The 57671-nt window shown below is 52.2% G+C and carries 53 protein-coding genes and 1 rRNA gene (1 of these 54 running past the window's edge); 20 read left to right on the top strand and 34 right to left on the bottom strand.

Annotation, left to right across the window (positions count from 1 at the left end):
- A protein-coding gene (hcaR, locus tag ACJHX3_RS09005) for a DNA-binding transcriptional regulator HcaR (RefSeq protein ID WP_001578814.1) crosses the window boundary here: on the bottom strand, positions 1 to 573 show its 5' portion. Its footprint begins 318 nt before the window's first position; 573 of the gene's 891 nt are visible here — the first part of the coding sequence; the start codon lies at positions 571 to 573; its stop codon lies off the left edge, out of view.
- Between the two features lie 135 nt (positions 574 to 708).
- Here hcaR and hcaE point away from each other — a divergent pair, with 135 nt between their 5' ends.
- The 6 genes from hcaE (at position 709) to ACJHX3_RS08975 (ending at position 5445) form a co-directional block, all read left to right on the top strand.
- Positions 709 to 2070 (top strand): 3-phenylpropionate/cinnamic acid dioxygenase subunit alpha, encoded by a 1362-nt coding sequence (gene hcaE, locus ACJHX3_RS09000; protein WP_000211172.1) that lies wholly within the window; start codon positions 709 to 711, stop codon positions 2068 to 2070.
- Complete coding sequence (gene hcaF / locus ACJHX3_RS08995) at positions 2067 to 2585, top strand: 3-phenylpropionate/cinnamic acid dioxygenase subunit beta (RefSeq protein WP_001276082.1); 519 nt, start codon at positions 2067 to 2069, stop codon at positions 2583 to 2585. The genes hcaE and hcaF overlap by 4 nt, the downstream gene beginning before the upstream one ends.
- Positions 2585 to 2905, top strand: a complete 321-nt coding sequence (locus tag ACJHX3_RS08990; protein WP_001080102.1) for a bifunctional 3-phenylpropionate/cinnamic acid dioxygenase ferredoxin subunit — start codon at positions 2585 to 2587, stop codon at positions 2903 to 2905. The genes hcaF and ACJHX3_RS08990 overlap by 1 nt, the downstream gene beginning before the upstream one ends.
- Positions 2902 to 3714, top strand: a complete 813-nt coding sequence (hcaB, locus tag ACJHX3_RS08985) for a 3-phenylpropionate-dihydrodiol/cinnamic acid-dihydrodiol dehydrogenase (protein WP_001281364.1) — start codon at positions 2902 to 2904, stop codon at positions 3712 to 3714. Before ACJHX3_RS08990 ends, hcaB begins: the two co-directional genes overlap by 4 nt.
- Before the next feature lie 9 nt (positions 3715 to 3723).
- Positions 3724 to 4926: a phenylpropionate dioxygenase ferredoxin reductase subunit gene (hcaD, locus tag ACJHX3_RS08980; RefSeq protein WP_024046161.1), complete on the top strand. Its 1203-nt coding sequence runs from the start codon at positions 3724 to 3726 to the stop codon at positions 4924 to 4926.
- A gap of 96 nt (positions 4927 to 5022) precedes the next feature.
- Entirely contained in the window at positions 5023 to 5445 is a 423-nt protein-coding gene (locus tag ACJHX3_RS08975) for a DoxX family protein (RefSeq protein ID WP_001087250.1), read from the top strand.
- A 47-nt stretch (positions 5446 to 5492) separates the two neighbouring features.
- Here the strand turns inward: ACJHX3_RS08975 and ACJHX3_RS08970 are convergent, their stop codons facing one another.
- The 6 genes from ACJHX3_RS08970 to ACJHX3_RS08945 form a co-directional block, all read right to left on the bottom strand.
- Positions 5493 to 6365: an aldose 1-epimerase gene (locus tag ACJHX3_RS08970; RefSeq protein WP_024216646.1), complete on the bottom strand. Its 873-nt coding sequence runs from the start codon at positions 6363 to 6365 to the stop codon at positions 5493 to 5495.
- Between the two features lie 11 nt (positions 6366 to 6376).
- Positions 6377 to 7471, bottom strand: coding sequence for a zinc-dependent alcohol dehydrogenase family protein (locus ACJHX3_RS08965; RefSeq protein ID WP_000700790.1), 1095 nt, complete (start codon positions 7469 to 7471; stop codon positions 6377 to 6379).
- A 32-nt stretch (positions 7472 to 7503) separates the two neighbouring features.
- Positions 7504 to 8502 carry an ABC transporter permease gene (locus tag ACJHX3_RS08960; protein ID WP_001276671.1) on the bottom strand — a complete coding sequence of 333 codons (999 nt, stop codon included), beginning with the start codon at positions 8500 to 8502 and terminating at the stop codon, positions 7504 to 7506.
- Between the two features lie 24 nt (positions 8503 to 8526).
- Positions 8527 to 10038 (bottom strand): sugar ABC transporter ATP-binding protein, encoded by a 1512-nt coding sequence (locus ACJHX3_RS08955; RefSeq protein WP_410236136.1) that lies wholly within the window; start codon positions 10036 to 10038, stop codon positions 8527 to 8529.
- A gap of 22 nt (positions 10039 to 10060) precedes the next feature.
- A complete protein-coding gene (locus ACJHX3_RS08950) occupies positions 10061 to 11044 on the bottom strand; it encodes a substrate-binding domain-containing protein (RefSeq protein WP_094308056.1) in 984 nt (327 codons plus the stop codon).
- A gap of 96 nt (positions 11045 to 11140) precedes the next feature.
- Positions 11141 to 14422 carry a DUF5107 domain-containing protein gene (locus tag ACJHX3_RS08945; protein WP_094308057.1) on the bottom strand — a complete coding sequence of 1094 codons (3282 nt, stop codon included), beginning with the start codon at positions 14420 to 14422 and terminating at the stop codon, positions 11141 to 11143.
- A gap of 117 nt (positions 14423 to 14539) precedes the next feature.
- Between ACJHX3_RS08945 and ACJHX3_RS08940 the strand changes: the two genes are divergently transcribed.
- Entirely contained in the window at positions 14540 to 15733 is a 1194-nt protein-coding gene (locus ACJHX3_RS08940; RefSeq protein WP_001200774.1) for an ROK family protein, read from the top strand.
- Between the two features lie 63 nt (positions 15734 to 15796).
- On the opposite strand, the gene glyA is transcribed toward ACJHX3_RS08940, so the two are convergent.
- A complete protein-coding gene (gene glyA / locus ACJHX3_RS08935; protein WP_000919149.1) occupies positions 15797 to 17050 on the bottom strand; it encodes a serine hydroxymethyltransferase in 1254 nt (417 codons plus the stop codon).
- A 327-nt stretch (positions 17051 to 17377) separates the two neighbouring features.
- Here glyA and hmpA point away from each other — a divergent pair, with 327 nt between their 5' ends.
- The gene (gene hmpA / locus ACJHX3_RS08930) at positions 17378 to 18568 is read left to right on the top strand and encodes an NO-inducible flavohemoprotein (RefSeq protein WP_000883115.1); all 1191 of its coding nucleotides are present in this window, start codon (positions 17378 to 17380) and stop codon (positions 18566 to 18568) included.
- A 44-nt stretch (positions 18569 to 18612) separates the two neighbouring features.
- On the opposite strand, the gene glnB is transcribed toward hmpA, so the two are convergent.
- The 5 genes from glnB to purL all read right to left on the bottom strand — a co-directional run bounded on the left by glnB (position 18613) and on the right by purL (position 27103).
- Positions 18613 to 18951: a nitrogen regulatory protein P-II gene (glnB, locus tag ACJHX3_RS08925; RefSeq protein WP_000717694.1), complete on the bottom strand. Its 339-nt coding sequence runs from the start codon at positions 18949 to 18951 to the stop codon at positions 18613 to 18615.
- A gap of 60 nt (positions 18952 to 19011) precedes the next feature.
- The gene (glrR, locus tag ACJHX3_RS08920) at positions 19012 to 20346 is read right to left on the bottom strand and encodes a two-component system response regulator GlrR (protein ID WP_001298983.1); all 1335 of its coding nucleotides are present in this window, start codon (positions 20344 to 20346) and stop codon (positions 19012 to 19014) included.
- Complete coding sequence (gene qseG, locus ACJHX3_RS08915; protein WP_001215884.1) at positions 20336 to 21049, bottom strand: two-component system QseEF-associated lipoprotein QseG; 714 nt, start codon at positions 21047 to 21049, stop codon at positions 20336 to 20338. Before qseG ends, glrR begins: the two co-directional genes overlap by 11 nt.
- Positions 21050 to 21213: 164 nt before the next feature.
- A complete protein-coding gene (qseE, locus tag ACJHX3_RS08910; protein WP_094308058.1) occupies positions 21214 to 22641 on the bottom strand; it encodes a two component system sensor histidine kinase QseE/GlrK in 1428 nt (475 codons plus the stop codon).
- A 574-nt stretch (positions 22642 to 23215) separates the two neighbouring features.
- Complete coding sequence (gene purL, locus ACJHX3_RS08905; RefSeq protein WP_410236135.1) at positions 23216 to 27103, bottom strand: phosphoribosylformylglycinamidine synthase; 3888 nt, start codon at positions 27101 to 27103, stop codon at positions 23216 to 23218.
- Between the two features lie 257 nt (positions 27104 to 27360).
- Between purL and mltF the strand changes: the two genes are divergently transcribed.
- On the top strand, positions 27361 to 28917 hold the full coding sequence (gene mltF / locus ACJHX3_RS08900; RefSeq protein WP_024042111.1) for a membrane-bound lytic murein transglycosylase MltF: 1557 nt from the start codon (positions 27361 to 27363) through the stop codon (positions 28915 to 28917).
- On the opposite strand, the gene tadA is transcribed toward mltF, so the two are convergent.
- The gene (gene tadA / locus ACJHX3_RS08895; RefSeq protein WP_001297409.1) at positions 28914 to 29417 is read right to left on the bottom strand and encodes a tRNA adenosine(34) deaminase TadA; all 504 of its coding nucleotides are present in this window, start codon (positions 29415 to 29417) and stop codon (positions 28914 to 28916) included. The two genes, mltF and tadA, sit on opposite strands and share 4 nt — an antisense overlap.
- Positions 29418 to 29474: 57 nt before the next feature.
- Positions 29475 to 30110 (bottom strand): phosphatidylglycerophosphatase C, encoded by a 636-nt coding sequence (yfhb, locus tag ACJHX3_RS08890; protein ID WP_024042110.1) that lies wholly within the window; start codon positions 30108 to 30110, stop codon positions 29475 to 29477.
- Positions 30111 to 30318: 208 nt separating this feature from the next.
- Between yfhb and ACJHX3_RS08885 the strand changes: the two genes are divergently transcribed.
- Positions 30319 to 31167: a MurR/RpiR family transcriptional regulator gene (locus tag ACJHX3_RS08885; protein ID WP_001296301.1), complete on the top strand. Its 849-nt coding sequence runs from the start codon at positions 30319 to 30321 to the stop codon at positions 31165 to 31167.
- A 55-nt stretch (positions 31168 to 31222) separates the two neighbouring features.
- Entirely contained in the window at positions 31223 to 31483 is a 261-nt protein-coding gene (yfhL, locus tag ACJHX3_RS08880; protein WP_001196285.1) for a 4Fe-4S dicluster ferredoxin YfhL, read from the top strand.
- 193 nt (positions 31484 to 31676) lie between these two features.
- Here the strand turns inward: yfhL and shoB are convergent, their stop codons facing one another.
- The 13 genes from shoB to rseD form a co-directional block, all read right to left on the bottom strand.
- Positions 31677 to 31757, bottom strand: coding sequence for a type I toxin-antitoxin system toxin ShoB (gene shoB / locus ACJHX3_RS08875; RefSeq protein ID WP_000128776.1), 81 nt, complete (start codon positions 31755 to 31757; stop codon positions 31677 to 31679).
- Positions 31758 to 32178: 421 nt separating this feature from the next.
- On the bottom strand, positions 32179 to 32559 hold the full coding sequence (gene acpS / locus ACJHX3_RS08870; RefSeq protein ID WP_000986029.1) for a holo-ACP synthase: 381 nt from the start codon (positions 32557 to 32559) through the stop codon (positions 32179 to 32181).
- Positions 32559 to 33290: a pyridoxine 5'-phosphate synthase gene (gene pdxJ, locus ACJHX3_RS08865; protein ID WP_001295365.1), complete on the bottom strand. Its 732-nt coding sequence runs from the start codon at positions 33288 to 33290 to the stop codon at positions 32559 to 32561. Before pdxJ ends, acpS begins: the two co-directional genes overlap by 1 nt.
- 11 nt (positions 33291 to 33301) lie before the next feature.
- Positions 33302 to 34030 carry a DNA repair protein RecO gene (gene recO / locus ACJHX3_RS08860; RefSeq protein ID WP_000399404.1) on the bottom strand — a complete coding sequence of 243 codons (729 nt, stop codon included), beginning with the start codon at positions 34028 to 34030 and terminating at the stop codon, positions 33302 to 33304.
- 11 nt (positions 34031 to 34041) lie between these two features.
- The gene (era, locus tag ACJHX3_RS08855; protein ID WP_000026348.1) at positions 34042 to 34947 is read right to left on the bottom strand and encodes a GTPase Era; all 906 of its coding nucleotides are present in this window, start codon (positions 34945 to 34947) and stop codon (positions 34042 to 34044) included.
- Positions 34944 to 35624 carry a ribonuclease III gene (gene rnc / locus ACJHX3_RS08850; protein WP_001068343.1) on the bottom strand — a complete coding sequence of 227 codons (681 nt, stop codon included), beginning with the start codon at positions 35622 to 35624 and terminating at the stop codon, positions 34944 to 34946. The genes era and rnc overlap by 4 nt, the downstream gene beginning before the upstream one ends.
- 272 nt (positions 35625 to 35896) lie before the next feature.
- Entirely contained in the window at positions 35897 to 36871 is a 975-nt protein-coding gene (gene lepB / locus ACJHX3_RS08845) for a signal peptidase I (protein ID WP_000002542.1), read from the bottom strand.
- Between the two features lie 15 nt (positions 36872 to 36886).
- Positions 36887 to 38686, bottom strand: coding sequence for a translation elongation factor 4 (lepA, locus tag ACJHX3_RS08840; protein WP_000790181.1), 1800 nt, complete (start codon positions 38684 to 38686; stop codon positions 36887 to 36889).
- Between the two features lie 197 nt (positions 38687 to 38883).
- Positions 38884 to 39363, bottom strand: a complete 480-nt coding sequence (gene rseC, locus ACJHX3_RS08835) for a SoxR-reducing system protein RseC (protein ID WP_000589057.1) — start codon at positions 39361 to 39363, stop codon at positions 38884 to 38886.
- Positions 39360 to 40316 (bottom strand): sigma-E factor regulatory protein RseB, encoded by a 957-nt coding sequence (rseB, locus tag ACJHX3_RS08830; RefSeq protein ID WP_000812040.1) that lies wholly within the window; start codon positions 40314 to 40316, stop codon positions 39360 to 39362. Before rseB ends, rseC begins: the two co-directional genes overlap by 4 nt.
- Positions 40316 to 40966 carry an anti-sigma-E factor RseA gene (gene rseA, locus ACJHX3_RS08825; protein WP_001168459.1) on the bottom strand — a complete coding sequence of 217 codons (651 nt, stop codon included), beginning with the start codon at positions 40964 to 40966 and terminating at the stop codon, positions 40316 to 40318. The genes rseB and rseA overlap by 1 nt, the downstream gene beginning before the upstream one ends.
- Before the next feature lie 32 nt (positions 40967 to 40998).
- The gene (gene rpoE, locus ACJHX3_RS08820; protein ID WP_001295364.1) at positions 40999 to 41574 is read right to left on the bottom strand and encodes an RNA polymerase sigma factor RpoE; all 576 of its coding nucleotides are present in this window, start codon (positions 41572 to 41574) and stop codon (positions 40999 to 41001) included.
- Positions 41571 to 41726 carry a rpoE leader peptide RseD gene (gene rseD / locus ACJHX3_RS08815; RefSeq protein WP_001303621.1) on the bottom strand — a complete coding sequence of 52 codons (156 nt, stop codon included), beginning with the start codon at positions 41724 to 41726 and terminating at the stop codon, positions 41571 to 41573. Before rseD ends, rpoE begins: the two co-directional genes overlap by 4 nt.
- Positions 41727 to 41981: 255 nt before the next feature.
- On the opposite strand from rseD, the gene nadB reads away from it, so the two are divergent.
- A complete protein-coding gene (gene nadB / locus ACJHX3_RS08810) occupies positions 41982 to 43604 on the top strand; it encodes an L-aspartate oxidase (RefSeq protein WP_024044676.1) in 1623 nt (540 codons plus the stop codon).
- On the opposite strand, the gene trmN is transcribed toward nadB, so the two are convergent.
- A complete protein-coding gene (gene trmN / locus ACJHX3_RS08805) occupies positions 43589 to 44326 on the bottom strand; it encodes a tRNA(1)(Val) (adenine(37)-N(6))-methyltransferase TrmN (RefSeq protein WP_001295363.1) in 738 nt (245 codons plus the stop codon). The genes nadB and trmN overlap by 16 nt on opposite strands.
- Before the next feature lie 131 nt (positions 44327 to 44457).
- Between trmN and srmB the strand changes: the two genes are divergently transcribed.
- A complete protein-coding gene (gene srmB / locus ACJHX3_RS08800; protein ID WP_000219193.1) occupies positions 44458 to 45792 on the top strand; it encodes an ATP-dependent RNA helicase SrmB in 1335 nt (444 codons plus the stop codon).
- A 32-nt stretch (positions 45793 to 45824) separates the two neighbouring features.
- Here the strand turns inward: srmB and ACJHX3_RS08795 are convergent, their stop codons facing one another.
- Positions 45825 to 46706 (bottom strand): LysR family transcriptional regulator, encoded by an 882-nt coding sequence (locus ACJHX3_RS08795; RefSeq protein WP_094321842.1) that lies wholly within the window; start codon positions 46704 to 46706, stop codon positions 45825 to 45827.
- Between the two features lie 102 nt (positions 46707 to 46808).
- On the opposite strand from ACJHX3_RS08795, the gene eamB reads away from it, so the two are divergent.
- Positions 46809 to 47396, top strand: coding sequence for a cysteine/O-acetylserine transporter (gene eamB, locus ACJHX3_RS08790; RefSeq protein WP_000189223.1), 588 nt, complete (start codon positions 46809 to 46811; stop codon positions 47394 to 47396).
- A 54-nt stretch (positions 47397 to 47450) separates the two neighbouring features.
- Here eamB and grcA read toward each other — a convergent pair whose 3' ends face one another.
- Positions 47451 to 47834: an autonomous glycyl radical cofactor GrcA gene (gene grcA / locus ACJHX3_RS08785; RefSeq protein ID WP_000627804.1), complete on the bottom strand. Its 384-nt coding sequence runs from the start codon at positions 47832 to 47834 to the stop codon at positions 47451 to 47453.
- A gap of 304 nt (positions 47835 to 48138) precedes the next feature.
- On the opposite strand from grcA, the gene ung reads away from it, so the two are divergent.
- Entirely contained in the window at positions 48139 to 48828 is a 690-nt protein-coding gene (gene ung, locus ACJHX3_RS08780; protein ID WP_001262721.1) for a uracil-DNA glycosylase, read from the top strand.
- Positions 48829 to 48875: 47 nt separating this feature from the next.
- On the opposite strand, the gene ACJHX3_RS08775 is transcribed toward ung, so the two are convergent.
- Entirely contained in the window at positions 48876 to 49913 is a 1038-nt protein-coding gene (locus ACJHX3_RS08775; protein ID WP_000997403.1) for a tRNA/rRNA methyltransferase, read from the bottom strand.
- A gap of 206 nt (positions 49914 to 50119) precedes the next feature.
- Here ACJHX3_RS08775 and trxC point away from each other — a divergent pair, with 206 nt between their 5' ends.
- The 5 genes from trxC to ACJHX3_RS08750 all read left to right on the top strand — a co-directional run bounded on the left by trxC (position 50120) and on the right by ACJHX3_RS08750 (position 55836).
- Positions 50120 to 50539: a thioredoxin TrxC gene (gene trxC / locus ACJHX3_RS08770; protein WP_001098726.1), complete on the top strand. Its 420-nt coding sequence runs from the start codon at positions 50120 to 50122 to the stop codon at positions 50537 to 50539.
- 68 nt (positions 50540 to 50607) lie between these two features.
- On the top strand, positions 50608 to 51306 hold the full coding sequence (gene tapT, locus ACJHX3_RS08765) for a tRNA-uridine aminocarboxypropyltransferase (RefSeq protein ID WP_001376000.1): 699 nt from the start codon (positions 50608 to 50610) through the stop codon (positions 51304 to 51306).
- Between the two features lie 31 nt (positions 51307 to 51337).
- Positions 51338 to 53998 (top strand): peptidyl-lysine N-acetyltransferase PatZ, encoded by a 2661-nt coding sequence (gene patZ, locus ACJHX3_RS08760; RefSeq protein ID WP_000082985.1) that lies wholly within the window; start codon positions 51338 to 51340, stop codon positions 53996 to 53998.
- Positions 53999 to 54111: 113 nt separating this feature from the next.
- Positions 54112 to 55467, top strand: a complete 1356-nt coding sequence (gene pssA / locus ACJHX3_RS08755; protein WP_000949265.1) for a CDP-diacylglycerol--serine O-phosphatidyltransferase — start codon at positions 54112 to 54114, stop codon at positions 55465 to 55467.
- Between the two features lie 45 nt (positions 55468 to 55512).
- Complete coding sequence (locus tag ACJHX3_RS08750) at positions 55513 to 55836, top strand: YfiM family lipoprotein (RefSeq protein ID WP_001221085.1); 324 nt, start codon at positions 55513 to 55515, stop codon at positions 55834 to 55836.
- Here ACJHX3_RS08750 and kgtP read toward each other — a convergent pair.
- Both kgtP and rrf read right to left on the bottom strand, forming a co-directional pair.
- On the bottom strand, positions 55833 to 57131 hold the full coding sequence (gene kgtP / locus ACJHX3_RS08745) for an alpha-ketoglutarate permease (RefSeq protein WP_000841106.1): 1299 nt from the start codon (positions 57129 to 57131) through the stop codon (positions 55833 to 55835). The two genes, ACJHX3_RS08750 and kgtP, sit on opposite strands and share 4 nt — an antisense overlap.
- 346 nt (positions 57132 to 57477) lie before the next feature.
- A 5S ribosomal RNA gene (rrf, locus tag ACJHX3_RS08740) occupies positions 57478 to 57593 on the bottom strand.
- Positions 57594 to 57671: the final 78 nt, after the last annotated feature.

Below are 57671 nucleotides of genomic sequence, written 5' to 3'. Positions count from 1 at the left end.
GACGAAATTCACGCCATCCAGTTGCGCGGCAGTGATCTCTTTTTCATGTGCTAAAGGGTGATCAACCGGTAACACCACCACTAATGGTTCGTCAAAAAGCTCCAGATAATCAATCTCCGGGCTATAAACAGGATGGCGCATTAAGCCGACGTCGAGTTCACCACGGCGAATTTTTTCTTCCTGTTCCGTGGTGATTAAACTCACCAGCTCAATTAAGGTGTCTGGCTGTCTGAGACGAAACATCGGTAATACTTTTGGCAGTAAATTCACTTCCGCCGATGGCACAAAGCCAATGGTTAATTGTCTGTCTTCCTGAACAATTTTCCGCGCCCGTAATTTGGCATTTTCCGCTTGTTCGAGGATTGCCAGCGCGTCCTGGAGAAAACATTCTCCCGCCGCCGTCAACGCGACTTTGCGCTTATCCCTCACCAGCAACGGAACACCGACACAGTTTTCAAGATCGCGGATCTGGCTGCTTAACGAAGGCTGTGAGGTATGCAGTTTTTCCGCCGCGCGGGTAAAGTTCAGTGCCTGCGCCACTGCGACGAAATAGCGTAAATGCCGTAGTTCCATCACCTTCCCCTTGTTATCGAAAAAACGTCTCAGCTGGTAGAAATTAACTATTTCACATATCGGCAACCAACCAGCAACATCCTTATAGCACAAAAATAGAAGGTCAATACATCTTATCTTTCAGGATTAAAAAATATGACCACACCCTCAGATTTGAACATTTACCAACTGATTGACACCCAAAACGGTCGGGTCACTCCGCGTATTTATACCGACCCGGACATTTACCAACTGGAGCTTGAGCGCATTTTCGGTCGTTGCTGGCTATTTCTCGCCCACGAAAGCCAGATCCCAAAACCTGGTGATTTCTTTAACACCTACATGGGGGAAGATGCGGTTGTCGTAGTGCGTCAGAAAGACGGCAGCATTAAGGCGTTTCTCAACCAATGCCGCCACCGGGCCATGCGTGTGAGTTATGCAGATTGCGGCAACACTCGCGCCTTTACCTGTCCGTATCACGGCTGGTCTTATGGCATCAACGGCGAGTTGATCGATGTACCGCTGGAACCTCGCGCCTACCCACAAGGGTTGTGTAAATCCCACTGGGGACTAAACGAAGTTCCTTGTGTGGAGAGTTATAAAGGGCTGATTTTTGGCAACTGGGATACCAGCGCACCGGGCCTGCGTGATTACCTTGGTGACATTGCCTGGTATCTGGATGGCATGCTGGATCGTCGCGAAGGCGGCACCGAAATTGTCGGCGGCGTACAAAAGTGGGTGATCAACTGCAACTGGAAATTCCCGGCAGAGCAGTTCGCCAGTGACCAGTATCATGCTCTGTTCAGCCATGCTTCTGCCGTTCAGGTATTAGGGGCGAAAGATGATGGCAGCGATAAGCGTCTCGGTGATGGACAAACCGCCCGCCCGGTGTGGGAAACCGCCAAAGATGCGCTGCAGTTTGGTCAGGACGGTCACGGCAGCGGTTTCTTCTTTACTGAAAAACCGGATGCTAATGTCTGGGTCGATGGCGCGGTTTCCAGCTATTACCGCGAAACCTATGCCGAAGCAGAACAACGTTTAGGTGAAGTTCGCGCCCTGCGCCTGGCGGGTCATAACAATATTTTCCCCACGCTTTCATGGCTCAACGGCACTGCCACGCTCCGCGTCTGGCATCCTCGCGGCCCTGATCAAGTCGAAGTGTGGGCGTTCTGTATTACTGACAAAGCCGCCTCCGATGAAGTTAAAGCCGCTTTTGAAAACAGCGCCACTCGTGCTTTTGGTCCTGCTGGTTTTCTCGAGCAGGATGACTCGGAGAACTGGTGTGAAATCCAGAAATTGCTGAAAGGTCACCGCGCCCGCAACAGCAAACTGTGTCTGGAAATGGGGCTTGGTCAGGAAAAGCGTCGCGACGACGGCATTCCAGGCATTACTAACTATATCTTCTCAGAAACGGCCGCTCGTGGAATGTACCAACGCTGGGCCGATCTTCTGAGTAGCGAAAGCTGGCAGGAAGTGCTCGATAAAACCGCCGCTTACCAGCAGGAGGTGATGAAATGAGTGCGCAAGTTTCACTGGAGTTACATCACCGCATTAGCCAGTTTCTCTTTCACGAAGCCAGTCTGCTGGATGACTGGAGATTTCGAGACTGGCTGGCACAGCTCGACGAAGAGATTCGTTACACCATGCGCACCACGGTTAACGCACAAACGCGCGACCGCCGCAAAGGCGTTCAACCGCCGACAACCTGGATTTTTAATGACACCAAAGACCAGCTGGAACGGCGAATCGCCCGTCTGGAAACCGGCATGGCCTGGGCAGAAGAACCGCCGTCACGCACCCGTCACTTAATCAGCAACTGCCAGGTAAACGAAACCGACATACCAAACGTATTTGCTGTGCGGGTAAATTATCTGCTTTATCGGGCACAAAAAGAGCGCGATGAAACATTCTATGTCGGGACTCGTTTTGACAAAGTTCGCCGTCTGGAAGATGACAACTGGCGCTTGCTGGAACGGGATATCGTCCTGGATCAAGCGGTGATCACTTCCCATAACCTGAGTGTACTGTTCTGATGAATCGAATTTATGCGTGTCCCGTTGCGGATGTGCCGGAGGGTGAGGCTCTCCGGATCGATACCTCGCCCGTCATCGCCTTGTTCAACGTGGGCGGCGAGTTTTATGCCATTAACGATCGTTGCAGCCATGGTAATGCGTCGATGTCAGAAGGGTATCTGGAAGATGACGCCACGGTGGAGTGCCCGCTGCACGCCGCCAGTTTTTGCCTGAAAACGGGGAAAGCATTATGCCTGCCCGCCACCGATCCGCTAACCACTTATCCAGTACACGTTGAAGGTGGTGACATCTTCATCGACTTACCGGAGGCGCAGCCATGAGCGATCTGCATAACGAGTCCATCTTTATTACCGGCGGCGGATCGGGATTAGGCCTGGCGCTGGCCGAGCGATTTATCGAAGAAGGCGCGCAGGTTGCCACGCTGGAACTGTCGGCGGCAAAAGTCGCCAGTCTGCGTCAGCGATTTGGCGAACATATTCTGGCGGTGGAAGGTAACGTGACCTGCTATGCCGATTATCAACGCGCGGTTAATCAGATCCTGACTCGTTCTGGCAAGCTCGATTGTTTTATCGGCAATGCGGGCATCTGGGATCACAATGCCTCACTGGTTAACACTCCCGCAGAGACGCTCGAAACCGGCTTCCACGAGCTGTTTAATGTCAACGTACTCGGTTACCTGCTGGGCGCAAAAGCCTGCGCTCCGGCGTTAATCGCCAGTGAAGGCAGCATGATTTTCACACTGTCAAACGCCGCCTGGTATCCCGGCGGCGGTGGCCCGCTGTACACCGCCAGTAAACATGCCGCAACCGGACTTATTCGCCAACTGGCTTATGAACTGGCACCGAAAGTGCGGGTGAATGGCGTCGGCCCGTGTGGTATGGCCAGCGACCTGCGCGGCCCACAGGCGCTCGGGCAAAGTGAAACCTCGATAATGCAGTCTCTGACGCCGGAGAAAATTGCCGCCATTTTACCGCTGCAATTTTTCCCGCAACCGGCGGATTTTACGGGTCCGTATGTGATGTTGGCATCGCGGCGCAATAATCGCGCATTAAGCGGTGTGATGATCAACGCTGATGCGGGTTTAGCGATTCGCGGCATTCGCCACGTAGCGGCTGGGCTGGATCTTTAAGGAAGTACGATGAAAGAAAAAACGATCATTATTGTCGGGGGCGGGCAAGCGGCGGCAATGGCTGCGGCCTCGCTACGCCAGCAAGGGTTCACCGGTGAGCTGCATCTGTTTTCCGATGAGCAACATCTTCCTTATGAACGCCCCCCGCTCTCGAAATCCATGTTGCTGGAAGATTCCCCACAGTTGCAGTCTGTGTTACCCGCTCACTGGTGGCAGGAAAACAATGTTCATCTGCATTCCGGTGTAACCATCAAAACATTGGGCCGCGACACACGAGAGTTAGTGTTAGCTAACGGCGAAAGCTGGCACTGGGATCAGCTTTTTATAGCAACCGGCGCGGCAGCTCGACCGCTGCCGTTGCTTGATGCACTGGGAGAACGCTGCTTTACCCTGCGCCATGCCGGTGATGCCGCCAGACTGCGAGAAGTTCTGCAGCCCGAACGGTCAGTCGTGATTGTCGGTGCCGGAACTATTGGTCTGGAACTGGCTGCCAGCGCCACGCAGCGCGGATGTAAGGTGACAGTGATTGAACTGGCGGCAACCGTCATGGGGCGTAATGCACCACCGCCCGTACAACGCTATCTTTTGCAGCGCCATCAGCAGGCTGGTGTGCACATTCTGCTCAATAATGCCATTGAACATGTGGTCGATGGTGAAAAAGTAGAACTGACGCTGCAAAGTGGCGAAACGCTTCAGGCCGATGTGGTGATTTACGGTATTGGTATCAGCGCCAACGACCAACTGGCTCGCGAGGCCAACCTTGATACTGCCAATGGCATTGTCATTGATGAGGCTTGCCGCACCTGCGATCCCGCGATCTTTGCCGGTGGCGATGTGGCAATCACCCGTCTTGATAATGGTGCACTACACCGCTGCGAAAGCTGGGAAAACGCCAATAACCAGGCGCAAATTGCCGCTTCCGCAATGTTGGGGCTACCGCTTCCGCGACTGCCGCCGCCGTGGTTCTGGAGCGATCAGTACAGTGATAACTTACAGTTTATTGGCGATATGCGTGGTGATGACTGGCTTTGTCGTGGCAACCCGGAAACTCAGAAGGCGATTTGGTTTAATCTGCAAAACGGCGTGCTTATCGGTGCGGTAACGCTGAATCAGGGGCGTGAGATGCGCCCAATCCGCAAATGGATCCAGAGCGGCAAAACGTTTGATGCGAAACTGCTGACAGATGAGCACATCGCGCTTAAATCACTGTAACCAGGATAATTAGCGAATATCTCAACGCCTGGGGCGTGGCGAGGTACCAGAGTGTGTATTACGTTTAAATCACATTATCTTGCAAAGGGATTGGTTATGAACTCACTACGTTATTTTGATTTTGGTGCTGCACGCCCCGTTTTGTTATTAATTGCCCGTATCGCCGTGGTCTTGATTTTCATTATTTTTGGTTTTCCCAAAATGATGGGCTTTGACGGTACGGTCCAATATATGGCCTCGCTGGGCGCGCCAATGCCAATGCTGGCAGCGATTATTGCGGTAGTTATGGAAGTGCCCGCCGCGATATTAATCGTGCTTGGCTTTTTCACCCGTCCGCTGGCGGTGCTGTTTATTTTCTACACGCTGGGTACGGCGGTAATTGGTCACCATTACTGGGATATGACCGGCGATGCGGTTGGGCCAAATATGATTAATTTCTGGAAGAATGTCAGTATCGCTGGCGCATTCCTGCTGTTGGCAATTACCGGGCCGGGGGCAATTTCTCTCGATCGGCGTTAGGAAAGATGCCGGATGCGGCGTGAACGCCTTATCCGGCATTTTATAAATTACAGTAACGCAACCCGCAACGACATCTCTGAAGTTGTTGATTCCCCTGGTGCAAGCGCAATGAGATCACCCCCTTCCGGGCGATGATGGTCATCCGGCGCATGGCTCATCGGTTCCAGACAGAAGAAATCAAACGCATATCCTTTATCAAACGCCGGGTCGGAAACAAAGATGAAATAACATGGTGCAGGTGGCGTCGTTTCCATGATGATGGCATAACCCTCCTGCGGCTGCTCGATGCGGGCCTGACCATTCCATCCGGCAAAGCCATTGTTCACCCACTGGTGCGGCAACGGCGCGAGCTGGCTGAAATCCAGCTCTTGCGGTAGCTGCTCGCAAAACTCACCCGCCAGCCACTGCTCCCGCTCCAGCCAGTAACCGCTCGCCTGCGCCTGAATCCGCGTTTGTGGTGACAACGGAAAATAAGGATGCCAGCCGGTACCAAATGGCAGCGTCTCTGCCCCTTGATTGGTGACAGAGAGCGTCACCGTCAGCGTATCTGCCGTTAAATGAAACGCCTGACTTACCCGATAGTGATAAACACCGCTGCGATGTTCATACACCAGACACAAGCTATCTTCGCTGCGCGAGACACATTGCCACTGCCCCAGCCAGCCGTCGCCGTGCAGATAGTGCGCATCCCACTCAACATTCGGTTGCAGTTGATACTCACTCCCCTGCCAGACAAAACGATTGCCGCTCACCCGGTTTGCAAACGGCACCAGCGGAAAACAAGAGGCGTCGGTTGCCACACCGTTTTTTTTACCGGGACGTAAGAGCGGCGTCGCGTCACGCCAGAAGCCTTCGATGACGCCGCCCCGGTCAGAAACGTCCAGCTTTAGCGGCCCGTGAGATAAGGTATAGATGGTCATCCGCTGACTCCTTAATCCGGGAAGTTAATCACAACTTTCCCGCATTTACCGCTCGCCATCAGCGCATAGGCATCTCCAGCCTGTTCCAGCGTGAAGCGATGGGTAATGGCGTTACGCGGCCACAGTTTCCAGTCCGTTAAATCGTGGGCGCATTTTTCCATATGGAACAGACTGGTCACCCAGGAGCCAATAATCCGCCGTTGATGGTGCATCAGATCGGCGCTGACCTCGAATTCCACTTTTCCGGTTTCACCAATGTAAACCACCCGCCCCCAGTCAGCAGTGGATTGCAGTGCCAGCAAGCGACCTGCGGCATTACCGGAACAATCGAGCGCAACATCCGCGCCACCGTGGGTAAGTTCAGCAATTATCTGCGGCAGACCTTCGGTGGTCGCTAAATAACCGTGATCCATCACCCCTAACTGTTTTGCCATCGCCAGACGTTCCGGCAGCATATCAACGCCGATGATCCGTTTTGCACCGCGACCTTTCGCCAGCATCATCGCCATCATGCCGACCGGCCCCAGACCGACCACCAGCACGTTATCGCTGCCGGAAACTTCGCCGCGCAAAATCCCTTCATAGGCCGTGCCAACGCCGCAACTGATAAACGCACCATCTTCGTAGCTCAGCGCATCCGGCAGGAGGATCAGATCTTTTTCTTCCGCCAGCAGATATTCGGCATGACCGCCGTCACGCTGCCAGCCGTAAGCCGCTTTTCCTTCGCCAGTACAAGAGATAGGAAAGCCGCGACGGCAGTTCGGGCAAAAACCACAGCCAGAAATGTGATACACCAGCACACGGTCGCCCTCTTTAAAATGGCGGCAGCCTTGCCCCATCGCCACAATCTGCCCGCACGGTTCATGACCGTTGATAAATCCCTGGTATAACGGTTTATCGGGTGCCGCTGCCGTGGCACGGTGTTGATGATAGATATAGTGGACATCGCTTCCGCAAATCCCGGAGGATTTCATTTTGATCAGTACCTGGTTAATCCCCGGCGTCGGCACCGCAACTTCCCGCAGATCGACGGTCGAATTTCCTGGTAAATAAGCTGCCAGCATCGTTTTCATAAATCCCTCATTAACAATACGATTAATTTTCATCCCTGCCGCACCCGCGCCAGGGGCGTTAAGGTTTAGCGTTTCGCTTTACTGCTACGCTGAGTCAGCAAGATATTCGCCAGCACCGCCACCACGATGATGACGCCGCGCACCACCTGCTGGAAAAAGGAGTTAATCCCGAGCAGCACCAGACCGTTACCGATTAGCGTAATCACCAGTACGCCAAGCAGCGTACCGAACAACGAGCCGCGACCACCGGAAAGCGCCGTACCGCCAACCACGACCGCGGCGATGACGTCAAACTCCAGACCGTTTGCGGCACCTGCGTTACCGGAACCGAGGCGCGCCGCCAACAAAATGCCGGTCACCGCCGCTAATAATCCCGAAAGGGTAAAGATAAGAATGCGTACCCGACGAACGTTAATACCGCACAACTGTGCTGCAGTGGCATTACCGCCAACAGCAAAAACCGAGCGCCCGAAGGCGGTTTTGCGGCTGATGAACACAAACAGCGCAAACAACACCATCATGATCAGCGCGGATACCGGCACTCCGAGAAATTGTCCACCCAGCCAGTCCAGTACCTCGTTTTCGTCAATCGGCACTGGCAGGGCGTTGGTCATAAACAGCCCCATTCCGCGCAGGGCGCTCCACAGCCCCAGTGTGGCAACGAAACTTGGTACGTTAAACACGCCGCGCAGCACCCCGGCCAGCGTTCCCATCAGCGCGCCTAACAGCAACACCAGCAGACACGCCACCGCCAGCGGAACTTCAAATTGCAGCAAAAATGCCAGGCACACCGAGACAAAAGCCACCATCGGCCCAACGCTGACATCAATTTCACCGGAGATAATAATCAGCGTCATCGCCCAGGCGGCAATCCCAATGGTGGCGGCATCGCGCAGCACGTTCATCTGGTTATTCAATGAGATAAAGCCCGGCGCGTTCAGGGAGAAGACCAGATAAAGAATGGCGATCACCACCAGCAAACCGATCTCATTAATATGGCGACTGACAAATTGTTTGAGCGAGACGCTCTTGCCCTGCGGCAATGGTAATGACGAAGCAGACATCTTCAGGTTCCTCGGTAAAATTCATCAGTGCACAGACAGAATGGCGGACATCAGCTCATCCACATTGACCGGAGCGTGAAACTCCTGCGAGAACGTGCCGTGCTGTAATAACAGGATGCGGTCACACACCAGCGGCAACTCCTCCACTTCACTGGAGATAAACACCACGCTTTTTCCTTCGGCAGCCAGCTCACGGACAATACGGTAAATCTGCTGTTTGGCTTCGATATCGACGCCGCGCGTTGGCTCGTCGAGCAACAAAATCTGGCTGGCGGCATAGACCCAACGACCGATCACCACTTTTTGCTGATTGCCGCCAGAAAGCGTGCCGATGGGCGTTTCGCTACTGGCGGCCTTGACCGTCATCCGCTGCATCACCTCTTCGGTCAGGCGGCGGATGGTGGACCATTGCAGCACACCGTTGGCGCTGATTTTTTGCCGATTGGTCAGCACTGTATTTTCGTCAACGCCCAGCCAGGGAATGATCCCCGCTTCTTTGCGGTTTTCTGGCGTATAGCCAATGCCGCGTTTCAGCATGTCGCCGTAATCGGGGCGCGTGATTTTCTCGCCGTTGATAACAATTTCGCCCTGTTCATACGTCTCCAGCCCAACTATGGCTTTCAACAATTCACTGCGCCCTGCCCCCAGCAGGCCAGCAATGCCGAGTACTTCGCCACGACGGAGCGTAAAGCTGATATCCTCCAGCTTGGGCTTATGGCGTAACGCACGGACTTCCAGCACGGCCTGATCGACAATTTCCTGAGGGGAAACCGGCGCAATATCAACGTGATCGCGCCCGAGCATTAGCAACACAATATGATGCGTGGAGGTGTTTTCGAGCATCACATCGCCCGCCACCTGACCATCGCGCATAACGGTGGCACAGGAGGCAATGCGGCGGATTTCTTCCATCCGGTGGCTGACATAAATCACCGCCACGCCCAGTGCCGACATCTTTTTAACCGCGCTGATCACCAGTTCAACTTCCGCACTGGCAAGCGAACTGGTAGGTTCATCAAGAATGACCACGCGCGGCTCGCCCTTCATCACCCGCGCAATTTCCACCAGTTGCTTTTGCGCCGGGCTTAGCGTTGAAACAAGTTGTTCAGGGCTAACGTCAACGCCCAGCGCCTGTAAGCAACGTTGGGCATCCTGCGCCATTTGCAGGTAATCAATCATGCCGTTGCGGCGGGGCCACTGACCGAGGCAGAGGTTTTCCGCCACCGTCAGTCCCTCCACCAGACTTAACTCCTGATAAACCGCACGAACCCCCAGTTCAGCGGCACGGCGAGTCAGCGTAGCTTCGTCACCTTCCAGTCGCGTCTCGCCAATCCAGATATCACCGCTATCCGGACGTTCGCTACCGGTAAGCATTCGAATGAGGGTCGATTTGCCCGCGCCGTTTTTGCCTAACAGCGCACGAACTTCGCCTTTATTGAGCGTGAAGTTAACGTTATCCAACGCAACGACGCCGGGATAACGCTTATTTCCTGCCACCACTTTTGCTACCGGGACTGCCTCTGTTGCCGTGAACATAGGGACCTCTGCGAATCAGCGATTAGGGCAGACCATCAACGTGCGTTGCCAGCCACTGTTTACCGTCTTCCGTTTTGGTATAGAGATCGATTGGCACCTGAATCACTTTTTCACCGTCGGCTTGTTTATTGATAACCTTCAAAGTTTGCGCGAAAACAGCATTGCCCATTTTCTTACCGGAAATATCCACCACCGCTTTCAGCACCTGATTGTTTTCCAGCTCCTGAGCAATTTCAGTGGTCATATCCGAACCGAAAACAGCAATTTTTCCGGCCTGATTTTGATTACGTACCGCTTTTACCGCGCCGAGTGTCGCACCGCCCGATTCCCCCATAATGGCGTTGAGATCCGACGTGGAGATAATTAGTTTTTCACCAACGGAAATCGCTTTATCTAAAACAGTCCCTTCCTGATTAGCGACAATTTGCGCGCCGGGAACGCGGGCTTTTAATACTTCTTCAAACCCTTTACGTCGTTGCACACAAACTTCAAAGGCTTCGCAATTGATGACGGCAATTTTCGGCTGGTCAATTTTGTTGGCAATAAAATAATCGGCGGCAGCGTTACCCAGTTTTTTACCAAATTCCAGCGGGTCACCAACCAGATATGCCGAGACATATTTATCGACACCCTTTTGATTAATACAGGTGTTGTAGCAAATCACCGGAATACCCGCTTCACTGGCGCGACGAACGGTACGGCTACTGCCATTTTCAGATACTGCCGATAAAATAATGGCATCGACATTACGCGCCACGAGGGTATCTACAAAAGTACTTTCTTTCGAAATATCGCCCTGGGCGTTAGTTTCAATTAACTGTACCTGTACTGAAGAATCTTTTGCCGCATCCTGAACGCCCTGACGCACGCCAGCGTAATATCCCTGGGTATCAAGGTATATTGCACCAATGGTCATTTCTTTATCCACTGCCCTGGCAAATAGAGCGCTACCTAATAGCGTAGCCATTAATAATAGATTACGGGTTGTTCTCATTTTTTTAGGCATAGTGCCTCCTGTAGGGTTTTTATTTACAACGGCTTATTCTAATTATTTTGTGATGAGCGGCAGCGCGTGCCGCTCAAATATTACAGTTAATAAGGTTTAGTGAACGCGGTTAAAAATAAAAGGCATCACGGTGGTGAATAATGCTGCTTTCGGCCAGGCCGGATTAATCGCCGTCAATTCAGCGCGAGCAGATTCATATTGCGCAACCTCCCCGAGTCCCGCGGACGCCAGCATCGCCACCATCAGGCATTTTTCTTTATGCTGCTGTTGTAAATCGCCATACAGCGACAACAGGTCAGGTTGCGAGACGGCAAAGAAATCCGCCTCGATACTGGTTTTCGCCATCTCTTGCGCCCACTGTTTCATTTCACTAAACAGTTGCTGTGCGGTTTGTTGTTCGCCCAGCAGTCGCAGCGCCATTCCTTGCCAGAAGAGATAATCAACCGGCTGATCGTTGTAATAACTGTGGATGTTAATGGTGCGATCGCCGGTCGCCGCCAGACGTAAACAACGCGTCGCTTCAGTTTCATCGCCCTGCGCGTTAGCGCATATTGCCAGCCAGAACCAGATGTCGTTATCAGTTTGCCCCGGTAAACGGCCTTCGCTTAAATTCTCCGGATAATGCAGCGCGGCATGAAGCAGTTCGCTGGCCTGCTGCGGCTCTCTGGCATCAAGATGCTGCCAGGCGCGTAATAACTGGTTGAGGATAAACTGACTGGTGATCTTCCCTTCCCCGCCTTCCCACGGGTGGAATTTGCGCGTGGCGAGAATGTCCGCCGCTTTGTCTGCCTGACCCGTGAGATGCCACAAATTGAGCAGTTCTGCGGTCATGTCGTCGCGTTTCAGCGCAATTTCCAGATTATTTTCCAGACGCGCCAGTCGTTTCTCCGGTGTGGCTCCACTTAACTTATCAAGCAAATCCCGTTCGAAAAGCAGACGTGCATCCTGCGGCGCAAGCTGATAAGCATTATCAAGATAACGCGCGGCCAGCTCATAATCGTGTTGCTTATTCCACGCATGGATCGCTAACCCGCGCCAGCCGTCGGCAAACTCCGGCGACATCTCTACGCAACGTTGCCATAAAGTAATGGCTTTGTTGTAGCTGCGCTTGTTGTAGTAGAAGCAGGCCAGTAAATGACGGGCAAACCAGCACTCTTCAATACTCTCCAGCGCCGCCACTTCTTCCAGCGTATTCGGGAAACGGACAAACTGCGGGAAGACATCAATGGCTTTTGCGACCAGTTCGCCGCGTTCGGCTTTCGGCAGCAAGCTGGCTTGCAGGTAAAGCGGCAGCGTGCGCTGGCAGTCCAGTGCGTTCAGCATCTCTGCCGCCAGGGCAGGCATTCCCCAGTTAATCAGTTGCCCGGCGGTCATCAGGGCGTTAACGTCGCGTCCCTGACACAGACCGCGCCACTGCGCGAGGGCTGATTCGCTACGACCATCGAACCAGTTCAGCCACCACAGAGTGGCGTTCAGCGGATAATCGCGCAGCAGTTTCTCGCGCTGCAAACGCGCGTTGTCCTGACGACCACTTAACACCAGCAGCAGATTATGCAGGCAAAGCACTTCCTGATTGGTTGGGCAGGCGCGAAGACTTTGTTGGCAAAAATCCAGACCAGCATCGAAGTTACCATTACGCGCCGCCAGTCGTGCCAGACCATAATAGCCGCCTGCTTTACTATTGCCGCTCCAGACCGCACGCCAGAAATCCTCTTCGGCTTGTTGATATTGTCCCTGACGTTCGTAAGCACTGGCGCGAATCAAACTGGCCTGTCCGCACTGCGGATTTTTGTTCAGCGCATGTGCGCGTTTCAGCGCCTGAGTGGCATACGCCACCGCTTGCGGGAAATCGGCGCGGTTATATTCCAGCATCGCCAGCGCCAGGTTACAGCGATAATCCAGCGGATCCAGCGCCACGCCGCGCAGGTAGTAATCGAACGGTGAACGGCTGGCGTGATGATATTGCTCCAGATGCTGACCGATAAACCAGGCTTCATCTGTACTGGTAATGTCTTGTGCTGCCAGTGGCGCTTTGGCGACGTCCGGCAACGGCAACTCTTGCGGCTGATGTTCCTGATAACTCAGTACAATATTGCCGTCGGCATCGGAGAGCTCAATGGTCAGCCTTTCAGGATTGATACCGTGCAACACGCCCTGGATGGCGGTCGCAGGCATCAGTGCCACGGCATCATCAAGTAACGCGTTGCATTTGCCGATTTCGCGGATCGCCAGGCGGTATCCGTTCAACGGAGAGATGGCATACAGCCCCCACTCAATCCCCCGCTCACTACGCTGGAGTTTTATCACCGCATCGCGGGAGGCATTTTGCACCATGCCCAGAGAATGATAAGGCAGGAAATACTGCTCGAAACGCTTCTCTTCGTACGCATCAAGCCAGGTAAAATCAGGCTGGTTATCGGCAAAAATACCGGTCATCAGTTCGATATACGGGCCGTTATTGTCGGTCAGACTCTTATCCCACGCCTGGCCAAATTCACTGTGTCCCCAGCTCCACTGTTTTTTACCTGGCGCAATATGGTGGTTGGCAACGTGCAGCAAACCGCCATCTTCATCGTGACACCACGCGCCAACAAAATCGTACTGTGATTTTTCAGCCATATATGAGGTTGGAACAGGCACATTTTTATAGCGAGAAATGTCCACTCCGGCGGAGTAGTCCACTTTGTAGTAAGTGCCGGTGGCGATGGGGAAAGCAGAGACGGCCCGTTTGCCGTGATCAAACACCGCCGTTACATCCGGCGGGAAGACGCTCTGATGCCCTTCCCCCCCTTTCACTGCCGGGTTGGCCCACCACAAGAAATGACGCGGCGTGGCGTTGCCGTTATAGACGCGGCTGGCGATTTCCAGTGCCGCCCGGTCAGGACGCAGGGTGAAACCTGTCATCACCTGTAAACCATGCATCGGCTCCGTTTCGCCTACCCACACCGTCTGTGCGCCGTCTTCATGGGCTTCGAGGGTGAAATCAACGGGCATAAAGGTGGTCGGGCGATGGTGTTGCGGCCAGTTAAACTCAATCCCGCCGGAGATCCACGGTCCCAGCAGCCCCACCAGCGCCGGTTTAATGACTTCATTGTGATAGACAAAATCGCGCTGTTTCACTTTATCCCACGCGCGATGCACCCGACCGCCCAGTTCCGGCAGGATCATCACTTTGATGTAGTCGTTTTCCAGCCACACCGCCTGCCAGGATTTCAGGGTTTTCTGCTCGCTCAGCGTATCGGTCACGCCGTAGGGATAAACCGCGCCGGACGATCCCTGATAAACGCGATTTTCCAGGAACATGGGATGTATATCCTGCGGCCCGGTTTCATAGGTCGGGATCTCAACGCGCTCTTGCCACACTTTTACTGGAGTCATGGTGCCCTCAATATTAACAAGACATACTGAATTAAAAGATTTGTGGCAGTGTATTGAACAATCTGGCAATGTTTTCGCGGAATAATCACGCAATTAACTAAACAAGGTTTAGTGAAGATGAGAGCCTGCATTAATAATCAACAGATTCGCCACCATAACAAATGCGTGATTCTGGAACTGCTGTACCGGCAAAAGCGCGCCAATAAATCAACGCTGGCCCGGCTGGCGCAAATTTCGATTCCGGCAGTCAGTAATATTTTGCAGGAACTGGAAAGCGAAAAACGGGTGGTGAATATCGACGATGAAAGCCAGACGCGCGGACATAGTAGCGGTACATGGCTGATTGCGCCGGAAGGTGACTGGACGCTGTGCCTGAACGTGACGCCCACCAGTATTGAGTGTCAGGTTGCTAATGCTTGTTTAAGTCCGAAAGGTGAATTTGAGTATTTACAGATTGATGCACCGACGCCGCAGGCGCTGCTGTCCGAAATCGAAAAATGCTGGCATCGCCACCGTAAATTGTGGCCGGACCGTACCATCAACCTGGCGCTGGCAATCCACGGTCAGGTTGATCCGGTGACCGGCGTGTCGCAAACCATGCCGCAAGCGCCGTGGACAACGCCGGTTGAGGTAAAGTATCTGCTGGAAGAGAAGCTCGGCATTCGGGTGATGGTCGATAATGACTGCGTGATGCTGGCGCTGGCGGAGAAATGGCAAAATAATTCGCAGGAACGGGATTTCTGCGTGATCAACGTTGATTACGGCATTGGCTCGTCGTTCGTGATTAACGAGCAAATTTATCGCGGCTGTTTGTATGGTAGCGGACAGATTGGTCACACCATCGTTAATCCGGATGGCGTCGTCTGCGACTGTGGACGTTACGGCTGCCTGGAAACCGTCGCCTCGTTAAGTGCATTAAAAAAACAGGCGCGGGTATGGCTAAAATCACAACCGGTTAATACTCAGCTTGATCCTGAAAAACTGACAACAGCGCAGTTAATCGCTGCCTGGCAGAGTGGAGAACCGTGGATCACCAGCTGGGTTGATCGCTCTGCCAATGCCATTGGTTTGAGTCTGTATAACTTCCTCAACATCCTCAATATTAATCAGATTTGGTTGTACGGTCGCAGTTGTGCCTTTGGTGAGCACTGGCTTAATACCATTATTCGCCAGACGGGATTTAACCCGTTCGACCGCGACGAAGGACCGAGCGTGAAAGCGACGAAAATTGGCTTTGGGCAATTAAGCCGCGCACAACAGGTACTGGGAATTGGCTATTTGTATGTTGAGGCGCAGTTACGGCAGATTTGATGGCGCGATAACGTAGAAAGGCTTCCCGAAGGAAGCCTTTTTTCAACAGATTAACCGTTTCGCTTATGCGTAAACCGGGTAACGTGCACAGATGTCGAGAACTTTACCTTTGATGCGCTCGATAACGGCTTCATCATTGATGCTGTCCAGCACGTCACACATCCAGCCAGCCAGTTCTTTCGCTTCTGCTTCTTTGAAGCCGCGACGCGTAATCGCCGGAGTACCCACGCGAATACCGGAGGTCACAAACGGGCTCTTCGGATCGTTCGGTACGCTGTTTTTGTTGACGGTGATGTTAGCACGGCCCAGAGCGGCGTCTGCTTCTTTACCGGTCAGGTTTTTATCAACCAGATCAACCAGGAACAGGTGGTTATCAGTGCCGCCGGAAACCACTTTGTAGCCGCGTTCCAGGAACACTTCTACCATCGCTTTAGCGTTTTTAGCGACCTGCTGCTGGTAAGTTTTGAACTCAGGCTCCATCGCTTCTTTCAGAGCAACCGCTTTACCGGCGATTACGTGCATCAACGGACCGCCCTGACCACCAGGGAAAACGGCAGAGTTCAGTTTTTTGTACAGCTCTTCGCTACCACCTTTCGCCAGGATCAGGCCACCGCGCGGACCCGCCAGGGTTTTGTGAGTGGTGGTAGTAACAACGTGAGCATGAGGAACCGGGTTCGGGTAGACGCCAGCAGCAACCAGGCCCGCAACGTGCGCCATATCAACGAAAAGGTAAGCACCGATGCTGTCAGCGATTTCACGCATTTTCGCCCAGTCCACCACGCCGGAATATGCAGAGAAGCCACCGATAATCATTTTCGGTTTGTGTTCTTTGGCTTGTTTTTCCAGATCGGCGTAGTCGATATGACCGCTAGCATCGATACCGTAAGGAACGATGTTGTACAGTTTACCGGAGAAGTTAACCGGAGAACCGTGAGTCAGGTGACCGCCATGCGCCAGGTTCATACCCAGAACGGTATCACCTGGTTCCAGCAGCGCGGTGTACACCGCAAAGTTAGCCTGGGAGCCGGAGTGCGGCTGGACGTTAGCGTAGTCAGCACCGAACAGTTCTTTCGCACGATCGATCGCCAGTTGTTCAACGATATCAACATACTCGCAACCGCCGTAGTAGCGTTTGCCCGGATAACCTTCAGCATATTTGTTGGTCAGCTGAGAACCCTGCGCCTGCATTACGCGCGGGCTGGTGTAGTTTTCGGAGGCGATCAGTTCGATGTGCTCTTCCTGACGTACTTTTTCCTGCTCCATAGCCTGCCACAGTTCGGCATCATAATCGGCAATGTTCATTTCACGCTTTAACATCCGCATCTCCTGACTCAGCTAACAATAAAATTTTTGGCCTTTATAGGCGGTCCTGTTGGACAACGGCGAACAGTATAACCGAATCATTGTGCGATAACAGGTCTTGACAAAGGAATTTACGCAAACGATTACCTTCAGGCTGCGCAAGGCTTTGGAGAATAAAGAGCTTGCAACCGGAAACGGATTTCTTTTCAGGTTTGTGATGCAAATTTTTCACTTCATCACATTCTTTCTGAAAAACACCAAAGAACCATTTACATTGCAGGGCTATTTTTTATAAGATGCATTTGAGATACATCAATTGAGATGCAAAAAAAGGAAGACCATATGCTTGACGCTCAAACCATCGCTACAGTAAAAGCCACCATCCCTTTACTGGTGGAAACGGGGCCAAAGTTAACCGCCCATTTCTACGACCGTATGTTTACTCATAACCCAGAACTCAAAGAAATTTTTAACATGAGTAACCAGCGCAATGGCGATCAACGTGAAGCCCTGTTTAACGCTATTGCCGCCTACGCCAGTAATATTGAAAACCTGCCTGCGCTGCTGCCAGCGGTAGAAAAAATCGCGCAGAAGCACACCAGCTTCCAGATCAAACCGGAACAGTACAACATTGTCGGTGAACACCTGTTGGCGACGCTGGACGAAATGTTCAGCCCGGGCCAGGAAGTGCTGGACGCGTGGGGTAAAGCCTATGGCGTACTGGCTAATGTATTTATCAATCGCGAGGCGGAAATCTATAACGAAAACGCCAGCAAAGCCGGTGGCTGGGAAGGTACTCGCGATTTCCGCATTGTGGCTAAAACACCGCGCAGCGCGCTTATCACCAGCTTCGAACTGGAGCCGGTCGACGGTGGCGCAGTGGCAGAATACCGTCCGGGGCAATATCTCGGCGTCTGGCTGAAGCCGGAAGGTTTCCCGCATCAGGAAATTCGTCAGTACTCTTTGACTCGCAAACCGGATGGCAAAGGCTATCGTATTGCGGTGAAACGCGAAGAGGGTGGGCAGGTATCCAACTGGCTGCACAATCACGCCAATGTTGGCGATGTCGTGAAACTGGTCGCTCCAGCAGGTGATTTCTTTATGGCTGTCGCAGATGACACACCAGTGACGTTAATCTCTGCCGGTGTCGGTCAAACGCCAATGCTGGCAATGCTCGACACGCTGGCAAAAGCTGGCCACACAGCACAAGTGAACTGGTTCCATGCGGCAGAAAATGGCGATGTTCACGCCTTTGCCGATGAAGTTAAGGAACTGGGGCAAGCACTGCCGCGCTTTACCGCGCACACCTGGTATCGTCAGCCGAGCGAAGCCGATCGCGCTAAAGGTCAGTTTGATAGCGAAGGTCTGATGGATTTGAGCAAACTGGAAGGTGCGTTCAGCGATCCGACAATGCAGTTCTATCTCTGCGGCCCGGTTGGCTTCATGCAGTTTGCCGCGAAACAGTTAGTGGATCTGGGCGTGAAGCAGGAAAACATTCATTACGAATGCTTTGGTCCGCATAAGGTGCTGTGATTTGATGTTGCCGGATGGAAACATCCGGCAACCCTTGACGCGGTTTAAATTGCCGCGTCGTCCTCTTCACCGGTACGGATGCGAATGACCCGTGCCACGTCGAAGACGAAGATTTTACCGTCACCGATTTTGCCGGTTTGCGCCGTGCGAATAATGGTATCAACACAAGTATCGACAATGTCGTCCGGTACGACAATCTCAATTTTCACTTTCGGCAGAAAATCCACCATATACTCCGCGCCGCGGTACAGCTCGGTATGGCCTTTCTGGCGGCCAAAACCTTTCACCTCAGTGACCGTCATGCCGGTAATGCCGACTTCAGCCAGTGCTTCGCGAACATCGTCCAGCTTGAAGGGTTTAATAATCGCATCAATCTTTTTCATGCTATTCCTTGAAAAGGTCGCCTGTCTTTTGATCTGCTAAACGTAACACATAACGCCAATTCATTCCTTGAAATCGTTTGCATCCAGCTCGTGTCGGGAAAGCAGTTTATAAAATTCTGTCCGGTTGCGCCCCGCCATTCTCGCCGCGTGGGTGACGTTGCCTTTGGTAATTTGCAGCAGCTTACGCAAATAGTTGAGTTCAAACTGATTACGTGCCTCAACAAAGGTTGGCAGCGCCGTGTTTTCGCCCTCCAGCGCCTGCTCTACTAATGCATCGCTAATCACCGGAGATGAGGTCAGCGCCACGCACTGTTCAATCACGTTGACCAACTGGCGTACATTACCCGGCCAGCTAGCGGTCATCAGGCGTTTCATCGCATCGGTGGAGAACGCGCGGACAAACGGTTTATGTCGCTCTGCCGCCTGGCGCAACAGGTGATTTGCCAGTAGCGGAATGTCTTCTGTGCGCTCTGCCAGAGCCGGAATTTTCAGGCTGACAACGTTGAGGCGGTAATAGAGATCTTCACGGAATTCCCCGCGCGCCATCGCTTTTGGCAGGTCGCGGTGAGTGGCGGAAATAATCCGCACGTCGATATCAATATCGCGGTTACTGCCCAGCGGGCGCACTTTACGCTCCTGCAACACACGCAGCAGTTTGACCTGCAACGGTGCAGGCATATCGCCAATCTCATCGAGAAATAGCGTACCGCCTTCCGCCGCCTGGAATAAACCTTCGCGATTGCTGACAGCGCCAGTAAACGCGCCACGCGCATGACCAAACAGCTCCGACTCCAGCAATTGCTCGGGCAATGCGCCACAGTTAATAGCAATAAATGGCTTGCTGTTGCGCGGGCTGGCGTTGTGGATAGCCTGGGCGAAAATCTCTTTCCCGGTGCCGCTCTGACCGTTAATCAAAACGCTAACGTCTGATTGCGCCACCAGCCGCGCCTGTTCCAGCAAACGCAGCATCAGCGGGCTGCGGGTGACAATCGCCTCGCGCCAGCGTTCGTCGGTGGCTGGCGCGGATTGTTCCAGCGCATCATCAATTGCCTGATATAGCGCGTCTTTATCGACAGGCTTGGTGAGGAAACTGAACACTCCCTGCTGTGTTGCAGCAACGGCATCGGGAATAGAACCATGTGCGGTAAGAATAATTACCGGCATTCCCGGCTGCACTTTCTGGATTTCAGCAAACAGCTGCATACCATCCATTTCATCCATCCGCAGGTCGCTGATAACTAAATCTACTTTTTCGCGATTCAGTACCCGTAATCCTTCAGCACCACTTTCCGCCGTGACCACGCTGTAGCCTTCGCTGGTCAGGCGCAGGCCAAGCAGTTTCAGCAATCCCGGATCGTCATCGACCAATAATAAATGCGCAGGTTTATGGCTCATCAGGAGTGACCTCATGGGTGGATGGCGCGGGCTTTTCACTCTCGTGCGGCGTATCCGGCGAGAAATTTCCAGCCGGTTTGCGGGTCGAGAGCTGGCGTTCAATATCAGTCAGGTTTTCCAGCTTGCGGGTGGTGAGTTCCAGTTGCTGCTGTAGAACGTGATGTTGCTGGCGCAATGTATCCAGCTCGCTGTCGCTGGATTGCTGGAGTTTGCCGTAGCGTTGGCGCTCTTCCGCCAGTTGCAGTTGCAGCGCCTGACCGTCGCGCCAGAGTTGATACAGAGGGCGAACCTGTGCCGGGATCTCGGTACTTAGCGCATCAATGCGCGCGACCAGCTGGCGGCGCTCATACGGCGTAATTTTGGCGTCGGCGAGCAAAATCCCTTGTTTAAAGGTCTTTTGCCAGCTGCCGTCGTCATATTGGCGAGCTTGCTGACGCGACTGCGCAGGCATTAAACGATCAGCACAATCCATCGCCCGCAGCCAGTAAAGCGGATTGGTTTCGGTTGATTTACCTTGCAGCGCCCAGATGTCGCTACATTCAGTAGAAAGATAGTCAGCCAGTTGATAAACCGGAATTTTTTCTTCTGCTGGCGTATCAATGGCTGGTTTATTGTGACTCTGCACGCAACCCAGCAATGCCAGACATGGCAGCCCTGCCAGCCACAGCCGTCGGGGCAATAATCGTTGAAAAATGTGTCGCATATTCACCAGACTTAATGCCTATCCCAGTGGGCGTAATTGTTGCAGGCAGTTTGGGCACAGACAGCGCGGAGAAACCGGAGCGTACATGTCGTACGTGAGGATTTCGAGCTCCGCCCGGGGCCGAACTGGCAAATAAAATAGCCTAATGGGATAGGCTCTTAACATTATTTCGTGTTTTTCGACGAAGGCAATTCAATGCGGAAGCAAACGTCTTGCCCGCTCTCGTCGACCAGATACAGTTCCCCCTGCATACGGCGAATACAATCCCTGGCAATGCTTAATCCCAGACCGCTGCCCTTCACCGCCCCTTTTCGCTGGTGGCTTCCCTGAAAAAAGGGTTCAAAGATCATGGCGCGTTCCTCTTGCGGAATGGGTGTGCCTGTATTGATGACATCAATATAAACCCGCGCGCCATGTAAACTGCTGCGAAGGCAAATGTTACCGGATTCAGTCCCGTAGTGCACAGCATTGGAGTAAAGATTATCCAGTACGCTCATCAGCAGCATTGGCTCCGCCAGGCAAGCTGTTGCTTGGAGATCGACGTCGGTATGCATCATTTTAGCCCGTGCGGGCAGGCTATGAGCAGAAACTACTGTCTCCAGCAGCGGTGCTAATTCAACATTCTCCAGTTCCACCGCACTGTCCGCCTGTTTACGGTTGTAATCAAGCAGTTGTTCGATCAGTTTTTGCAAATTGCGGCTGCTGCTATCGAGAATGCTCACCACCTCTTTTTGCTCTGGCGTAAGCGGCCCGACAACCTGGTCAGCCAGTAATTCAGTGCCCTCGCGCATACTCGCCAGCGGCGTTTTTAATTCATGAGATAAATGTCTTAAGAATTGATGACGTTGGGATTCCAGCCATGACAGGCGCTCACTTAACCAAAGAATACGTTGCCCAACCGAGCGTAACTCGCTCGGTCCACTGAACGAGACACTATTGCCCAGAGAACGCCCTTCCCCCAGCCGGTTGATCATGCGCTCGATATTTTTCACCGGACCGATAATCATCCTCGTGAAAAGTAGCACCATCACCAGACTCACCAGAAATAGCACCAGCGATTGCCAACCAAAATATTGCCCACGTTCGGCGATTTCACGCTGAAGTTGCTGCCCACGAGAGAACACCACTGTGCGCGTGGCCTGCACCATTTCGGTATTGGCACTGGCAAAGGCTTTAAGACGCGCGGCGGCGGCGGCATCGGGACCACTGTTGTTACACTGAAGTTGAGCCAGATTGTTCAAATCCTGACGTAATGCCTGGTAGAGTTTATCGTCCGGCAGCACGCCTGCGTGGGCATCGAGCATTTCGCTGTAACGCTTGCGCTGGCTTTGATAAACCTTCGCAAGCGTAGGGTCGTCCAGCACGCAATACTGACGGTAACTACGCTCCATCTCCAGCGCCGCGTTGGTCATCGCTTCACTGCGCCGGGCATCAATAAGCGTAGTGCGGTTAACCAGCGCCGCCTGATCGCTAAGCGCATTCAGGCTTTGCCAGGCTTGCCATGCCAGCACCAACAGGGGCAGCAGAATCAGCAAAAATGCCAGCATTACCAGTTGTCGTAATGAGCGGGGAAAAACGGGCCAGCGTTTCAAGGTGTTACTCTCGTCAGACGCGAATAGCCTGATGCTAACCGAGGGAAAGTTCAGATACAACAAAGCCGGGAATTACCCGGCTTTGTTATGGAATAAGGCGGTGCCTAACTCGACGTTTCGCCCGATGGTTGATATAGCTACGCTGATATCAGAAGTTGGACGGCAGGCACCTTGTTGTGCGTCATTCGAATTTTATGTAGCACGTCCCGAAGGGGCTGACATAAGTCGGTGAATGAGCCACTGGTTACTATTATGCAGTAACTGTGCCAATAAAGAAAATAGTTTGGTAACGTACTGATTGTACGCTGTTTTGAAGGGGTTATGGCTTCTTCGCTATTTGGCTGTAAATCAGCCACTGTGTCGCTAAAAAGAGACAACTTAAGATAAACTTATTAGATGATATTAAAATCAATCAGTTAAGTGTCGCCAGAAAGCGACACGGTAAACCACCCATTGTCGTGATTTACAGACACAAAAAAGCTCCCGAAGTTGGGAGCTTATAATAGCGGTTGGTGCTTAATGCCGGATGCGGCGTGAATGCCTCATCCGGCTGCAAAACCAATGGGTTGACGGCTTACCCCAACTGCTTACGCGCATTGCGGAAAATGCGCATCCATGGGCCATCCTCGCCCCAGTTTTCCGGATGCCAGGAGTTGCTGACAGTACGGAAAACACGTTCCGGGTGCGGCATCATAATGGTGACTCGACCACTTTCAGTCGTGACTGCCGTAATACCATTCGGAGAACCGTTCGGGTTAGCTGGGTAGGTTTCAGTGACTTTGCCGAAGTTATCGACATAGCGCAGTGCCACCAGCCCTTTGCTTTCCAGTACCGCCAGATGCGCCGCATCACGCACTTCCACGCGCCCTTCACCATGAGAGACAGCAATCGGCATTTGCGAGCCCACCATCCCCTGCAACAGCAGAGACGGGCTTTGGGTTACTTCAACCAGGCTGAAACGCGCTTCAAAGCGATCGGAGGTATTGCGCACAAAACGTGGCCACAACTCACTACCTGGGATCAGTTCACGCAGATTAGACATCATCTGGCAACCGTTACATACCCCCAGCGCCAGCGTTTGCGGACGGTGGAAGAAGGTTGCAAACTCATCGCGTACACGGTCATTGAACAGGATAGACTTCGCCCAACCTTCACCGGCACCCAGCACATCACCGTAGGAGAAACCACCGCACGCGACCAGGGCGTGGAAATCTTCCAGGCCCGTGCGTCCAGCCAGCAGGTCGCTCATATGCACGTCGATAGCATCAAAGCCCGCACGGTGGAAAGCTGCCGCCATTTCAACATGCGAGTTCACGCCCTGCTCACGCAGCACAGCAACTTTCGGACGTGCGCCAGTGGCAATATACGGTGCTGCCACATCTTCGTTGATATCGAACGACAGTTTTACATTCAGGCCCGGATCGGCGTCGTTTGATTTCGCCTGATGCTCCTGATCGGCACACTCCGGGTTGTCACGCAGGCGCTGCATCTGCCAGGTAGTTTCTGCCCACCAGACACGCAACGTAGTGCGGCTTTCGCTGAATACAGTCTGCCCGTTGGAGGTAATCACAAAACGGTCACCGGAAACCGCCTGCCCTACATAATGGACGCAATCCGCAAGCCCATGCTGTGCCAGTACCGCTTCAACTGCTTCACGGTCAGCGGCACGAACCTGAATCACCGCACCCAGTTCTTCGTTAAACAACGCCGCCAGGCGATCGTCACCCAGAGTGGCGATATCCGCGTCAATGCCGCAATGACCAGCAAAGGCCATTTCCGCCAGCGTTACCAGCAGGCCGCCATCAGAGCGGTCGTGGTACGCGAGCAGCTTACACTGTGCTACCAGCGCCTGAACCGCGTCATAGAAACCTTTCAGTTGCGCGACGTCGCGTACATCTGCCGGTTTGTCGCCAAGCTGACGATAAACCTGCGCCAGCGCCGTTGCGCCCAGCGCGTTATTGCCTTTGCCCAGATCAATCAGCAGTAATGCGTTATCTTCGGTAGAAAGCTGCGGCGTGATGGTGTGACGCACATCTTCCACACGGGCAAATGCAGAAATCACCAGCGACAGCGGCGACGTCATTTCGCGCTCTTCGTTACCTTCCTGCCAGCGGGTTTTCATCGACATAGAGTCTTTACCCACCGGGATCGTCAGGCCCAGCGCCGGACAAAGTTCTTCGCCCACAGCTTTAACGGCTTCATACAGGCCCGCATCTTCACCAGGGTGGCCTGCCGCCGCCATCCAGTTGGCGGAAAGTTTAATGCGTTTGATATCGCCAATCTGTGTTGCGGCAATATTGGTTAACGCTTCACCGACCGCCAGACGGGCAGAGGCGGCGAAATCCAGCAGCGCAACCGGCGCACGCTCGCCAATCGCCATCGCTTCGCCGTAGTAGCTGTCGAGGCTGGCGGTAGTGACCGCGCAGTTAGCGACCGGCACCTGCCACGGACCCACCATCTGATCGCGCGCTACCATGCCGGTTACGCTGCGGTCACCAATGGTCACCAGGAAAGTTTTCTCCGCCACGGTCGGCAGGTGCAGCACGCGTTTCACCGCGTCAGCAATGGTAATCCCTTCACGAACCAGCGCATCACCCTTCGCTTTCAGCGTTTGTACTTCGCGGGTCATCTTCGGCGTTTTACCAAGCAGTACGTCCAGCGGCAGATCGATCGGCTGATTATCAAAATGACGATCGTGCAAAGAAAGATGCAGTTCTTCGGTCGCTGCACCAATCACCGCGTATGGCGCGCGCTCACGCTTACACAGTTCGTCAAACAGCGGTAACTGATCGGCAGCAACCGCCAGCACGTAGCGTTCCTGGGATTCGTTACACCAGATTTCCAGCGGGCTCATGCCCGGTTCGTCGCTCAGGATATCGCGCAGTTCGAATTTACCGCCGCGCCCGCCGTCGCTCACCAGTTCCGGCATGGCGTTAGAAAGACCGCCTGCGCCAACGTCGTGGATAAACAGGATTGGGTTGGCATCACCAAGCTGCCAGCAACGGTCGATCACTTCCTGGCAGCGACGCTCCATCTCCGGGTTGTCGCGCTGTACGGAAGCGAAGTCGAGGTCGGCATCAGACTGACCAGACGCCATGGAAGACGCCGCGCCGCCGCCAAGACCGATGTTCATTGCCGGGCCGCCGAGAACGACCAGCTTCGCACCAACGTTGATCTCGCCTTTTTGTACGTGATCGGCGCGAATATTGCCGATCCCGCCCGCCAGCATGATCGGTTTGTGATAACCGCGCAGCTCTTCGCCGTTGTGGCTGTTCACTTTTTCTTCATAAGTACGGAAGTAGCCGTTCAGTGCCGGACGACCAAATTCGTTGTTAAACGCCGCGCCGCCCAGCGGGCCTTCGGTCATGATGTCCAACGCGGTGACAATGCGCTCAGGCTTACCGAAATCTTCTTCCCACGGTTGTTCGAAGCCAGGAATTCGCAGGTTGGACACGGAGAAACCGACCAGACCAGCTTTCGGCTTCGCGCCGCGCCCGGTGGCACCTTCATCGCGGATTTCACCGCCGGAACCGGTCGCCGCGCCCGGCCACGGAGAAATCGCCGTCGGGTGGTTGTGAGTTTCAACTTTCATCAGGATATGCGCAGGTTCCTGATGGAAATCGTAGCGGCCCGTTTCGTGGTCAGCAAAGTAGCGGCCCACTTCAGAACCTTCCATTACGGCGGCGTTATCTTTATAAGCAGAGAGAACGTGATCCGGCGTGGTTTCGAAGGTGTTTTTGATCATCTTAAACAGCGATTTCGGCTGCTGTTCACCATCGATAACCCAGTCGGCGTTAAAAATTTTGTGGCGGCAGTGCTCGGAGTTCGCCTGGGCAAACATATACAGTTCGATGTCGTTCGGGTTACGACCAAGCTTTGTGAAAGCATCCTGCAAATAGTCAATTTCATCTTCCGCCAGTGCCAGGCCAAGACGCAGGTTAGCGTCGATTAGCGCCTGACGGCCCTGCCCCAGCAAATCAACGCTGGTGACCGGAGTCGGTTGATGGTGTGCAAACAGCTGCTCTGCATCATCTAAAGCAAAAAAGACCGTTTCCATCATGCGGTCGTGCAGTTCAGCGGTAACCTGCTGCCATTGTTCATTGGTCAGCGTACCGGCTTCTATATAGTAAGCCACGCCGCGCTCAAGACGGTTTACCTGTTGCAGCCCGCAGTTATGGGCAATATCGGTCGCTTTCGAAGACCAGGGAGAGATGGTGCCAGGACGCGGGGTCACCAGCAGGAGTTTGCCTTGCGGGGCATGGCTGGCGAGTGCCGGGCCATATTTCAGCAGGCGTTCAAGTTGTGCGTGCTCATCATCGTTTAACGGCGCATTGAGGTCAGCAAAATGGACATACTCGGCGTAAATAGTGTGAACCGGGAGCCTGGCAGCCTGAAAACGTGCCAGCAGTTTGTTGATTCGGAATGCCGACAATGCAGGCGAACCACGCAGAATTTCCATCATAAGTCTCTCGTCTTCTAAGCTTTCGGTGTACCCAAGGGGGGGAAACGGGCGTCATTATAAAGAATCTGATGCGCTGACGAAACCGTTTGCGTGGAAATAAAATCACCATCGCGAATTAGCAACGCGTGCCGCCAATGGCTGTAATAAGTTGCCAACTGGCGCAGGTTTACGCAAAATGCCGCTCATTTATGAGTAAACCTTTCACTATTATTACGTTTTTTCAAGCTGGGACGCGCACGACACAGAGAATTAACTAATTGAAAAAATTAAAGATTAATTATCTGTTCATCGGCATTCTGGCACTGCTGCTCGCGGTCGCTCTCTGGCCATCCATTCCCTGGTTTGGTAAAGCCGACAACCGTATCGCCGCCATTCAAGCGCGGGGAGAGTTGCGTGTGAGCACCATTCATACTCCCCTGACGTATAACGAAATCAACGGGAAACCTTTTGGCCTGGATTACGAACTGGCGAAACAGTTTGCCGATTACCTCGGCGTAAAACTGAAAGTGACCGTGCGGCAGAATATCAGCCAGCTGTTTGACGACCTCGATAATGGTAACGCCGACCTGCTGGCGGCAGGCCTGGTCTATAACAGTGAGCGTGTAAAAAATTATCAGCCTGGCCCTACCTATTATTCCGTGTCACAACAACTGGTTTATAAAGTGGGTCAGTATCGCCCACGTACACTGGGCAACTTGACGGCGGAGCAACTCACCGTTGCACCGGGTCATGTGGTGGTTAACGATCTCCAGACCCTGAAAGAAACAAAATTCCCGGAATTAAGCTGGAAGGTTGACGACAAAAAAGGCTCTGCGGAATTAATGGAAGATGTCATCGAAGGAAAACTCGATTACACCATTGCTGATTCTGTTGCCATTAGCCTGTTTCAGCGCGTTCATCCGGAACTCGCCGTAGCGCTCGATATCACCGATGAACAACCGGTGACCTGGTTTAGCCCGTTAGATGGCGATAATACCCTTTCCGCCGCTCTGCTCGATTTCTTCAACGAAATGAATGAAGACGGTACTCTGGCACGCATTGAAGAGAAATACCTGGGGCATGGCGATGATTTTGATTACGTCGATACGCGCACATTTTTACGCGCCGTCGATGCGGTACTGCCGCAGTTAAAGCCCCTGTTTGAGAAATACGCCGAAGAAATTGACTGGCGTTTGCTGGCCGCTATTGCTTATCAGGAATCGCACTGGGATGCGCAGGCCACTTCACCGACGGGTGTGCGCGGCATGATGATGTTAACCAAAAACACCGCGCAAAGCCTCGGCATTACGGATCGTACCGATGCCGACCAGAGCATCAGCGGCGGCGTGCGTTATTTGCAGGATATGATGAGTAAAGTGCCGGAAAGTGTGCCGGAGAACGAACGGATTTGGTTTGCCCTCGCCGCGTACAATATGGGCTATGCGCATATGCTGGATGCCCGCGCCCTGACGGCAAAAACCAAAGGTAATCCTGACAGTTGGGCTGACGTAAAACAGCGTCTGCCTTTACTTAGCCAGAAACCCTATTACAGCAAGCTGACTTACGGCTACGCTCGTGGGCATGAAGCCTACGCTTATGTCGAAAATATTCGTAAGTATCAGATTAGCCTGGTGGGTTATCTGCAGGAGAAAGAGAAGCAGGCTACAGAAGCGGCGATGCAACTGGCGCAGGATTATCCGGCGGTATCGCCTACGGAGCTGGGCAAAGAGAAATTTCCTTTTCTCTCGTTTCTTTCCCAGTCGTCATCAAACTATTTGACCCACTCTCCCTCTCTGCTGTTTTCCAGGAAAGGGAGTGAAGAGAAACAAAATTAATCCGTCGAGGATTGCGCTTTTTTCTGCGCTTTAATTTCCTGGCGGCGCATGCGAAAGAAGTCACTGAGCAACGCCGCGCACTCATCCGCCAGTATTCCTTCGGTAATTTCCACTCGGTGATTCATACCCGGATGATGCAGCACATCCATTAAAGATCCCGCAGCGCCAGTTTTCGCGTCACGCGCACCAAAGACCACGCGACCAATGCGACTGTGGATCATCGCTCCGGCACACATTACACAGGGTTCAAGCGTGACATACAACGTGGCGTCGATCAGACGATAATTTTGCATCACCAGACCGCCCTGCCGCAGAGCCATGATTTCTGCATGTGCGGTGGGATCATGTCGACCAATCGGACGGTTCCAGCCTTCGCCAATAACACGATTGTTATGCACTAATACCGCGCCGACCGGCACTTCCCGCTCATCCCAGGCACGCTTTGCCAGCGTCAGCGCGTGACGCATCCAGTATTCGTGGCTAAATTCGACTTCAGACAAAAAGAAAACTCCGGTTATAAAAGCGCGGCGCATTATACACGGACGCTATGCTTTACTCTATTCCAGTTGCTGGAGTTCACCGCGCGGGGTTACTCGCCAACGATGCTGACAGAAATAAAGCAGCGGGTTGTCCTGATTACTGTCGCTATAGCCACTGTACAACCGCAGTGGCGTGCCGATTTTACGCTCCAGTTGCGCGACCTTTTCATGTCCCAGACAACGCATCGTCAATACCCAACCACCATAGCCACGCTGAATCTGACTGGCGATAAGATTAATCCGCGGCAGCCAGGGCGTATCGAAATAAACCGCTTCAACCAGCGGCTGCGGAGAGCCGGTAATCAACCAGATATCAGCATCGGAACTTAACAGGTAGGTGGTTAATCGCTCCTGAACCAGCGGAAAGGCTGTAACATTGCCACGAAACCAGCGTACGAAATCGGCCTGTAACGCCTGCAAACGCGCTTCATTGTGACCAAAAGTGCATCCCCACAGAAGCAGACTCATCGGCCAGCGTGCCGCACGACCTTTTATCAATAACGCAATGGCTATGATCGGCAACAACGGCAGGACAAGTAACGCATTCAGCGGTTGGCGACGCAGTAAATAACGCAAAAAACTGCCGAACATATCCTGCTGATGCAATGTTCCATCTAAGTCAAAAAACACCACACGACGCTCGTGAGTTGCCAAACCATACTCCTCTGGACTGAAACATCCTGATTAATTTTCGCTACTACATAGCCTAACAGATAGATCATCACTTTTCCGGCAACAATCGACCGCATCATGGCTAACTGGAATTTTTAATTCATGGTAATTAGCGGCAATGGAATATAAAATTCACTCGCGTTTGTCTCATATTGCCTGTTGTCGCCACTATTTCATCGCGAGGAAAGATATGAACGGCTTACTTCGTATCCGTCAGCGTTACCAGGGGCTTGCCCAGAGTGATAAAAAACTGGCGGATTATCTGCTGCTACAACCTGATACGGCGCGCCATTTAAGCTCTCAGCAACTGGCCAACGAAGCCGGAGTCAGTCAGTCCAGCGTCGTGAAGTTCGCGCAAAAACTCGGCTATAAAGGTTTTCCGGCACTTAAGTTGGCGTTGAGTGAAGCGCTGGCAAGCCAGCCGGAATCTCCCTCCGTGCCCATTCATAACCAAATCCGCGGTGATGATCCGTTACGGCTGGTCGGCGAAAAACTGATTAAAGAAAATACTGCCGCCATGTACGCAACGCTAAACGTTAATAGTGAAGAGAAGTTGCATGAGTGCGTGGCAATGTTGCGCTCTGCGCGGCGGATAATTCTGACCGGTATTGGCGCTTCGGGTCTGGTGGCGCAAAACTTTGCCTGGAAGCTGATGAAGATTGGCTTCAATGCTGCCGCAGTGCGCGATATGCATGCGCTACTCGCAACAGTACAGGCGTCGTCCCCTGACGATCTGTTATTAGCCATTTCCTACACCGGTGTACGACGCGAGTTAAACCTGGCGGCAGATGAGATGCTGCGAGTGGGCGGAAAAGTGCTGGCGATTACCGGCTTTACTCCCAATGCCCTGCAACAGCGCGCTTCTCATTGCCTGTATACCATTGCCGAAGAACAAGCGACAAACAGTGCTTCAATCTCTGCTTGCCACGCGCAGGGAATGTTAACGGATTTGCTGTTCATTGCGCTGATTCAGCAGGATCTGGAACTGGCTCCAGAACGTATTCGTCACAGTGAAGCGCTGGTGAAAAAACTGGTCTGAGTAAAGAATGCGCGTATAATGCCCGCCCGGTTTGTGTTGTTTTGAGAGTTTCCTTATGGCGCTGTTAATCACTAAAAAATGCATCAATTGTGATATGTGTGAACCCGAATGCCCGAATGAGGCGATTTCAATGGGCGATCATATCTATGAGATTAACAGCGATAAGTGTACCGAATGCGTAGGGCACTACGAGACACCAACCTGCCAGAAGGTGTGCCCGATCCCCAATACTATTGTGAAGGATCCGCAACATGTCGAGACGGAAGAACAGTTGTGGGATAAATTTGTGCTGATGCATCACGCGGATAAAATTTAATATTCTACTCTGGATGTAGAGTGTTAATTATTTTATAGAGAAACCTTAACGCTATTATATTTATTTGATTGATGACATTGGCATAATCATTCACTAAGTTAATTTATATAGTATCTGCCCAGACACTTATTTATAGTTATTAAAGGCGCGTCCGACTGGTTCACCGGACGCACCTTAAGTACGTTTCCTTGTGTTATAAGAACAGAAGGATCAGCTGTAAAACAGCAATGATGATTTTGATAACCCGTTTAATCAGGTATCGGCAATCAGTCATTCGTTTTTCCTTAAACAAGGAATGCAGCCGTTCAGATTAGCCCTTACATCACCCCAAAACTGAACGTGCGAGTTATTGGAATCGAGTGCTGCACTCCACATCAGAGCTTTGACGACACCACTCGTTTCAATGGGGGAATTCAGTGGCATGGTGTAAAGCACAGCAAAATTGCCAATAACGAAACCGATTTTAATGTACTTATCAAAAAGCGGTCACGTTAATCTTTTCATCAATGTCGATTTCTTCGTAAAGGCTCGCGTTTTTTATGTCAGAGATTGCAAGTTGCTTGTACAGGAGAACGAAATTGATCCATAATCATTTCTGTTGGAATCGTGTGCTGCACAAAATTAAAGTTGTAAAGTGAAAACCCCCGTTCCTTACCAGTTCGGGGGTTTTACTTTATAAAGAGAACGGTATTTTTTTAACTTTCAATAATTACCGTGGCACAAGCATAGTGGCGTTCATCTGCCAGCGTTACATGCATATTTACAACGCCGAGCTTTTCCGCCAGTTTTAATGCCTCACCCCATAGCCGTAGCCGTGGTTTGCCGAGCTCATCATTGAATACTTCAAATTGATTAAACGCCAGACCATTGCGGATCCCGGTGCCAAACGCTTTTGCCGCCGCTTCTTTCACAGCAAAACGCTTCGCCAGAAAACGCACCGGCTGGTGGTGCGTTTTCCAGATTGCCCATTCGTTATCGCTTAATACGCGGCGTGCCAGGCGCTCACCGGATCGGGCGATCACCGCTTCTATGCGAGCGATCTCCACAATATCCGTACCTAAACCTAATATTGCCATTAGCCACGCGCTTCCAGCATCAGACGCTTCATTTCTGCCACCGCATCTTTCAGTCCGGTCATCACTGCACGACCAATAATGGCATGACCGATATTCAGTTCATGCATCTCAGGGATGGCGGCAATAGCTTTCACGTTGTGATAGGTCAGACCGTGACCAGCGTTAACTTTCAGACCGAGACTAGCGGCAAAGGTCGCGGCTTTGGCGATACGCGCCAGCTCTTGCGCCTGTTCGGCGTCAGTTTTAGCATCAGCATAGCAACCTGTGTGGATCTCGATAAACGGTGCGCCAACCTCTGCCGCAGCTTTGATCTGCTCTTCATCGGCGTCGATAAAGAGAGAAACCTGGATCCCGGCATCTGCCAGACGTTTGCAGGCATCGCGCATTTTTTCACGCTGCCCTGCGACGTCCAGGCCGCCTTCGGTTGTTACTTCCTGACGCTTTTCAGGTACCAGGCAGCAAAAATGCGGCTTTGTTTCAACGGCGATCGCCAGCATCTCTTCGGTCACCGCCATCTCCAGATTCATGCGGGTATCCAGCGTCTGACGCAGGATGCGCACATCACGGTCAGTAATGTGGCGGCGATCTTCACGTAAATGCACGGTAATGCCGTCCGCTCCCGCCTGCTCAGCAATAAACGCCGCCTGCACCGGATCCGGGTAAGCAGTACCGCGTGCGTTACGCAGCGTTGCAATATGGTCAATGTTGACGCCTAACAGTAATTCAGCCATGACAATCCTCATCATTCATAATGTGTTTTCACCGTTCGCTTAGGCATAAACTGCCGGAACAGTTCCCTGCTCTTTAATGGTTTACCGCCAAGATACGGCTTAAGCGCCATGCGGGTAAAGCGTTTCGCGGCGCGCAGTGTGTCTGCGTCAGGAAATTCCCGCGCGTTTAACGCTTTTAACTGCCTTCCGGTGAATGTTTTATTGTCGATAACGACGCTTGCGATAAACCCTTTTTCTTCGCGATAACGATACGTCATGGTGTCATCTACCGGCTCGCCGCTACCCGCACAATGGGTAAAATTGACGCCATAGCCCAGATGCCCGAGCAGTGCCAGTTCAAAGCGGCGCAGCGCGGGTTCTGGCGTACCAGTGACCCCGGCAAGAGACTGAATGCAGTGCAAGTAATCGAAAAAGAGTTCAGAGAAGCGCGTCTCGTATTCCAGTACGCGGGAGAGAAGTTCGTTGATGTACAGACCGCTGTAAAGCGTGATACCGCTTAATGGCAGCGCCAGCGAGACGGCTTCAGCACTGCGCAGCGTTTTGACTTCGCCACGCCCGCCGAAACGTAGCAAGAGAGGGGTGAAAGGCTGTAATGCACCTTTCAGAGTAGAGCGTTTAGAGCGTGCGCCTTTGGCAACCAGACGCACGCGACCCGATTCCTCCGTGAAGACGTCCAGCATCAGGCTGGTTTCGCTCCACGGGCGACTATGCAGGACAAATGCGCGCTGCCAGCCTTCCATCGGAGTTACTCTTAAAGATCGTCAACGTAACCGAGACTGCGCAGTGCGCGTTCGTCGTCGGCCCAACCGGATTTCACTTTTACCCACAGCTCAAGGTGAACAGGCGCTTCGAACATTTCCTGCATGTCTTTACGCGCTTCAATCCCGATGGTTTTGATCTTGGCCCCTTTGTTGCCAATAACCATCTTCTTCTGCCCTTCACGCTCAACGAGAATCAAACCGTTGATGTCATAACCGCCGCGTTCGTTAGAGACGAAACGTTCGATCTCCACGGTCACGGAGTACGGCAGTTCAGCGCCGAGGAAACGCATCAGTTTTTCGCGGATGATTTCAGACGCCATAAAACGCTGTGAGCGATCGGTGATGTAATCTTCCGGGAAGTGATGAGTCGCTTCAGGCAGATGCTTACGCACGATTGCCGCAATAGTATCAACATTCAACCCGGTTTCGGCAGAGATCGGCACGATATCGAGGAAGTTCATCTGGCTTGCCAGGAACTGTAAGTGTGGCAGCAGATCGGCTTTTTCCTGCACGTTATCCACTTTGTTCACCGCGAGGATTACCGGCGCTTTGCCATCGCGCAGTTTGTTGAGCACCATTTCATCGTCCGGCGTCCAGCGGGTGCCTTCTACGACAAAAATCACCAGCTCAACGTCGCCGATAGAGCTGCTCGCCGCTTTGTTCATCAGGCGGTTAATGGCGCGTTTTTCTTCCATATGCAGGCCAGGGGTATCAACGTAGATCGCCTGATACGCGCCTTCAGTATGGATCCCCACAATGCGGTGACGAGTTGTTTGCGCCTTGCGGGAGGTGATGGAGATCTTCTGCCCCAGCAGTTTGTTCAATAATGTGGATTTGCCAACGTTCGGACGTCCGACGATAGCAATAAATCCGCAGTAACTTTTATTGATGCTCATTCCAGCTCCAGTTTTTTCAACGCCTGTTCGGCGGCAGCCTGCTCAGCCTTACGACGGCTTGAACCTGTGCCAACCACCGGTTCACTCAGGCCGCTGACCTGGCAGTGGATAGTAAATTCCTGATCGTGCGCTTCGCCACGTACCTGGACGACCAGATAAGTCGGCAGCGGCAGATGGCGACCCTGCAAATATTCTTGCAAGCGCGTTTTCGGATCTTTTTGTTTATCGCCTGGGCTAATTTCGTCCAAACGAGTTTGATACCAGTTGAGGATTAATTTCTCGACGGTTTGAATATCACTGTCGAGGAATACGCCACCAATTAATGCTTCGACGGTGTCGGCGAGAATTGACTCACGACGAAATCCACCGCTTTTAAGTTCACCTGGCCCTAAACGTAAGCACTCGCCTAACTCAAATTCGCGCGCCAGTTCCGCCAGCGTATTGCCACGGACCAGCGTGGCGCGCATCCGGCTCATATCGCCTTCATCCACACGAGGGAAACGGTGATAAAGCGCATTGGCGATAACGTAGCTCAGAATAGAGTCGCCTAAAAATTCTAAACGCTCGTTATGTTTGCTGCTGGCACTACGATGGGTTAATGCCTGCTGCAACAGTTCCTGATGATTAAAAGTGTAGCCCAGCTTCCGTTGAAGCCGATTAATTACGATGGGGTTCATGCGATACCAATAAATAAATGCGTCAACAATTCAGCACACGAAACAGACCTGATATACATGGCTCTGCTAACTGCTTCGCTGCAGTTTCAGTTTACCGGTATATGGGGACCAACGCTGTTTCGTGTGCCGTGGCAACCTGGAGGTGCCAACCTTAAACTTCGGGGGAATATTCTATACACAACGACGGGGGATGTCGTTAGCAACGGGAGATTTATCTCATAAATAATTCACGTTGTCGCCATAACGGCGACAACGTGAACGAAGATGGGCTATTAATGGATGCCGCCAATGCGACTTAAGCGCACACCTGTCGGCCATTCGCCTTCTTGCTTATCGAAGCTCATCCAGATAGCCGTTGCCCGACCGACCAGATTCGCTTCCGGCACAAAGCCCCAGTAACGGCTGTCCGCGCTGTTGTCGCGGTTGTCACCCATCATGAAGTATTGTCCCGGAGGAACAATCCAGGTTGCCAGTTGTTGCCCTGGCTGCTGGTAATACATCCCCACCTGATCCTGCGCAATCGGCACTGTCAGAATGCGGTGCGTCACATCACCCAGTGTCTCTTTACGCTCGGAAAGACGAATTCCATTTTCTTTGGTTTCGTTTTTCGGCACTTCAAAGAATCCGCTGGTCGCTTCCCCACCATTACGGCGTGAGAAGGTCTGAACGAAATCGCTCGGTTCCACGTTTGAGTAGGTGACCGGCAGCGCGTTTTCACACGCCTGGCCGGAACTGCATCCCGGTTGAATCGTCAGCTCTTTTGAGACCGGATCGTAAGTGACTTTATCGCCCGGTAAACCCACCGCGCGCTTGATGTAATCAAGCTTTGGATCTTCCGGATATTTAAAGACCACGATATCGCCGCGTTTCGGATGACCGGTTTCGATCAGCGTTTTCTGGTAGATAGGATCTTTAATGCCATAAGCAAACTTCTCTACCAGAATAAAATCACCGATTAACAGAGTCGGCATCATCGAACCTGACGGGATCTGGAACGGTTCATAAATAAACGAACGCACAATCAATACGATAGCCAGCACCGGAAAAACAGAAGCACCGGTTTCCAGCCAGCCAGGCTTCGGCGCAACTTTCTTCAGCGTTGCTTTATCCAGTGAGTCACCGGCAGCCGCCTGCGCCGCTGCCTGACGTTCCCGCCGTTTAGGTGCGAAAAAGAATTTATCCACGCACCATAAAATGCCCGTCACCAGTGTGGCAATCACCAGAATCAGGGCAAACATATTCGCCATGCCAACTCCTAAGGGTTATTTGTTGTCTTTGCCGACGTGCAGAATGGCGAGGAACGCTTCCTGCGGCAGCTCGACGTTACCGATCTGCTTCATGCGTTTCTTACCTTCTTTCTGCTTCTGCAGCAGCTTTTTCTTACGGCTGATATCGCCGCCATAACATTTAGCCAGTACGTTTTTACGCAGCTGTTTCACGGTGGAGCGCGCAATGATGTGCGTACCAATCGCTGCCTGAATAGCGATATCAAACTGCTGGCGTGGGATTAGATCTTTCATCTTCTCCACCAGCTCGCGACCGCGGTTTTGCGAATTATCACGGTGGGTGATCAACGCCAGCGCATCAACACGTTCACCGTTGATTAATACGTCTACACGTACCATGTCGGACGCCTGGAAGCGTTTGAAGTTGTAATCCAGAGACGCATAACCACGCGAGGTAGATTTCAGGCGATCGAAGAAATCGAGCACCACTTCCGCCATCGGGATCTCGTACGTCAGCGCCACCTGATTACCGTGGTAAACCATATTGGTCTGCACGCCGCGTTTTTCTACGCACAGCGTAATAACGTTGCCGAGATATGCCTGCGGCAGCAGCATGTGACATTCTGCAATCGGCTCGCGCAGTTCGTAGATGTTATTTACCGCTGGCAGCTTGGATGGGCTGTCGACGTAGATAACTTCTCTTGACGTGGTTTCAACTTCATACACTACGGTCGGCGCAGTGGTAATCAGATCCAGATCGTATTCACGTTCCAGGCGTTCCTGGATGATCTCCATGTGCAGCAGACCGAGGAAGCCGCAGCGGAAACCAAAGCCCAGCGCGCTTGAGCTTTCCGGCTCATAGAACAGTGAGGCATCGTTCAGGCTGAGTTTACCCAGCGCGTCACGGAAGGCTTCATAGTCGTCGGAACTTACCGGGAACAGACCGGCGTATACCTGCGGTTTGACTTTCTTAAAGCCAGGCAGCGCCTTTTCTGCCGGATTACGCGCCAGCGTTAAGGTATCGCCTACTGGAGCGCCGTGGATATCTTTAATCGCACATACCAGCCAGCCTACTTCGCCGCATTTCAGTTCAGTACGGTCAACCTGTTTCGGCGTGAAGATGCCCAGACGGTCGGCGTTATAGGTCTGCCCGGTACTCATGACTTTCACTTTATCGCCCTTACGCAGGGTGCCGTTTTTAATACGGATAAGTGAAACAACGCCCAGGTAGTTGTCGAACCAGGAGTCGATAATGAGTGCCTGCAACGGGCCTTCCGGATCGCCTTCCGGCGGCGGAATGTCGCGCACCAGACGTTCGAGAACGTCCTGTACGCCAACGCCGGTTTTCGCTGAACAGCGCACCGCGTCAGTGGCGTCAATGCCGACGATATCTTCAATTTCTTCCGCCACGCGTTCAGGATCGGCTGCCGGCAGGTCAATCTTGTTCAGTACCGGCACCACTTCGAGATCCATTTCCATGGCGGTGTAGCAGTTTGCCAGGGTTTGCGCTTCTACGCCCTGCCCGGCGTCGACCACCAGCAATGCACCTTCACAGGCAGCCAGCGAACGGGAAACTTCATAGGAGAAGTCTACGTGGCCCGGGGTGTCGATAAAGTTAAGCTGATAGGTTTCGCCGTCAGACGCTTTGTAGTCCAGCGTCACGCTTTGCGCTTTGATGGTAATGCCACGCTCACGCTCAAGCTCCATGGAATCGAGAACCTGCGCCTCCATTTCACGGTCAGACAGGCCACCGCAGATCTGGATAATACGGTCAGACAGCGTCGATTTACCGTGGTCAATGTGAGCTATGATCGAAAAGTTACGTATATTCTTCATAAAGTATGATTATTGTGCCTTAATGCCCGGTTAACCAGGCTTTTAGAAGTCGCTGTTCTGAGCTTAACGTCTGTATTAATAGAAACGCCGCATTCTACACTACAACATTGAGGCGAGGAAATGTTCATACCGTATGGATTGTGGTATCTGGAAACGTCCTCGCATTTGTTATGCAAAATGCAACAAAGCCAGTGAAATCACTGGCTCGCGTCTTCCGAAGATGTTTCAAATCGCACAAGGCCAGGCGGCAATGCCACGCTTAAGATGATCGGTTGCCATTCTGCCCGGGCAGCAAACTTACGCGAATAGCCGCGCGCAATCAGGAACCCGCCAATACCGCCGAGGATCGCACCACATAATGCTGCGACGTCAGAAGCAAAGAGTAGCTGAAATAGCGAAGCGATGAGGAATAATCCCACCAGCGGCGACATATAAACCAGTAATGCGGAGCTAAGCAGGCTGCCTTCGGCGATCCCCAATTCCACTTTTTGCCCCGGCACTAACGGTTCATCACAGGGTACGACAATGGTATGCGTGGTTTGCGGGCCAAGTTTATTCAACACGCGGCTACCGCAACCGGCACGTGAAGCGCAGCTGCTGCATGAGGCTTTAACATCACAACTAACCAGCGCCTGCCCGTTTTCCCAGGAGACGACGGTAGCCCACTCTTTGATCATTGCGCTGCCCCGAACTTAATATTCTCGGCAATGCGTTTCGCCGTTTGCGGCGGCAGTTCACCGACAATGGTGATTTCGGCGTTATCACGTACGCTTGTACTGACGGTTCTGCGCCCGGTGCGCAACATCTGATCGGTGCTCGATGGCGTAGCGCGGTTAACGTTTACCGAGAAGCTGAATAATCCGTCGGAATAGAGACGTGATTCGATAGGCATGTTGTCCATCGTCGGTAGCGGACGTCGACTACTGGAAACTTCGCTAAAACCCTGTGGCAACCAGGTTGGCGTCCAGCTGAATTTAGCTTTTTCACCTACAGGAACAGAAAGCAACGGCGGCAAATTTGCCTTCGCCAGCGTCTGCATACTGCTGCCGATATCCTGATTGACATTAAAAGCAATCACGCGAAATTGTTCCAGCGTTTCACCATCGCGATCAAGGAGATCAACCCGCATCGGTAATTTCGATTCGGTGTCCATCCACACGATGTAGCTGTAGCGTGTACCATCTCGGGCAACCACACGAATGACTTCGCAAAGACGATCAGCAATACGCGTGCGCCCGACGGAGATAAAGTCGTAGTAAGGAGAAAGGCGTTTGAAATCGGTATAGATGAGCGATGGTAGAGAATCAACAATGTAATCGCCATTAAGCGTGAACGGTTCAAGTCCCGGTTCAAAATAGCTGATTTCATTGCCGCGCTGTACCACTTCCCGGCGCGGGCCATCCATTTGCAACAATTGTGCAAGAGGACGGTTATCGAGGCGTGCATGTCGATAACGCAGAGACTCAACACCCTGTTTATTGATGCTGATGAATGACAGCTCGTAATTCAGTGACTGACTGGCCAGGTTCATCTGCTGTAATAACGCCCCGGACGCGGGAGTGGCCGAGGCGTTAGCAGAGAATAACAGGCTACCTGTCACTAATGACATGGCAAACCAAAGTTGCTTCATTACTGCGATTGCGTTCCTAAAGTTTGAATTCCTGGCACCTGTACAGCGGCTTGCTGGGTTTGCGCCTGCTCAAACTGAAGCTGTTCAGAGTGGAGTCGGCGTTGCAGTTCGTAATCCTGCAACATTGCATTAATGCGACGACGTTGCTCCTGTACCTGCTGCTGTTGACCATTGTTTGCGGTCGCTTCAGAAGGTACTCCCAGGCTTACCGGGCTGGCTTTACCCATCATCGGCAGTGTATTAAATACCGGCGTTTCGGGCTGCTGGGACGTTTCAGATTGTCCATTATAGTGCTGGACGCCAACGATAACTGCAAGCGATACGCATGCGGCTACGCCCATTTGGGTAAGCTGTGCCGCCCACGGACGTACTTTCTGCCAGAATGGCATTTTCTGCCATTGATGCGGCGCAGGCTGGGCTTCCGGGATCAATGTCGCCGGTTGACGTACTGGCTCTTCTTCAATGGCGGCCATCACGCGTGAAGAGATATCGAAATGGAGCACCTCGGGAGTATCACCCCGCATTGAGTCACGGATTAAGTGATAGCTTTCCCAGGTTTTCTGCATTTCTGGGTTATGAGCCAGTTCGTTAAGCAGCTCACTATCCAGCGTTTCGCCATCCATTAAAGCGGAAAGTTGTTCTTTCTGCATGCCTAATACCCTTATCCAGTATCCCGCTATCGTCAACGCCTGATAAGCGGTTGAACTTTGTTATCAATAGCTTCCCTCGCTCGGAAGATACGTGAACGCACCGTACCTACCGGACAATCCATGATAGCGGCTATCTCTTCATAGCTCAGGCCATCCAGCTCCCGCAAGGTTATTGCCATGCGTAAATCTTCCGGGAGGGACTCAATAGTTCGGAAAACTATCTGTCTCAGTTCTTCTGACAACATTAAGTTCTCAGGGTTCGAAATTTCTTTCAACGCGCCGCCACTTTCGAAGTTTTCAGCTTCAATGGCATCCACATCACTGGAAGGTGGACGACGCCCCTGAGCAACCAGGTAATTTTTCGCTGTATTTACAGCAATCCGATACAGCCATGTATAAAAAGCGCTATCTCCCCGGAACGAATCCAGCGCACGATAGGCTTTAATAAAAGCTTCTTGTACCACATCGGGAACATCACCCGACGGCACATAGCGGGAAACCAGACTCGCCACTTTATGCTGATAGCGCACTACCAGTAAGTTAAAGGCTTTCTGATCTCCCTTCTGGACCCGTTCAACCAGGACCTGGTCCGTTAACTGCTCGCTCATCCGAGGTAAAGTCTCCCCAAACCAAATTTCCACGCGCTATCGAAACGCCACTCCATTAGCTGCAATTTGAGCAAGCAAAGGGTTAGAGTGTCTCGTTTTTGTAAAGTTCCGTAACGCATCTGTTTTTGTTTGTCATGCTGTAGACGGATCATTATCTATCATTATAAGTCTACAGAATCTGAACATCGCATTATCTGTGTAGAAATGCCCATTTAACTGCCTGAAGAGTAACCCAACGGCCTTTTTATTTCACCACCTAATCCTCCACCAGCCAGTAACTTCTCTTTTTCTCGCCGCCCTGAGTCAGCGTGTTTAGCCACTGTAACAAATATTAAAATAGCAGGTGTTTATTCGCACAACATGATGCTATGCTGACCAAATCGTGTTTAGTAAATTAAACAAAGAAAATGAATACTCTCCCTGAACATTCATGTGACGTGTTGATTATCGGTAGCGGCGCAGCCGGACTTTCACTGGCGCTGCGCCTGGCTGATCAGCATCAGGTCATCGTTCTAAGTAAAGGCCCGGTAACGGAAGGTTCAACATTTTATGCCCAGGGCGGTATTGCCGCCGTGTTTGATGAAACTGACAGCATTGACTCGCATGTGGAAGACACATTGATTGCCGGGGGTGGTATTTGCGATCGCCATGCAGTTGAATTTGTCGCCAGCAATGCACGATCCTGTGTGCAATGGCTAATCGACCAGGGGGTGTTGTTTGATACCCACATTCAGCCAAATGGCGCAGAAAGCTACCATCTGACCCGTGAAGGTGGACATAGTCACCGTCGTATTCTTCATGCCGCCGACGCCACCGGTAGAGAAGTAGAAACCACGCTGGTGAGCAAGGCGCAGAACCATCCGAATATTTGCGTGCTGGAGCGCAGCAACGCGGTTGATCTAATTGTCTCTGACAAAATTGGCCTGCCGGGCACGCGACGAGTTGTAGGCGCGTGGGTATGGAACCGAAATAAAGAAACGGTTGAAACCTGCCACGCAAAAGCGGTGGTGCTGGCAACCGGCGGTGCGTCGAAGGTTTATCAGTACACCACCAATCCGGATATTTCTTCTGGCGATGGCATTGCTATGGCGTGGCGCGCAGGCTGCCGGGTTGCCAATCTCGAATTTAATCAGTTCCACCCTACCGCGCTGTATCACCCACAGGCACGAAATTTCCTGTTAACGGAAGCACTGCGCGGCGAAGGTGCTTATCTCAAGCGCCCGGATGGCACGCGTTTTATGCCCGATTTCGATGAGCGCGGCGAACTGGCCCCGCGCGATATTGTCGCCCGCGCTATTGATCATGAAATGAAACGCCTCGGTGCGGATTGTATGTATCTCGACATCAGCCATAAGCCTGCCGATTTTATTCGCCAGCATTTCCCGATGATCTATGAAAAGCTGCTCGGGCTGGGGATTGATCTCACACAAGAACCGGTACCGATTGTGCCTGCTGCACACTATACCTGCGGTGGTGTAATGGTTGATGATCATGGGCGTACGGACGTCGAGGGCTTGTATGCCATTGGCGAGGTGAGTTATACCGGCTTACACGGCGCTAACCGCATGGCCTCGAATTCATTGCTGGAGTGTCTGGTCTATGGCTGGTCGGCGGCAGAAGATATCACCAGACGTATGCCTTATGCCCACGGCGTCAGTACGTTACCACCGTGGGATGAAAGCCGCGTTGAGAACCCTGACGAACGGGTAGTAATTCAGCATAACTGGCACGAGCTACGCCTGTTTATGTGGGATTACGTCGGCATTGTGCGCACAACGAAGCGCCTTGAACGCGCCCTGCGGCGGATAACCATGCTCCAACAAGAAATAGACGAATATTACGCCCATTTCCGCGTCTCAAATAATTTGCTGGAGCTGCGTAATCTGGTACAGGTTGCCGAGTTGATTGTTCGCTGTGCGATGATGCGCAAAGAGAGCCGCGGCCTGCATTTTACGCTGGATTACCCGCAGCTACTCACGCATTCCGGTCCATCGATCCTTTCCCCCAGCAATCATTACATAAACAGATAAAAAGCCTGGGTCAGCGCCGTATACGCTTCGGAATAGTTCTGGTCTGGCCCACGAATGACTAAGCGATCGCTAAAGCATTCTCCCGCCTGCGGGGAGAATGCCAGCAGCACCCGATGCGGCAGTCGCGCTTCGTTTTCCGCCACATCCGTCCGCAAACGTAAATGCCAGCCCATACTTAATGCCAGTTCAGTAAAACCATTACCAATCTGCTCTGGCAGCACCACGCAGAAAAATCCCTCTTCGGTAATGCACTCCGCCGCACAGGTCAGCAACGATGGGTGATCAAGCGTAGTGGTATAGCGAGCCTGTTCCCGTTGAGGTGTCGAGCACTCTACTCCCTGCTGATAGTAAGGTGGGTTACTGATGATTAAATCGAAGCGTACTGTCTGCTGTGTGATCCACTGCTGAATATCCGCCGTATGGACGTTAATCCGCTCTGCCCACGGGGACTGGTTGATATTTTCCTGCGCCTGCGCGGCAGCTTCACTTTCCAGTTCAACTGCATCAATCATTACGCTGTCATCGGTTCGCTGCGCCAGCATTAATGCCAGCAACCCGCTACCCGCGCCGATATCAAGGCAACGTTTTACCCCAGCCACCGGTGCCCATGCGCCCAGCAAAATGCCATCCGTTCCCACTTTCATCGCACAACGATCGTGAGCAACAAAAAACTGTTTAAAAGTAAATCCATTACGACGAAGCACGGATGTAGACTGTGACATGAAAATAAAACCTTGCAGGAAAAACGGCGATAGCACCGGGTGAGAACAATACCCGAGAAGCGATATCCATACAAACAGATGAAGATTGCAGCCGTAACGTCTATAATCAGCGCCCCACACAGAGGTAGAACATGACTGTAACGACTTTTTCCGAACTTGAACTCGACGAAAGCCTGCTGGAAGCCCTCCAGGATAAAGGTTTCACTCGCCCGACCGCCATTCAGGCTGCCGCCATTCCGCCTGCGCTCGATGGCCGTGATGTACTCGGTTCTGCGCCGACAGGCACCGGTAAAACGGCGGCGTATCTGCTGCCAGCGTTGCAGCACCTGCTCGATTTCCCACGTAAGAAATCCGGTCCGCCGCGTATTTTGATCCTCACCCCAACTCGCGAGCTGGCGATGCAGGTGGCCGATCATGCCCGCGAACTGGCGAAACATACGCATCTGGATATCGCCACCATCACCGGCGGCGTAGCCTATATGAACCACGCGGAAGTGTTCAGCGAAAATCAGGACATCGTGGTCGCCACGACCGGACGTTTGCTGCAATACATAAAAGAAGAGAACTTCGATTGCCGCGCGGTTGAAACGCTGATCCTCGACGAAGCAGACCGTATGCTGGATATGGGCTTCGCTCAGGATATCGAACATATTGCTGGCGAAACGCGCTGGCGTAAACAGACCCTGCTCTTTTCCGCAACGCTGGAAGGCGATGCGATTCAGGACTTTGCCGAGCGTCTGCTGGAAGATCCGGTGGAGGTTTCTGCCAATCCGTCCACCCGTGAGCGCAAAAAAATTCATCAGTGGTATTACCGCGCCGATGACCTGGAACATAAAACCGCATTGCTGGTGCATCTGTTAAAACAGCCGGAAGCGACCCGCTCAATTGTGTTTGTGCGTAAGCGTGAGCGTGTGCATGAGCTGGCAAACTGGCTGCGCGAAGCGGGCATCAACAACTGCTATCTCGAAGGTGAGATGGTACAGGGCAAGCGTAACGAAGCGATCAAGCGTTTGACCGAAGGTCGCGTAAACGTACTGGTTGCAACCGATGTTGCCGCGCGCGGTATCGACATTCCTGACGTCAGCCACGTCTTTAACTTCGATATGCCGCGCAGTGGCGATACTTATTTGCACCGTATCGGACGTACCGCGCGCGCCGGTCGTAAAGGCACCGCAATTTCGCTGGTAGAAGCCCATGACCATCTGCTGCTGGGCAAAGTTGGTCGCTATATTGAAGAGCCAATTAAAGCTCGTGTAATTGATGAGTTACGCCCGAAAACGCGTGCGCCAAGCGAGAAGCAGACCGGCAAGCCATCGAAGAAAGTACTGGCAAAACGCGCCGAGAAGAAAAAAGCTAAAGAGAAAGAGAAGCCGCGGGTGAAAAAACGCCATCGCGACACCAAAAATATTGGTAAGCGCCGTAAACCGAGCGGAACGGGCGTGCCACCGCAAACGACAGAAGAGTAATCTCAATGCCGGGTTTAAGCCCGGCATTATTTTTATCCCGGCAAAAAACACTCTTCAACACACTGAATAAAAGTGTGCATCGCCGGGCTAACCGCTTTTCCAGCATGGTGTGCGCACATGGCCGTAATGGTCTGCGACTGTTCGCCAAAAGGCAATTCAATTAATTCTCCGCTCTCAAGCTCTTTATCCACCGCAAAACGCGGTAAGTAACTGACCCCGATATTCGCCGCGACACAACGCTTGATACTTTCAATGCTTAACAGCTCAATGGTGTTTTCCACCGTGATCCGCCGCTGACGCAGCGTGCTCTCAAATATCTGCCGGAAGACACATTGCGGTTCGTTGATAATAAAGCTACAGGCGTTATGTCTTCCCGGCTCAGTAAAATCGACATCTGCAATTTGTGGTGAAGCCACCAGCACCAGCGATTGTTCACCCAACTCTCGTCGGTTCAGGGCATCATCATTCCCTACGCGATAAAAGACGCCGACATCGGCCTCATCATTCAGTAGCGCATCACGAATCACGTAACAGTTCAGCGACTGCAACGATAAACGCACTTTTGGTGCGCGTTGCCGAAAACGCTGCAACACCTGCGGCATTCGGTAAGAGAGTAACGTTTCGCCCGAAACAACGCGTAGTTCCCCGTCCGGATCCGACTCCTTTTTGGCAGCCTCACGAAGGGTATCCATCACTCTGGTAAGTTCATAGATGTGCGGCAGCAGCTTTTTCCCTTCGCGGGTAAGGCACATTCGTCGACCAATTTTCTCAAATAACTGTACTGAGAACTCCTGCTCAAGCTGTTGAAGATGAAAAGTCACCGTCGATTGTGTGCAGCACAATTTTTGCGAAGCTCGCAAAAAGGAACCCTCTTCCACCACGGTTTTAAGCGTAATAAAACGGCGCAGATCCATAACCCCAAACCTATCGAAAATATCGAATTTAGAATGTAAAAACATTCATTTTTTTAAATATTCCGTGTCGGGTACTGTCTACCAAAACAGAGGAGATAACAAGTGACACCGACCCTTTTAAGTGCTTTTTGGACTTACACCCTGATTACCGCCATGACGCCAGGACCGAACAATATTCTCGCCCTTAGCTCAGCCACAACGCACGGATTTCGTCAGAGTACTCGCGTGCTGGCAGGGATGAGTCTGGGATTTTTAATCGTCATGTTGCTATGCGCGGGAATTTCGTTTTCACTGGCTGTTATCGACCCGGCAGCAGTGCATCTGTTGAGTTGGGCGGGGGCGGCATATATTGTCTGGCTGGCGTGGAAAATCGCTACCAGTCCAACAAAGGAAGATGGGCTTCAGACAAAACCAATCAGTTTTTGGGCCAGCTTTGCTTTGCAGTTTGTGAACGTCAAAATCATTTTGTATGGCATTACAGCACTGTCGACGTTTGTCCTGCCGCAAACGCAGGCGCTAAGCTGGATAATTGGCGTCAGCGTTTTGCTGGCGATGATTGGGACGTTTGGCAATGTGTGCTGGGCGCTGGCGGGGCACCTGTTTCAGCGATTGTTTCGCCAGTATGGTCGCCAGTTAAATATCGTGCTCGCGCTGCTGCTGGTCTATTGCGCGGTACGCATTTTCTATTAATGAAAAAAGCGGAAGAGGTCGCCCTCTTCCGCTTAGTAACTTGCTACTTAAGCCTTACAGGCTTTCAGTAAAGGTACGAGCGATAACGTCGCGCTGCTGTTCCGGAGTCAGAGAGTTAAAGCGAACTGCATAACCGGATACACGGATGGTCAGCTGCGGATATTTTTCCGGATGCTTAACTGCATCTTCCAGAGTTTCACGACGCAGAACGTTTACGTTCAGGTGTTGACCACCTTCAACGCGAACTTCTGGTTTCACTTCTACTGGAACTTCACGGTACTCAATGTCACCCAGTTTGCTTACTGCAACCACTTCGTCTTCTGCAAAACCTGCTTTCGCAACGATGCAACGCGCTTCGCCTTTTTCGCTGTCCAGCAGCCAGAAAGAGTTCAGCAGATCGTCGTTAGCGGCTTTAGTAATCTGGATACCTGTAATCATGTGATGCCTCCCCGGCAAAATTATTTGATTTGTTCAGCCTGTCGCGGCCAATTGGTAAAACCATTGTTGCTTGAGTGTATATATACTCCTCAAACACCCTTGAATCTTTGATTTAAATCAATAAAAACCACACATCAAGTATGGTCGCAAATGGATTTTATTGTTTTACATCAACTTATGCAGGTGTGAAATTTTACCAATTTACATTTTTTTGCACTCGTTTAAGTCTAAAAAATGAGCATGATTTTGTTCTGTAGAAAGAAGCAGTTAAGCTAGGCGGATTGAAGATTCGCGGGAGAGCGAGATGGCAAACGAATTAACCTGGCATGACGTGCTGGCTGAAGAGAAGCAACAACCCTATTTTCTTAATACCCTACAGACCGTCGCCAGCGAGCGGCAGTCCGGCGTCACTATCTATCCGCCACAAAAGGATGTTTTTAACGCGTTCCGCTTTACAGAGTTGGGTGACGTTAAAGTGGTGATTCTCGGCCAGGATCCTTATCACGGACCGGGACAGGCGCATGGTCTGGCATTTTCCGTTCGCCCCGGCATTGCGACACCGCCGTCACTGCTGAATATGTATAAAGAGCTGGAAAATACTATTCCCGGTTTCACCCGCCCTAATCATGGTTATCTTGAAAGCTGGGCGCGTCAGGGCGTTCTGCTACTCAATACTGTGTTGACGGTTCGCGCAGGTCAGGCGCATTCCCACGCCAGCCTCGGCTGGGAGACCTTCACCGATAAAGTCATCAGCCTGATTAACCAGCATCGCGAAGGCGTGGTGTTTTTGTTGTGGGGCTCACATGCGCAAAAGAAAGGGGCGATTATTGATAAGCAACGCCATCACGTACTGAAAGCGCCGCATCCATCACCGCTTTCTGCGCATCGCGGGTTCTTTGGCTGCAACCATTTTGTGCTGGCAAATCAGTGGCTGGAACAACGTGGCGAGAAACCGATTGACTGGATGCCAGTATTACCGGCAGAGAGTGAGTAAATTTGCAGGAAAACGCCGGATGGCAGCGTTGCCACCCGGCTGATTTATCAGGCTTTATTCTGACGCCACCATTCACCAAGCAAAACGCCAGTTGCGACAGAGATATTTAGCCCGGCAACGTTGCCAGTACCGTCAATCTTCACGCGCAGATCGTTTGGATCGCGTGCGGCATCCGGTAACCCTTCATATTCCTGACCCAGCACCAGTACCATTTTCGCTGGCAGACTGGTTTTGAACAGCGGTTTCCCCTGCTCGCTGGAAGTTGTCACTACGGTGTAACCCGCCTGACGGAAATCATCCAGCACGTTAACAATGTTGTCGCCAGTAATCGGCTGAACGTGCTCTGCGCCGCCTTCTGCGGTACGGATAGCCGCACCCGACTCCAGCAGTGCCGCATCCTGCACCACAACGCCTTTCACGCCGAAGTGCGCGCAGCTGCGCATCATGCCACCCAGGTTATGCGGGTTAGATTCGTTTTCCAGTGCCAGAACGCAATCCTGCGCACCTGCCTGGCTTACCCACTGCTGCACAGTTGTGCCATTACGCTTTTTGATCAGGAAGCAAACGCCGCCGTGATGTTCCGTGCCTGACGCTTTTGTCAATTCCGCTTCATCCACCACATGGTACGCTTTGCGGTTTGCCGCCATCCAGCGCAAGGCTTCTTTAAAACGTGGCGTTACGCTCTGGATAAACCAGGCGCGAACAATCGCTTCCGGACGGCTCTGGAACAGTGCCTGACATGCATTTTCGCCGTAGACGCGGGTTTCTTCCGCACGCTGACGACGCAAAACTTCTGGATCAATAAAACTTTTACCACTGATGCCACCGTGATCGGCCTTTTCCGGCGTCTCATCACCCGGCGCGCGGGAAACCGTGCGCCACGGCGAATCTTCCCACTTGCGGTCACGGGGCTGACTCTGTTTGTCATCGCGGGCGGGGCGACGGCCACCGTCAGCACGAGATTTTCCTGGACGCCCGCCCCCTTTCCCGGTACGCGGGTTGTGGGTACGTTTATCAGAATCATCATCACTGCGGACATACATCACTTTGACCTTGCCGCTTTTACCTTTCATTTCATCGTTCATGCTTTTCTCCACCAGCGCTGCGCGAAGCGCGCAGATTACCCGAAGTCCGCGCGGTTCGCCATGATTTCGTACCAAAGCCTGCGACTATCATACCTATTGAATAAAACAGATTGTTGTCTGGAACAATGTCCCCGATAATATGTAACATATTAGAAACATACCGGCGTCGTTGCCGATAAGTCTCCTTACTCATCCCGAGGTTAGTTATGAATACCGTTTGTACCCATTGTCAGGCCATCAATCGCATTCCCGACGATCGGATCGAAGATGCGGCAAAATGCGGACGCTGCGGTCACGACTTGTTTGACGGAGAGGTGATTAATGCGACCGGTGAAACGCTCGACAAATTGCTGAAAGATGATCTACCAGTGGTGATCGACTTCTGGGCACCGTGGTGCGGCCCCTGCCGTAATTTCGCACCAATTTTTGAAGATGTCGCGCAAGAGCGTAGCGGTAAAGTGCGCTTTGTGAAAGTGAATACCGAAGCTGAACGTGAATTGAGCAGTCGCTTTGGAATTCGTAGTATACCGACGATCATGATTTTCAAAAACGGTCAGGTTGTCGACATGCTTAATGGCGCAGTACCGAAAGCGCCGTTCGATAGCTGGCTGAACGAATCGCTTTAATCTTACCGGGGCGCATCTTGTGCCCCGTTTTCTCCTCTGCGACAATGGCGTTTTTTCGACGCTCTCTTATGACCGAAAACGCTGTTCTTCAGTTACGCGCCGAGCGTATTGCGCGCGCAACACGTCCTTTTCTTGCCCGCGGTAATCGCGTTCTTCGCTGCCAACGCTGTCTTTTGCCAGAGAAATTATGTCTCTGTTCGACAATTACCCCAGCACAAGCAAAAAGTCGCTTCTGTTTGCTGATGTTCGACACCGAGCCAATGAAGCCCAGTAATACCGGGCGTCTGATTGCTGATATTTTGCCTGATACCGTTGCGTTTCAATGGTCGCGTACCGAACCCTCGCAAGATTTGCTGGATCTGGTACAAAACCCGGATTATCAGCCAATGGTGGTCTTTCCCGCCTCGTATGCTGATGAGCAACGGGAAGTGATCTTCACACCACCTGCCGGTAAGCCACCGCTGTTTATCATGCTCGATGGTACCTGGCCGGAAGCTCGCAAAATGTTTCGTAAAAGTCCGTATCTGGATAATCTTCCCGTCATTTCCGTCGATCTTTCCCGGCTTTCTGCCTATCGCCTGCGTGAAGCCCAGGCTGAAGGCCAATATTGTACTGCCGAGGTAGCCATCGCACTGTTAGATATGGCCGGCGATACCGGGGCGGCAGCAGGGTTAGGCGAGCATTTTACCCGCTTTAAAACACGCTATCTGGCAGGAAAAACGCAACATCTGGGTAGCATCACAGCAGAACAGTTAGAAAGCGTTTAAAATCATTCGGTCACTTCTGCGGGAGACCGGTATGAGTCAGCGAGGACTGGAAGCACTACTGCGACCAAAATCGATAGCGGTAATTGGCGCGTCGATGAAACCCAATCGCGCAGGTTACCTGATGATGCGTAACCTGCTGGCGGGAGGCTTTAACGGACCGGTACTCCCGGTGACGCCAGCCTGGAAAGCGGTGTTGGGTGTGTTGGCCTGGCCGGATATTGCCAGCTTGCCCTTTACACCCGACCTTGCGGTTTTATGTACCAATGCCAGCCGTAATCTTGCTCTTCTGGAAGAGCTCGGCGAGAAAGGCTGTAAAACCTGCATTATTCTTTCCGCCCCGGCATCGCAACACGAAGATCTCCGCGCCTGCGCCCTGCGCCATAACATGCGCCTGCTAGGACCAAACAGTCTGGGCTTACTGGCTCCCTGGCAAGGTCTGAATGCCAGCTTTTCGCCTGTGCCGATTAAACGCGGCAAGCTGGCGTTTATTTCGCAATCGGCTGCTGTCTCCAACACCATCCTCGACTGGGCGCAACAGCGTGAGATGGGCTTTTCCTACTTTATTGCGCTCGGCGACAGCCTGGATATCGACGTTGATGAATTGCTCGACTATCTGGCGCGCGACAGTAAAACCAGCGCCATCCTGCTCTATCTCGAACAGTTAAGCGACGCGAGGCGCTTTGTTTCGGCAGCCCGTAGTGCCTCGCGCAATAAACCGATTCTGGTGATTAAAAGCGGACGTAGCCCGGCGGCTCAACGTCTGTTGAACACCACGGCAGGAATGGATCCGGCGTGGGATGCAGCTATTCAGCGTGCCGGTTTGTTGCGGGTACAGGACACCCACGAACTGTTTTCGGCGGTGGAAACCCTTAGCCATATGCGCCCGCTGCGTGGCGACCGATTGATGATTATCAGCAACGGTGCTGCGCCTGCCGCGCTGGCGCTGGATGCCTTATGGTCACGTAATGGCAAGCTGGCAACGCTAAGCGAAGAAACCTGCCAGAAACTGCGCGATGCACTGCCAGGGCATGTGGCAATCTCTAACCCGCTCGATCTGCGCGATGACGCCAGCAGCGAGCATTATGTCAAAACGCTGGACATTCTGCTCCACAGCCAGGATTTTGATGCGCTGATGGTTATTCATTCGCCCAGCGCCGCTGCTCCCGCAACAGAAAGCGCGCAAGTATTAATTGAAGCGGTAAAGCATCATCCCCGCAGCAAATATGTCTCTTTGCTGACGAACTGGTGCGGCGAGCACTCCTCGCAAGAGGCACGACGTTTATTCAGCGAAGCCGGGCTGCCGACTTACCGTACTCCGGAAGGAACCATCACTGCTTTTATGCATATGGTCGAGTACCGGCGTAATCAGAAGCAACTACGCGAAACGCCGGCGTTGCCCAGCAATCTGACTTCCAATACCGCAGAAGCGCATCTTCTGTTGCAACAGGCGATTGCCGAAGGGGCTACGTCGCTCGATACCCATGAAGTTCAGCCCATCCTGCAAGCGTATGGTATGAATACTCTCCCTACCTGGATTGCCAGTGATAGCACCGAAGCGGTACATATTGCCGAACAGATTGGCTATCCGGTGGCACTGAAATTGCGCTCGCCGGATATTCCACATAAATCGGAAGTTCAGGGCGTAATGCTCTACTTGCGTACAGCTAATGAAGTCCAGCAAGCGGCAAACGCTATTTTCGATCGCGTAAAAATGGCCTGGCCGCAGGCGCGGGTCCACGGCCTGTTGGTGCAAAGTATGGCTAACCGTGCTGGCGCTCAGGAGTTGCGGGTTGTGGTTGAGCACGATCCGGTTTTCGGGCCGTTAATCATGCTGGGTGAAGGCGGTGTGGAGTGGCGTCCTGAAGATCAAGCCGTCGTCGCACTGCCGCCGCTGAACATGAACCTGGCCCGCTATCTGGTTATTCAGGGGATCAAAAGTAAAAAGATTCGTGCGCGCAGTGCGCTACGCCCATTGGATGTTGCAGGCTTGAGCCAGCTTCTGGTACAGGTTTCCAACTTGATTGTCGATTGTCCGGAAATTCAACGTCTGGATATTCATCCTTTGCTGGCTTCTGGCAGTGAATTTACCGCGCTGGATGTCACGCTGGATATCGCGCCGTTTGAAGGCGATAACGAGAGCCGGCTGGCAGTGCGCCCTTATCCACATCAGCTGGAAGAGTGGGTAGAATTGAAAAACGGTGAACGCTGCTTGTTCCGCCCGATTTTGCCAGAAGATGAGCCACAACTTCAGCAGTTCATTTCGCGAGTCACCAAAGAAGATCTTTATTACCGCTACTTTAGCGAGATCAACGAATTTACCCATGAAGATTTAGCCAACATGACGCAGATCGACTACGATCGGGAAATGGCATTTGTAGCGGTACGACGTATTGATCAAACGGAAGAGATCCTCGGCGTCACGCGTGCGATCTCCGACCCTGATAACATCGATGCCGAATTTGCCGTGCTGGTTCGCTCGGATCTCAAAGGGTTAGGCTTAGGTCGACGCTTAATGGAAAAGTTGATTACCTATACGCGAGATCACGGACTACAACGTCTGAATGGTATTACGATGCCAAACAATCGTGGCATGGTGGCGCTGGCCCGCAAGCTCGGGTTTAACGTTGATATCCAGCTCGAAGAGGGGATCGTTGGGCTTACGCTAAATCTTGCCCAGCGCGAGGAATCATGAGTAAGGTACTGGAAATGTTGACCACTTAATCGGGACTGGTGTTATTATTGCCCGCTTATGTCGTCTGCATTGCACAGAGGACCCTTCAATGAACAGAGAAGAAATGCACTGTGATGTTGTCAAAATTTAAGCGTAATAAACATCAACAACACCTTGCCCAACTACCCAAGATTTCTCAATCAGTTGATGATGTCGATTTCTTTTACGCTCCCGCCGACTTCCGGGAGACGCTGCTGGAAAAAATAGCCAGCGCGAAGCAGCGCATTTGCATTGTCGCCCTGTATCTCGAACAGGATGACGGTGGCAAAGGCATTCTGAACGCGTTGTATGAGGCTAAAAGGCAGCGTCCGGAACTGGATGTGCGGGTGCTGGTCGACTGGCATCGTGCACAACGTGGACGCATTGGCGCTGCGGCATCTAACACTAACGCTGACTGGTACTGCCGCATGGCGCAGGAAAATCCGGGCGTAGATGTTCCGGTTTATGGCGTTCCAATCAATACCCGTGAAGCCCTTGGTGTTCTGCACTTTAAAGGCTTTATCATCGACGATAGCGTACTTTATAGCGGTGCCAGCCTGAACGATGTTTACCTGCATCAGCACGATAAATATCGCTACGACCGTTATCATCTTATCCGTAACCGTAAGATGTCAGACATTATGTTTGAATGGGTTACACAGAATATTATGAATGGCCGCGGCGTTAATCGTCTGGATGATGTTAATCGGCCAAAAAGCCCGGAAATCAAGAACGACATTCGCCTGTTCCGCCAGGAGCTGCGTGATGCCGCTTATCATTTCCAGGGCGATGCCGACAACGATCAGCTTTCCGTAACGCCGCTAGTGGGACTGGGGAAATCGAGTCTGTTAAACAAGACCATTTTCCACCTTATGCCTTGTGCCGAGCAGAAACTAACCATCTGTACGCCATACTTCAACCTGCCAGCAATCCTTGTGCGCAATATCATCCAGTTGCTGCGCGAAGGGAAAAAGGTCGAAATTATTGTTGGTGATAAAACCGCGAATGACTTCTACATTCCGGAAGATGAACCTTTCAAGATAATTGGCGCATTGCCTTATCTCTATGAGATCAATCTGCGTCGTTTCCTGAGCCGTTTACAGTATTACGTCAACACTGACCAGTTAGTGGTTCGGTTATGGAAAGATGACGACAACACCTATCACCTGAAAGGGATGTGGGTTGATGATAAGTGGATGTTGATCACTGGTAATAACCTGAACCCGCGCGCCTGGCGTCTGGATCTGGAAAACGCCATTTTGATCCACGATCCGCAACTGGAGCTTGCGCCACAGCGAGAGAAAGAACTGGAGCTGATCCGCGAGCATACCACCATCGTTAAGCACTATCGCGATCTGCAAAGTATTGCCGATTATCCGGTGAAGGTTCGTAAACTCATCCGCCGTTTGCGCCGTATCCGCATCGACCGATTAATTAGCCGCATCCTGTAATCACAACCCCGTCCTGTACGGGGTTTGTTTTTTGGAGGCCACGTTTTGCGTATTCTTTTTGTCTGCTCGCTATTGTTACTTTCTGGATGCAGCCATATGGCTAACGATAGCTGGAGCGGGCAGGATAAAGCTCAACACTTTATCGCCTCGGCGATGCTTTCCGCCGCCGGAAATGAATATGCACAGCATCAGGGGATGAGTCGCGATCGCAGTGCCACTTTTGGGCTGATGTTCTCTGTTGGGCTGGGCGCGTCAAAAGAACTTTGGGATAGCCGCCCCGAGGGGAGCGGCTGGAGCTGGAAAGATTTTACCTGGGATGTCGCCGGTGCAACTACCGGCTATACCATCTGGCAGTTGGCGCATAATTAAAGGCGCATCCCCTTCCCTTTGCGATGTAGCATCAAAGAAACCAGAAACGCCACCACGGCCATCAAGGTCACATACCAGAAGAAGGCTGTTTCCATTCCTATTGATTTCAGTGACAACGCTACGTACTCTGCTGAGCCACCAAATATCGCATTAGCGACGGCATACGACAGACCAACACCTAATGCGCGAACCTGGGCCGGGAACATTTCAGCCTTCAGTATTCCACTGATTGAAGTATAAAAACTCACTATCAGCAGGGCGCACATCACCAGACCAAAAGCGGCATAAGGCGAAGAAACGTTCTGCAATGCTGAGAGAATAGGAACGGTAAAAATGGTTGCCAGAGAACCGAAACATAACATTGAGGTACGACGACCAATCTTATCCGACAGCGCGCCAATAAGTGGTTGAATAAGCATGAATACAAACAATGCGGCAGTCATAATGCCACTCGCCACGTTGGCATGCATTCCCGCAGTATTTACCAGATACTTCTGCATATAAGTGGTGAAGGTATAGAAACAAAGGGAGCCCGCAGCGGTAAAACCGAGAACCATGATGAATGCACGGCGATTGCGCCATAATCCTTTCAGAGATCCAGCTTCTTTTAAAGCGCGTGTTTCTTGTTGTGAAGTTTCATCTAACTGACGACGTAACCACAACGCCACTACAGCTAACACAGCTCCTAACGCGAAAGGAATACGCCATCCCCACTCTCTGAGTGCAGCGTCTTCCATGGTGTGTTGTAAAACCACGACAACCAGTAGAGCTAGCAGTTGCCCGCCGATCAACGTCACATACTGAAATGATGCGTAAAAACCTTTGCGCCCTTCAACGGCAACTTCACTCATATAGGTGGCGCTGGTGCCATATTCTCCGCCAACGGATAATCCCTGGAATAAACGAGCAAGAAGCAATAATGCCGGAGCCCAGGTACCGATTGTTTCGTAGCCTGGCAAACAGGCGATAACCAGTGAGCCGAAACACATCATACACACCGATAATAGCATCGATTTTTTGCGACCATGTTTATCGGCTATGCGGCCAAATAGCCAACCGCCTATCGGGCGCATCAGAAATCCCGCAGCAAAAACACCTGCTGTTTGCAGTAGTTGAGTCGTCGTGTTCCCGGAAGGGAAGAAGATGTGGGCGAAGTAGAGTGAACAGAACGAGTAGACATAGAAATCGAACCACTCGACCAGATTACCTGAAGAGGCCCCCACAATTGCCCAAATGCGGCGACGAGTATCACTACTTGTCAGTTTGCTGTCTGCCGTTACAGTACTTTCAGCCATGCCATTATGTCTCCTGCCGTAATCCGATGCTTTTGTCGGTCGCTGTTGTTTATTTTATTTGGTAAAGAAAATGTTATACATTTGTTGCGTATCATTATGCAACCTTAACCATGAATTTAGTTAGCAGGAAAATGGTTATTAAGGAGTTTAAGGATAGATTTCTGGTAAGGAGGAAGTATGGAAGTGGGCAATTTGGGGAAGCCGTATTCGCCTGGCGTATATGGAGGAATAAGCTGCCCCTACCGTGCCTGCCCAGGCTGGAGAAGACGTGCCAGCGTCGCACCCGGCATTTTTTGCACCAGCGCAAAAAGGCCATCCTGACGGATAGCCTTTCGCTTAATTTGATGCCTGGCAGTTCCCTACTCTCGCATGGGGAGACCCCACACTACCATCGGCGCTACGGCGTTTCACTTCTGAGTTCGGCATGGAGTCAGGTGGGACCACCGCGCTAAGGCCGCCAGGCAAATTCTGTTTCATCAGACCGCTTCTGCGTTCTGATTTAATCTGTATCAGGCTGAAAATCTTCTCTCAATCCGCCAA

The organism is Escherichia sp. WS1265 (genome assembly GCF_046487585.1).
In the GTDB taxonomy this organism is placed as follows: domain Bacteria; phylum Pseudomonadota; class Gammaproteobacteria; order Enterobacterales; family Enterobacteriaceae; genus Escherichia; species Escherichia coli.
The sequence above is the reverse complement of the archived record's forward strand: the minus strand, read 5'-3'. Positions and strand labels throughout refer to the sequence as shown.

Excerpts from the sequence above, each read along its gene's own strand:
- hcaE (WP_000211172.1), top strand. The coding sequence starts at position 709 with ATGACCACACCCTCAGATTTGAACATTTACCAACTGATTGACACCCAA.
- hcaF (WP_001276082.1), top strand. The coding sequence starts at position 2,067 with ATGAGTGCGCAAGTTTCACTGGAGTTACATCACCGCATTAGCCAGTTT.
- ACJHX3_RS08990 (WP_001080102.1), top strand. The coding sequence starts at position 2,585 with ATGAATCGAATTTATGCGTGTCCCGTTGCGGATGTGCCGGAGGGTGAG.
- hcaB (WP_001281364.1), top strand. The coding sequence starts at position 2,902 with ATGAGCGATCTGCATAACGAGTCCATCTTTATTACCGGCGGCGGATCG.
- hcaD (WP_024046161.1), top strand. The coding sequence starts at position 3,724 with ATGAAAGAAAAAACGATCATTATTGTCGGGGGCGGGCAAGCGGCGGCA.
- ACJHX3_RS08975 (WP_001087250.1), top strand. The coding sequence starts at position 5,023 with ATGAACTCACTACGTTATTTTGATTTTGGTGCTGCACGCCCCGTTTTG.
- ACJHX3_RS08970 (WP_024216646.1), bottom strand. The coding sequence starts at position 6,365 with ATGACCATCTATACCTTATCTCACGGGCCGCTAAAGCTGGACGTTTCT.
- ACJHX3_RS08965 (WP_000700790.1), bottom strand. The coding sequence starts at position 7,471 with ATGAAAATTAATCGTATTGTTAATGAGGGATTTATGAAAACGATGCTG.
- ACJHX3_RS08960 (WP_001276671.1), bottom strand. The coding sequence starts at position 8,502 with ATGTCTGCTTCGTCATTACCATTGCCGCAGGGCAAGAGCGTCTCGCTC.
- ACJHX3_RS08955 (WP_410236136.1), bottom strand. The coding sequence starts at position 10,038 with ATGTTCACGGCAACAGAGGCAGTCCCGGTAGCAAAAGTGGTGGCAGGA.
- ACJHX3_RS08950 (WP_094308056.1), bottom strand. The coding sequence starts at position 11,044 with ATGCCTAAAAAAATGAGAACAACCCGTAATCTATTATTAATGGCTACG.
- ACJHX3_RS08945 (WP_094308057.1), bottom strand. The coding sequence starts at position 14,422 with ATGACTCCAGTAAAAGTGTGGCAAGAGCGCGTTGAGATCCCGACCTAT.
- ACJHX3_RS08940 (WP_001200774.1), top strand. The coding sequence starts at position 14,540 with ATGAGAGCCTGCATTAATAATCAACAGATTCGCCACCATAACAAATGC.
- glyA (WP_000919149.1), bottom strand. The coding sequence starts at position 17,050 with ATGTTAAAGCGTGAAATGAACATTGCCGATTATGATGCCGAACTGTGG.
- hmpA (WP_000883115.1), top strand. The coding sequence starts at position 17,378 with ATGCTTGACGCTCAAACCATCGCTACAGTAAAAGCCACCATCCCTTTA.
- glnB (WP_000717694.1), bottom strand. The coding sequence starts at position 18,951 with ATGAAAAAGATTGATGCGATTATTAAACCCTTCAAGCTGGACGATGTT.
- glrR (WP_001298983.1), bottom strand. The coding sequence starts at position 20,346 with ATGAGCCATAAACCTGCGCATTTATTATTGGTCGATGACGATCCGGGA.
- qseG (WP_001215884.1), bottom strand. The coding sequence starts at position 21,049 with ATGCGACACATTTTTCAACGATTATTGCCCCGACGGCTGTGGCTGGCA.
- purL (WP_410236135.1), bottom strand. The coding sequence starts at position 27,103 with ATGATGGAAATTCTGCGTGGTTCGCCTGCATTGTCGGCATTCCGAATC.
- ACJHX3_RS08885 (WP_001296301.1), top strand. The coding sequence starts at position 30,319 with ATGAACGGCTTACTTCGTATCCGTCAGCGTTACCAGGGGCTTGCCCAG.
- yfhL (WP_001196285.1), top strand. The coding sequence starts at position 31,223 with ATGGCGCTGTTAATCACTAAAAAATGCATCAATTGTGATATGTGTGAA.
- shoB (WP_000128776.1), bottom strand. The coding sequence starts at position 31,757 with ATGACTGATTGCCGATACCTGATTAAACGGGTTATCAAAATCATCATT.
- acpS (WP_000986029.1), bottom strand. The coding sequence starts at position 32,559 with ATGGCAATATTAGGTTTAGGTACGGATATTGTGGAGATCGCTCGCATA.
- pdxJ (WP_001295365.1), bottom strand. The coding sequence starts at position 33,290 with ATGGCTGAATTACTGTTAGGCGTCAACATTGACCATATTGCAACGCTG.
- recO (WP_000399404.1), bottom strand. The coding sequence starts at position 34,030 with ATGGAAGGCTGGCAGCGCGCATTTGTCCTGCATAGTCGCCCGTGGAGC.
- era (WP_000026348.1), bottom strand. The coding sequence starts at position 34,947 with ATGAGCATCAATAAAAGTTACTGCGGATTTATTGCTATCGTCGGACGT.
- rnc (WP_001068343.1), bottom strand. The coding sequence starts at position 35,624 with ATGAACCCCATCGTAATTAATCGGCTTCAACGGAAGCTGGGCTACACT.
- lepB (WP_000002542.1), bottom strand. The coding sequence starts at position 36,871 with ATGGCGAATATGTTTGCCCTGATTCTGGTGATTGCCACACTGGTGACG.
- lepA (WP_000790181.1), bottom strand. The coding sequence starts at position 38,686 with ATGAAGAATATACGTAACTTTTCGATCATAGCTCACATTGACCACGGT.
- rseC (WP_000589057.1), bottom strand. The coding sequence starts at position 39,363 with ATGATCAAAGAGTGGGCTACCGTCGTCTCCTGGGAAAACGGGCAGGCG.
- rseB (WP_000812040.1), bottom strand. The coding sequence starts at position 40,316 with ATGAAGCAACTTTGGTTTGCCATGTCATTAGTGACAGGTAGCCTGTTA.
- rseA (WP_001168459.1), bottom strand. The coding sequence starts at position 40,966 with ATGCAGAAAGAACAACTTTCCGCTTTAATGGATGGCGAAACGCTGGAT.
- rpoE (WP_001295364.1), bottom strand. The coding sequence starts at position 41,574 with ATGAGCGAGCAGTTAACGGACCAGGTCCTGGTTGAACGGGTCCAGAAG.
- rseD (WP_001303621.1), bottom strand. The coding sequence starts at position 41,726 with ATGATCCGTCTACAGCATGACAAACAAAAACAGATGCGTTACGGAACT.
- nadB (WP_024044676.1), top strand. The coding sequence starts at position 41,982 with ATGAATACTCTCCCTGAACATTCATGTGACGTGTTGATTATCGGTAGC.
- trmN (WP_001295363.1), bottom strand. The coding sequence starts at position 44,326 with ATGTCACAGTCTACATCCGTGCTTCGTCGTAATGGATTTACTTTTAAA.
- srmB (WP_000219193.1), top strand. The coding sequence starts at position 44,458 with ATGACTGTAACGACTTTTTCCGAACTTGAACTCGACGAAAGCCTGCTG.
- ACJHX3_RS08795 (WP_094321842.1), bottom strand. The coding sequence starts at position 46,706 with ATGGATCTGCGCCGTTTTATTACGCTTAAAACCGTGGTGGAAGAGGGT.
- grcA (WP_000627804.1), bottom strand. The coding sequence starts at position 47,834 with ATGATTACAGGTATCCAGATTACTAAAGCCGCTAACGACGATCTGCTG.
- ung (WP_001262721.1), top strand. The coding sequence starts at position 48,139 with ATGGCAAACGAATTAACCTGGCATGACGTGCTGGCTGAAGAGAAGCAA.
- ACJHX3_RS08775 (WP_000997403.1), bottom strand. The coding sequence starts at position 49,913 with ATGAACGATGAAATGAAAGGTAAAAGCGGCAAGGTCAAAGTGATGTAT.
- trxC (WP_001098726.1), top strand. The coding sequence starts at position 50,120 with ATGAATACCGTTTGTACCCATTGTCAGGCCATCAATCGCATTCCCGAC.
- tapT (WP_001376000.1), top strand. The coding sequence starts at position 50,608 with ATGACCGAAAACGCTGTTCTTCAGTTACGCGCCGAGCGTATTGCGCGC.
- patZ (WP_000082985.1), top strand. The coding sequence starts at position 51,338 with ATGAGTCAGCGAGGACTGGAAGCACTACTGCGACCAAAATCGATAGCG.
- pssA (WP_000949265.1), top strand. The coding sequence starts at position 54,112 with ATGTTGTCAAAATTTAAGCGTAATAAACATCAACAACACCTTGCCCAA.
- kgtP (WP_000841106.1), bottom strand. The coding sequence starts at position 57,131 with ATGGCTGAAAGTACTGTAACGGCAGACAGCAAACTGACAAGTAGTGAT.